Here is a 57,671-nt window from a genome sequence, read left to right as displayed (position 1 = left end):
CCAGATCTACCTGGCGTTCCTCTTCGTTCTGCTCGCGTTCGTCGGTCTGTTCGTCTTCTTCGATCTGGTGAGCGAGCTCGGCGACGTCGGCCGTGGCGGCTACCGGTTCCAGCATGCGCTGGCCTACGTGTTGCTGTTCGCCCCGCAGCGCATGTACGAGATCATTCCGGTGGCCTCGCTGATTGCCGCGATCTATGTGTGCGCGCAACTGGCCGGCAACTCGGAGTTCACGATCTTCCGCGTCTCCGGACTGTCAACGGGTCAGGCGCTGCGCTCCCTGCTCAAGATCGGCTTCCCGGTCGTGCTGATCACCTTCGTGATCGGCGAGTACATTGCGCCGAATGCCGAACAGCTCGCGCAGAAGATCCGCCTCGAAGCGCTCGGCAGCTCGGTCTCGGCAGGCTTCCGTTCCGGTGTCTGGGTCAAGGACACGGTCGATCAGGACGGACAGCGCGTGACCCGCTTCATTAACGTCGGCACCCTCAATCCGGACAACTCGATCGCCAATGTGCGCATCTACGAGTTCGACGACAAGTTGCGGCTCGACAGCGTGCGTCTGGCCAAGCTGGGACAGTTCGACGCGCCGAACTTCTGGAAGTTGACGGACGTGTCCGAGACGGTCTTCACCGCAACGGCGGACGCGACCACCAGCAGCGATCCGCTGCGTGCGCTCGTGCAGAGCAAGCAGGTGCATATCGACTCCGTGCAGATGCGCTCCGAGCTAACGCCGCAGATTCTGTCGGTGCTGATGGTGTCGCCCGACAACATGGCCATCGGCAGCCTGTACCGCTACATCGGCCACCTGAAGGAAAACCAGCAGAACACCGACCGCTACAACCTCGCGCTCTGGCAAAAACTGCTGTATCCGTTCGCGGTGTTCGTGATGATGGCGCTGGCCCTGCCGTTCGCTTATCTGCATGCGCGCGCCGGGGCCATCGGTCTGAAGGTGTTCGGCGGGATCATGCTCGGCATGAGCTTCCAGTTGCTCAACAATCTGTTCTCGCACCTCGGTTTGCTCAACACGTGGCCAGCGTGGTTCACCGCAGCATTACCGTCGTTGCTCTATCTGGTGCTCGCCATCGGGGCGTTGCGCTGGGTAGACAAGCATTGAGGTCATGTCGATGAGCGGCAAACCCGGCGTCGTTCTCTTCGCCCATGGCTCGCGCGACCCGCGCTGGGCCGAGCCGTTCGAGCGCCTGCGCGACAAGGTGGTCGCGCAGCGCCCCGATGCCATCGTCTGCCTCGCGTTTCTGGAACTGATGACACCCAGTCTGGCCGACGCCGTGGCCGCCCTCGTTTCGCAGGGTTGCGACGACGTGAGCGTCGTGCCGGTCTTCCTGGGACAGGGCGGGCATGTCCGACGCGATCTTCCCGTGCTCGCCGACGCATGCCGCAGCGCGCATCCCGGCATCACGCTGCGCCTGAGCGCGGCCGTCGGCGAAGACGACACGGTCCTTCAGGCGCTCGCATCGTATTGCGCCAACGAGGTTGTGCGGCGCTGACGGCCATGCCGGGCAGCGAGTCCTTTCCCCATCTCCGTGGCCGGCGTGATTTGGCCACAATCTGCAAGTCGCCACCCTTGCCCGCCGCCGAGACTTGTGCCTCGCGACCGGCGCGCATTGGCATTTGATCTGCCACGTCGGCCCCGTATCACTGCACGGTAGTCCCTTTTCCGACGGGGGGTCTGGCATGGTGACAAGCGCGACGCAAACATCCACGGCACGGGAACCGACGTCTCACCTGCGCACTGCGGAGATCGATACGGGGCGGCTCGCCATGCGCGCTGCCGCCGAACACTTCGACAGCATTGCCACGCGTGCCTGCGCGCTTGTTGACGAGTCGCCCGAGGCCGGGCCTGCGCTCGGCCTCATGCTGGCGCTCATCGAGATGGGCATAGACGGGGACGATCTGGTAGCCCTCGACGACACGATCATCGCGCGCTTTGCCGGGCGCTTCGACACGGAGCCAGGGCCGGCCGCATCGCTCTTGAGCCTGGTGCCCGGCGCACTCGCAAACCGTTCGCCGTGGCAAAGCGTGCAAGAGGTATGTGACGGGCTTCTGAGCGAGTCCACGTGGAATCGCCTGAGGCTATCGAACGGCCACCGCACCGAAGCCCCCCACGACCCGACAAGTTACGGCAGCGCATGGGAACGCTACTTTTGCAGCTGGCGTCCATGGCTCATCCAGCAATGGAGGGCGTTTCTTTTGCTGGGCAGCGGCGCCTGCCCTCTCGCAGGCGTTCGCTGCCCACCGCACGGTCACGACGCGCCAGTCCGGGTCCCGTCGCTGGACTTCACACGCTGCGGGAAGACCGGATACCTGCTGGGGCTGCTTTACGGGACTACGCTGGTCCACACCGGCCCGCCGGAAAGCCTTTCCGGGTGCCACCCCACGTCGTCTCCTGCATTCGACCCCGATCCGGCGTTTCACGATGGCAACTCCCGGCTTGGGTCACGCCCCGTCCCCGCCCATCGCCCGGAAGTCTCGATCCTCGAACAGCTCGCGCAAACCGTGTCCCAGGCCATTGACGGGATCGTCACGAGCGCTGCTGCCGTGCCGGAGCGGATGCATGGCGCACTGACGCGTTTGCTGTCGTTTTCATCGTTCGGTCCGCCCCTTGCGCACGCGGCCTACCTGCCCGCGATCCCGCCGATCGTCATTGCACGAGCCGGCGAGGCGCGCCCGGCGTCCGGCCTGCCCGACATGCGCGCCTCGCCCGAGATGCAAAGTTTGATCGACACGGCAAACGCGTGGCGACACCGGGCGGCAACGTACCGGGAGCTTCACGCGTCATTCTCGCCCTTGCTGAGTTTCTCCCCGCCACCCAGCGAGCGCGAACTGCTCGACCGACTCCTGGAGAACGCGACGGAGTTCGCCGATCAGACGCTCTCGCGACTGAGGGTGCGGCAGCACAGACCATTGAACGACGGCCAACGCACCAAGCTCGTCACCTATTGGACACTGCCCGAGGCTGCCGAGCAGATCCGCGCCGGGCGTCTGAACATCACTGCACCGGCGCTCGGCGCGAGTTTCGACGTCTGTACCAAGACCGCCGCCGGTGCGATTTATGAAACGCCGACGATCATGACGGCGGCAAGGTTCGATGAGATCGTCGACACATGGCGCGTCGCGTGCGAAGCACGTGCGACGCGGATGTGGCAAGTCCCACCGTCTCTGATGACCGTGCTGAGTGCCAGTCTCACCGAAGTCCTCAGCAACGCGCTTGCCATCAGCGACCTGACAGTGGCGTACAACAACGGATTGATCTCCAACAAAGCTCTTTATCTCGGTAACGCCGCACTCGCGAACCTGTCCTTCTCGAGCGATCCCTCGGGCGCGCTATTCGTCTCCCATCGACTGACATTGACAATTGCCGCCGATGACCGGGAGCACGTAGCGACTCCCGCCGGCACTTGCGTCATCGGCGAGCCGTCCGGCAACGGCACCACGCTTCTCTACCTCCAGGGCGACGCAGCCGCATGGCGCGCTTTTGCATCGCCTCAGGCGTTGCTCGACGACATCGAGGCAGATCGTCTCGGCGTGCGCACCACGCTTTGTGAACGACTGCCGCTCACAATGCGCGGGCTTGCCGCCAACGGCACGTCGATCGCGACGCTCGTGCGTGACGACAAGCGGCAACCGATCCAGATCGCGTCTCAGGCGACGCTCGCCACCCTGAGCACGGACGGCACACTGGCGGCGGCGGCTCGCGACACGGCACCGCGCATCGAGCAATATCGGGCATGGCTATCCGGCGCGGCGACCGTCGACACCGAACAGGGGGTCCGTCAGTATCGGCAACGCTGCATGCGCGCCGGCATGACGTTGCCGGGGCAGCCCATCGGTGTGTCGTTAAGCGATCTTCGCAAGCTCGCGCATCTGGAAACCCTGCGCCTGCGTGTGTCGGCGGCAATTCCGAACGTGCCCGAACTCACGCGCACGCACCTCGTCGAGCGTCTGACACAGGCGGGTCTCGCGCCAGGCGATCCCGATCGGATCTACGTGAAGACGGCACGGCGACAGGCCCAGTCGCTCAGCGATCTCGTGATTCGCGAGTCGGTACTCGCACAGGAACTGCAAGACCTGCCGTTGCTCACGCAGGACGCGCTCGGCAAGTTCAACTTCGTGCGCGGAAAGCACTCGGCGACCGGTCACGGTGTGCTGCTCAGGGATGTCCTCGACAAAACCTCGATGAACGCCTTGCGCCGGCGACTTGAGAACGCCCGGACGCAGTTCTGGGACACATCGCGCGACAATGTGCGAAAGATCCTGAAGTCCGAGTTCATCGCGCAGGTCTGGCTCGATCGTGCGCGGCGCAAGATGCCCGTGGAGCAGGTCCATATCGCGGCGCGAATCGCCGGGCCTATCGAATTGGCACGACTGAGCGCGGAAGAACTGGCGCGCGAAATCGGCTCCCCGGCCGTGGAGCGCGAATGGCTGTGCGTCGGTGGAATGACGACGACGCTCATGCAGGTCTCCATCGCCGGGCGCCCCCCTCGCCTGTTGATCGCGCCGTTCACCGAAGGCTTGCGGGTGATCGGCTTCGACAACCGGCAGCAACTGAGCGACTGGTTCAACGCGCAGATGTGCAACCAGACGACCCGCTCGCGGATCACCTCGACGCTCAAGGACACGCCGCCCAGCGACCCCACGTGGCACGAATCCGCCCGTCTGGACGCGCAAGGGCAACGCGACACCGCGCTGTCCGATACCTTCACTGCCGTGGCCTCGGCATACGAAATGCGCCAGCATCAGCACCGATCCGGAAGCGGCGACACGAACGGCACGCGTCCGTTGCTGGACCTCATGAGCATGTTCGCGAAAGTCGATCTGGCGCTGGGCGTGGCCACCTGGTTCATGCCCTTCGCGCGACCGATCAGCTTCGTATACTCCGCCGCCGATCTGACGATCGGCGCCGCAGGCATGGGCGTCGGCCTGCTGACGAACGACCAGGCCGTATTTCAGCAGAGCTGGCAATCGGTTCTCTCGGCGATTGGTGCGCAAGGGCTTGCGGCTGTACGGTTCAAGGCATGGCTCTGGGTCACGCGGGACCCGCGCTTCCGGTACTTCGTCGCGGAAGCGCCCCGTGCGCAAGAGCAGTTGATCCTCGGCCTGCACCGGGCCGGCGGGCGCTTCTATGCGGGCATCGATTCGGAAACCCGCGCCTATGTGCGGCTGGACCCGACGACCGGCTTCTTTCGCATGGAGCGACGCGCCCTCGCGGATACCGCGAAAGCCGACGCGCCGTTCCTGCGTCTGTCGTCCTCGGGCGAATGGCACGTGGTGACACAGGCCGACCATGCGCCACCGATGTTCGACGACGCCCACGTGGCCTGGCGCATCGACGAAGGGTTCCGGGCCCGTTACGACGCCTTGCGCGACAAGCGCAATCCGGTCTTCGAGCGCGCGCGCAAGGCAGTCACAAGCGTTGCATCGCCGGGCGAGGGCATGCCGCTCAGCTGGCACTTGCGCCTTCGAAAACTCGATTTTCTGGATGCGACCGTCACGGACCCTGAAACGCTGGGCACCCTCGCGGGCCGCGTCGATTTTCTGCAGAACGCCGCAGACGCCGGCGCGTTGATCGTGCCAAGCCCGCTTGCGAACGACGCAGCCAGGCTAGGCGCGACATTTCTTGGCATAACGCAGCGCGCAAGGACTTATCAGCCCAATGTGCGAACGGGGCTGCTGCGTGGCTGCACATTGGTCCCGTCGCGGTATCCGGTCGAGGGCATGATCGGCGTCTACAACACACTCGCCCGAGGCGTCACCACCGTGTCGGCACGATTCATGTCCGACCTCGCCCAGTTCGGGAGCATGACGATTCGTTACCTGAGTCCACCGTCACTGGCGCTCGGCGTACAAACGCTCGATACGCTGTTCGACGGCGAACAGACCACGCCACGCGCCTTCGAAATCACAGCGGGCGTGCGCACCATACTGCTCGGCCGACGCTTTCGCACTGTCGGTCCTGCGCAATACTACTTCTTCGACCCGGAGTTCGGCATCGTCGTGCACCACGACTATGCGAGCGTGCTTCATATGCTGCGCTCGCATCTGAACGCCATGTCGCGCGTGTACGCGTTGGACAGTCAAGGCAGGACATTGGCTGTCGACACCCGCGAGATCGACATCCCCCGATTGGGCGAAGTGGAGTTGCTGCGCGAGCTCAACGAGCTCGTACCGGTGCGCGACGCGCTCTACCTCTGACGCGCACCGTTGTCGCTCAAGGCGAGCAGTCAAGGCGAACAGTCACGGCGAACAGTCACGGCGAGCACGACGGGACAAAGCTCACCTTGCGATCGACGCACGGTTTCTGGAAGTCTGTCCGCCCCCGCCGGACCCAAACTGTGTACAGGGACGCGGACGATCATGGCGATGTTTCCATCGGACGAATGGCTCGCGTCCTCACCGGCATGCATTCCTCATCTGAAAAGAGTTCTCACCATGTACATACCTGCGCCCACCAGTTGGCCAGTCGCCCCGCCCGCGCTCGCCCCCACGGCTGCGATGCACCCGGTGGCCACCGCCATGTCCCAGGCGTTCGAGTCGCTCAGAAACATCGATAGCGGCCACTTCATCGATGCGCCGCCCGGATTCTACGGGTGTGACATCACGCAAGTGCGCGAGAGCGACGAGTCCGAAATTGCCCATGTTGCCTACTGGTGCGCAACCGCCAAAATTCGCCATCAGGCGGATGCGCATGCGCTTAACGAACCGGACTTGTTCGATGCGATCATCGAAGAAGTGGAGCACCTGCAATTCGCTTCGGCCGACTTCGAAGGCGCTTTGAAACGCATGGTGCATGCGATCAATCACCGGCCCGAGAGTCTGAGCGTCAAAGATGTGGCCCTGCCCGCGCTACGCGGGGAACGACTGCCGCGCGTGCTGCGAACGACGTCCTCCGGCACGACCAACCCACCGCCCGTCAGCCGCTCGGTGAGGCAGGCCCCCGATGCTCGCGATGGCCACGACGTCCCCGACAAAATGCCGATGCGGGAAATGCAGGAAATGAAAACCAACGCGGCGCAAAACGGGGCCGGCACGTTCCTCTCCATCGGCAACTTTGCGGGAACGATCGTCAACGTTTTCAACACCGGGCGCGAGCAGTTGGGCAGCACCCTTGGCAATGCCTACAATGCGGCAGCCAAGGCGCTCGATACGTTCCGTTGGGCAGGTACGGGCCGCAACGACTGGGGTGGCGTGTCGCCAGACGACCGGGAACGCGAGCCTCTCACCGAGAGCCGCGAGTTCCTGTCGTTGCGCGATATCCGATAGATGAGGTTATGCAGCCGCGGGAACGCGCGGCTTTGCTGCCGCTGGCGCAGCATGGGCATCATGGGTGTCTCGGGCGTCGTCGTTTGCATCCTGCGCATCGGGCACTGCGGCGCTTTGCGCAAACGCCTCGCCGACCAGAATCACACTCGGTTGCGAGCCGTCGAACCACCGGGCCGCCACACCGTCGCGCAACTCACCGAGCGTCATGGCGGTGTGGCGTTCGCGCGGCGTGGTCACCGACTCGACGATCGCCACCGGGGTGGCTGGCGACTTGCCTGCGTCGATCAGCCCGGCAGCGATGGTCGCCGCAGCGTCGCGCCCCATGTAATAGACCAGAGAATCGGCCCGGGCATCGGCCTCGATATCCGGCGAACCGGGCGCACGGCTTTGCGTGACGAACGCCACGCTGCGCGACACGCCACGCAACGTGAGCGAGCGGCCCAGCGACGCGGCACTGGCGAGCGCCGCCGTGATACCCGGCACCACCTCGACCTCGATACCCGCCGCCTCGAGCGCACGCAACTCCTCGTCCGCGCGACCGAACAGCATCGGGTCTCCGCCCTTCAGGCGCACGACCAGCGCGTGCGTGCGCGCATGATCGATCAGTTGCTTGTTGATGAACTGCTGCGCGCTCGACAGCTTGCCGCAGCGCTTGCCCACGGCAACCAGCTTTGCCTGCGGGCACAAGGCGAGCATTTCGGGCTCGACCAGCGCGTCGTGAAGCACCACCTCCGCCTGCGCGAGCAAGCGCGCACCGCGCACCGTGATCAGATCGGCAGCGCCCGGCCCGGCACCCACGAGATAGACCTTGCCCGGCATGGTCAGGCCGCCAGTGCGCGAATCATGCCGGCGGCGACCGTGTGGTGCGTCGCTTCGTCGATCAGCACGAACGCGCCCGTGGCCGGGTTGGCGTCGTACGTATCGGCGGCGACCGGCTTCTGAAGCGTCAGTTGCACGCGACCGATATCGTTCATCGCGAGCGTCGTCTTGTCCGTGCCATGCGAGAGCGTGCTCACGTCGAGCACTGTGTCGACGCTACCGACCTTCACGTACACCGTGCTGGTCGCTTGCTTGAGCAAATACTTGCGCTGCGGTGCAAGCGCATCTTCGTCGAACCAGCAAACGTCGGCGGCCAGCTTGCGCGACGGTTCCAGCACCGAATCGGCAGCGACGAACGTGTCGCCGCGCGAGACATCCACGTCTTCCGTCAGACGGATCGTCACGCATTGTCCGGCGAATGCTTCTTCGAGCAAGCCGCGCGGACCGACGATTTCCGCAACGCTCGCCGTGCGACCGGCAGGCAGCACGCGCAACGACTGTCCAACGCGCACCGACCCCGATTCCACGCGGCCCATGTAGCCACGGAAGTCGTCGGCATGCGCACCGTCCTGACGCGCCACCAGTTGCACCGGGAAGCGCAGTTCTCCCCCCGTTTGCGTGACCGGCAGCGATTCGAGCACATCGAGCAGCGGTTCGTCCTGATACCACGGCATACGCTCGCTCGCGTACACGATGTTATCCCCCTTGAGCGCGGAGACCGGTACGAAGCGTACGTCTTGCAGACCAAGGCGCTGCGCGAGCTCCAGGTAAGCCGCGCGAATGTTGTTGAACGTCGTTTCGCTGTAATCGATCAGGTCCATCTTGTTGATCGCGACGATCACGTGCTGCAAGCCCAGCAGCTTCACAATGGCGCTGTGGCGCTTGGTCTGCGCGAGCAGTTCGGTGCGGCCGTCCACCTCGGTCACACGCGTGGCGTCGACCAGAATGATGGCGGCATGCGCCGTCGACGCGCCGGTGACCATGTTGCGCGTGTACTGCTCGTGACCCGGCGTATCGGCAATGATGAATTTTCGGCGCGCCGTGGTGAAGTAGCGATAGGCGACATCGATGGTGATGCCCTGCTCGCGCTCGGCTTCGAGACCGTCGGTGAGCAGCGAGAAATCGATGTCTTCGCCGGCGGTGCGCTTGTGCTTGGCGCGTGCCAGCGCAGACAACTGATCGGTCAGCACCGACTTGCTGTCGTACAGCAAACGGCCGATCAGCGTGCTCTTGCCGTCGTCGACGCTGCCTGCCGTAATGAAACGCAGCACGCCGAGGTCTTCCTGATGCGGGGTGAGGCTCATGATCTTTTCAACTCGATTGCGTGGCTCGGGGCGGTGACGTTGCGTCGCCCTGCGAGCCGGTGTCTCTGAACGTGGGTCCGATGGCCGCTGCCGTGTGCCGGCGAGCGTCGAATCAGAAGTACCCTTGCTTCTTGCGTTGCTCCATCGCCGCCTCGGACGTCTGGTCGTCCATGCGCGTGGCCCCGCGCTCGGTGATGTCCGTCACCGCCGTCTCGGCGATGATCTCCACCGGGCTCGATGCGACGCTGGCCACCGGGCACGTGCAGCTGATGTCGCCCACGGTACGGAAGCGCACCTGCGCCAGCTCGCTCGTCTCGCCGTCCTGCTTCGGCGTGAGCGGCGTGACCGGCACGAGCAAGCCGTTGCGACGTACGATTTCACGCTCGTGCGAGTAATAGATCGACGGCAAATCGAGGTTCTCGCGAGCGATGTACTGCCACACGTCCAGTTCCGTCCAGTTGGAAATCGGAAACACGCGCAGGTGCTCGCCCTTGTGCAGACGGGCGTTGAATAGATGCCACAACTCCGGGCGTTGCGCCTTCGGATCCCACTGACCGAATTCGTCGCGGAACGAGAAGATGCGCTCTTTCGCACGCGCCTTTTCTTCGTCGCGACGAGCGCCGCCGATCATGGCGTCGTAACCATGTTCGTCGATCGTCTCGAGCAGCGTGACGGCTTGTGCGGCGTTACGCGAATCGTTCTCGCGACGCAGGCGCACCGTGCCGCGGGCAATCGAGTCTTCCACATGCCCGACGACCAGTTCGGCTCCCAGGGCCTTGGCGTGACGATCGCGGAACTCGATCACTTCCGGGTAGTTATGCCCCGTGTCGATATGCACCAGCGGGAACGGCAGTTGGGTCTTGCGGTTCGGGCCGAGACCGAACGCCTTGAGCGCCAGATGCAGCACCACGACCGAGTCCTTGCCGCCGGAGAACAGCAGCGCGGGCTTGCGGCACTCCGCCACGACCTCACGCAGGATGTACATCGATTCGGCTTCGAGCCAGTCCAGATGATCCATTCGCGAGCCATTGGCCTGCGCGACTTCGTGCATCGCACCCATAATGTTCCCTTCCTTGACGATTCCGAGTTTTTCCGAGATTCGGTCTGCTCCGATGTGCCGCCGCATTCGGTCCGGCGCGCACATCGTTTTCCATTCAGTTGCCCTGTGGGCGGTGCTGCGTCTATCAGTTCGACTGCACCGACACCGGGATCTTGCTCAGGTTGCTCGCGTGCAGCCCGCATTCCTTGCTGTCGCGCGACTCCCACCACCAGCGCCCCGCCCGGCTGTCTTCGCCGGGACGAACGGCCCGTGTGCACGGCTCGCAGCCAATGCTCGGATAGCCACGGGCATGCAGCGGGTTGACCGGCACGTCGCGCGCGGTCAGGTAAGCCCACACCTGCGCTTCCGTCCAGTCGAACAGCGGGTTGTACTTGGCGATGCCGCGCGCGTCGTCCTGCTCCGCGAAGGCAAGCTCACCGCGCGTGACCGATTGCTCGCGACGTTGTCCGGTCAACCACGCATCGGCATCGGCCAACGCGCGGCCGAGCGGCTCGACCTTGCGGATCTGACAGCACGCCTTGCGCAGATCGACGCTTTCGTAGAATGCGTTCGCGCCGTGATCGGCAACGTATTGCTCGACGGCGTCGGCCTGCGGTGCGTACTGCACGACGTCGTAGCCATAGCGCGCCTTGATTTTGTCGATCATGCCCACGGTCTCGGCGTGCAGACGTCCGGTATTGAGCGTGAACACCGTGATCGGCAACTGCTGGCGCAGGATCACGTGCGTGATCAGCATGTCTTCAGCGGCAAGGCTGCTCGCGAACTTCACGTTGCGATGCGACGCGGCAATGCGGGCGAGGCGCTCGGCCAGCACGGCTTCCATGTCGTCGAGCACCGCCATGTCCTGATGCTCGGCATCGGCCACCGTCGACGGCACGGCGGCCGGAGTGGGTTCCCGGCGGGATTCGTTTCGCATGTCGCGAACTCCTTGTTCTATGTGGGGTGTCAGCTGACCAGCTTGACTGCCGTCAGCGTGAGCGTGGCTGCCAGCGCCCCGCGCACGATGCGCTCGGGCAGATGACGGGCGAGCTTCGCGCCCAGCCAGATCCCGGGCAAAGAGCCGATCAACAGACTGCCGAGCAGTGCCCAGTGCACCGTCTCGAGCCAGATATGGCCCAGCGCGGCAATGGCTGTGAGCGGCACCGCGTAGGCAATATCGGTTCCGGCGACTTCCGCCGGTTCCAACTGCGGGTACAGCATCAGGATCAGCGTTGCGCCTACGGCGCCGGCGCCAATCGAGGAAATCGTCACGAGCCCGCCCAGCAAGGCCCCCACGACAACCGTGGCAACGGCTTGCGGGCGTCCCGTCAGTTGCCAGCTCGGGTGGGCGCGCAGCGCAGCCAGCAGCCGCGCACGAAACAACAGCGAGAGCACCGTGAGCAGGACCGAGGCCGCGATCGTCAACTTGATGACGTGCAGCGCCACCTCGTCGATACCACCCAGCTGCTTCAGGAAAAGGATGGCCACGAGCGCCGCCGGCACCGCGCCGAGCGCGAGTCGTCGCACGATGTGCCACTTCACGTGCCCGTGCGAGCGATGCGCGAGCGTCCCGAAACTCTTCGTGATGGCGGCGAACGCCAGATCGGTGCCCACTGCGACCGGCGCGGCGTACCCCAGCAGGAGCGTGAGCAAAGGCGTCATCAGCGAGCCGCCGCCCACACCGGTCAGGCCGACCAGCAGGCCGACGCCAAGTCCGGAAAGGGGTTCGAGCCACAGCGACATGAATGACGTTCCTGGTAGGTCCTAAATGCCTGTACGGAATAACGTTATCGAAACAGTGGCCCCCACTGTAATGAAAAGGCTATATACTTCAAACGAATTAAAAATTGTTTGTATATTTTCTAAAGTTATACAAATGAACCTGCACCAGTTCCGCTTCGTGCGCGAGGCCGTCCGCCAGAATTTCAACCTGACGGAGGCCGCCAAGGCACTCTTTACCTCCCAACCGGGCGTCTCCAAGGCCATCATCGAGCTTGAAGAAGAGCTCGGTGTGGATATCTTTGCCCGGCATGGCAAGCGCATCCGTAATCTGACCGAACCCGGGCGCATCATCTTCGAGTCCGTCGAGCGGATATTGATGGAGGTGGAAAGCCTCAAGCGGATCGGCAAGGACTACGCCGCCCAGGATCAGGGCAGCCTGACCATTGCCACGACGCACACGCAGGCGCGCTACTCGCTCCCGCACGCCGTGGCCGAGTTCAAGAAGCGCTATCCGAAGGTGCGCCTGTCGATTCTGCAGGGCAGCCCCACGCAGATCGCCGAGATGGTGCTGCACGACCAGGCGGATCTGGCCATCGCGACGGAAGCCATCGCCGGCTATAAGGATCTCGTGTCGCTGCCCTGCTATCAGTGGCAGCACGTCGCGGTGGTGCCGCCCGATCACCCGTTGCTGCAACTGCCCTCCGTCGGGATCGAGGATCTGGCGAAGTATCCGATGATCACTTACGACCCGCAGTTTGCCGGGCGCGCCAAGATCGATCAGGCGTTTGCGCTGCGCCATGTGCAGCCGGACATCGTGCTCGAAGCCATCGACGCGGACGTCATCAAGACATATGTCGAACTCGGGCTGGGCGTGGGGATTCTGGCGGGCGTGGCGTTCGACCCGGAGCGCGACCGCAATCTCCGGGCGATACAGGTGGGACATCTCTTCGGTACCAACGTGACGCGCGTCGCCCTCAAGCAGGGCGCCTATTTGCGTGGATATGTTTTCACGATGGTTGAGCTGCTTTCACCAATCCTCACACGCAAGCTGGTGGAACAGGCATTGCGCGGCGAGCACGAGAGTTACGAGCTTTGATGGGCCCGGCCGGAAGCGCAGGCTTCCGGACACCGGTCGCCGGACATCAGAACGCTTCGTTGATCTGAAAGTAGACGCCGCGCGTCTGACGTCCGAAGCCGACGTCGAAGCGTACGTTCACACGCGGCTTGAATTCAAAGCGATAGCCCACCCCGCCGTTCGGCAGCCAGTGTGCCGAGGCGAGATCGCCCGGCCGGTCCGCAATCGCCCCTGCGCCTACCCAGGCGACCACGCCATGTCGGCCGACGATATGCATCCGGTACTCGACTTGCGCCGTGAGCATGTTCCTGTCGCGATACTGCCCCAGGAAATAGCCACGCATGTGTTTGCCGTCGCCGAATGTCGGCATCATGCTCCACGGCACGTCTCCCCAACTGAATTTCCCGTAGATGTCGAAGGCCAGCACGTCGCGCTCGCGAAACCTCGTGTAGTGGTCATAAGACCATTCGAGCGATTCGAACGACGTGCTGCTGCCGAACGCACGCCGATAGACAGTGGTCGTGAGCGATAGCGCCTGACCTTTGTAGGGATTCGGGATGAAGTCCCGCGTGTCGTAGGAAAAGTTGGCACTCAGGCCGATGCTGCGCACATACGGACCGATGGGATCGGTGACGAAGGCGCTCGCATCCCCCTTGTCGCGGTTGACCGCCGAATCGAAGTGCGCGTCGACGCCAAAGCCCCCATACGCACTCGGCCAGAGCCGCCACAGGAATGTGGGGCGCACGAACGCGCTGCGTTTCGTGTACTTCTCCCGGTTGTCGTCGTTGCTCGCACGGTCGTAGCCGATGCCCCAGTATTGCGTCGGCATGTTCACGACGGCCCCCGCAATCACGAAGCGAAAGCGGTCGTCGGTGAAGAATGTGGTGTTGTCCACGCCAATGCCGAACGCACCGGTCGTCGTGCCGAAACCGTGGATGGTCATGGTGGAGAGTTGCGTCGTCGGCAACGCGTCGCGCGTCTTATATAGACCGACGGCTGCGGCGCCGATGCCAAACCCCATCTCCGGGTTGTAGAACGGCCCCGGCATCACGCCCCAGTCCATGCCATGACTGACGTCCACCTTGTCGGCCGCACCCAGTTTGGCGAGCAGCCGGTCGATCCAGCCTTGTTGGGCAGCGGGTACCGTGGCGACCGTCGCGTCTGTGGCGGACGCCGCCCCGCCCCCGTCCGTCGTCGCCTGCGCCATCGACGCGCCACTGCAGATAAGCGCAGCCAGGGACGACGCGACCAGCGCAATGCGCATCGTCCGGCATGTTTGACGGGTGGGCAACGGAGGGAACATCAGAATCTCAGGAAGGCAGTGAGAATGACGTCGTTACGGTTGTAGCCGTAACCGAATTCGGCGAGCAGGCCAAAGCGCTTGCTGACCGCCCAGCTCAGCCCCGCGACGCCGCTCCAGCTACCCGTGACCGACTGGTCGATCTGGTAGTCGAGGCGCTGCGTCTGGCCGCCTGCCGCTTCGATCGGGATATCGAAGTGGCCGGTAATGACTGCCTTCGTGCGGAACCACGTTGCTCCGACATACGGCGTGAGGATCCCGGCCGAGCCAAGATGCACGTTCCAGCCGATACGCGGGGAAATGTTCCACGAATGAATGAGCGAGTCGGACATGGAGATGTCCGAGACCGTATACGTCACGGGTAACGAGAAGAACAGATCGCCGTAGGTGCCGACCAGCGTAAAGCCGCCGCCGTAGGTGTGGCCGCTGTAGTCCGCGTGGGCTGTCGGCAGCTTGATCGGGTTGGCGCAATTGGGCGGCGGTCGTCTGCCCGCACAACCGATGTTGAGCCCGAAGAACTGTTCGAGCGCCGTGAGCGACGAGAAATTGATGTTGATGTCGCCGCCACCGCGCACGTTACCCACGATGGCGTACACATTCATGAACGGGAACAACCATGCGCCCAGCTGAAACTGGTTCGATTCACTGCGAATGCGCGACTGCTCGAATTGCACGAAATCCGCCGAGCGCAGCCCGTTGCCGTTCGCGCCGACCATCAGATTGCTGAGTTGGTAGCGTTGCGCGCCGTTGAAGTACGAGTAGCCCACGTCATAGGGATTGGGGAGTTCGTACCCACGGTCGATCACGCGCTGCGCAAAGAACGGCAACGCCCGATCCCATTGCTTCGGTGCCGGGGACGTCTGCGATGCGCCCTCCGGCGCGGCGGCCCCGCCGGACGATGCCGACGCGTTGGCCGTGGCCTTGTCGTCGGGCGCTGCCGATGGCGACGCGGCGCTCCCCTCGGCAGGTGTGGCCGTCGGCCCGATCACGCCGCGATACCAGCCGCGCCGTGTCGTCACGTCCCCGCTGCCGTCCGGCATGGGTGCAACCATCGTAGCGCCCGTCGCACCGGCGCCCCAGGCGGCAGCGTCGCGCGGCGCACCGCTCAGGCATGCGATCAGAGCGGCTGCGAGGCACCAATGCCCGCCGCCGATCGGCAGCAGTGCCCGTTGCCACAGTTGCCGCCGTTGCCACTGTTGCCGCATCTTCCACATCCGCATGTGCATGCCTTTGTCGGTAAAGCCGATGGAATCGGTGCGCAATGTCGTCAGTGCCATGCGCTGCCGACCTGGATGTAGAAAGCGTTCTCGCCTTTGCTGTGCGCGACGTCCACGCCCACGGCCAGTCCGAGCTTCGCCGCGATCAGATAGCGAAAGCCGGCGCCGACACTGACGACGGCGTCCGCTTCGGAGAAGGACTTCCATTTGCCCCATGCGCGCCCGGCGCCGCTGAACCCCAGAACGGACCAGCGCGGCGTGACGTTCCAGCGCAATTCGGCTTCCACCATCGCGGCGTTCTGGTCCTGATACCGACCTTGCTGCACGCCGCGCAGCTTGACGTACGGTTGCGCGTAAAAGGGCGTATCGCCTGCCGAGAAGCGGCCGTCGAGGCGCAGGCCGAGAACCCACTCGCGCGAGAGCGGCAACCATGTGTAGCCGCGTCCGTTATACGTCTCGAACGATTGCGAGCTGCCCGCCCATGGGCGCGCTGCCTGAATTTCCAGTTCCAGATAGCTGCCCTTGTTCGGGAAGAACATGTTGTCGCGGCTGTCGTAGTCGATCACGAGCCCCACCTTGCCGATACGACGTTGGGCGTCCGGCACGCCCACCTCCTGCGCAATTTGTCCGGTGAAGTGCGTATTCGAATCAAAGTAGGTATAGCGCGGGCCGACGAACCAATGCGAATTACCGATGCGAAACAGCACCTGTTGCACGAGCAACCAGCCATTGAGTTGATAGGAGCGCGGTGAATTCGACAGTCCGTAGTAGTCCGTCTTCATATTCACTTTGGCGAGCCCGCCGAGATACCGGATCGAATCGCCGCCCCACGTGTGGAAATGCATCAGCCCGGCGCCCCAGGTGCCGTTTTCCGTATACATGCCGCCGACTGCCGTAATGTTCGGCGGCGACATGACCCCGGTTTCCTTTGCGTTTCTCGCTGCGTCGGCCATCGATTCGGAAAAGAACATCAGCGCCACGCCACCGCCGTAGCCGATTGCCGGTTCCGTGATGATGGTGGGCACGGGTAACGCGCCGCGATGATTGAGCAAGAAGTCACTGGCATCGAAATCGCCGTCCTCCGGCGAATGCCAGGACACTTTTCGTGAGGTCGGCTCGATGGGTGCTTCGGGCTTTGCGTTCGTGACGGCGGCATCTTGCGGCGCCGCACTCGGCCCCGATGTCTGCGCATGGACGGCGCTCATCGGCGCCATGCAGCACATTGCCAGCGCAAGCGTCAGGGCCGCGCCGTGCCATGTCGCTCCGCGCGTCGCGTCGCGGCACAAGCCAGTCGTGCGATTGAGCGCACCGCGCCCGACACCCCGTGCCGATCGCGCCCATTTGTCCGACGCCGTTGCGCCGACGCCCTCCCACGACTGTCTCTGCATTGGCGGTTCGCTCTCCGGAAACGAGAATGAATTCAACGATATTTAAACTCGCACTCACCAACAAAATTCACCGCAAGAGTAATTTAAATTATTTTTAAATTACCAATTTATTATTCATTCATCGTCAATTACAACAAAACACTAAATCAGCAACCAAGGTTTCGTCAAAATTAATTTCTAATTCGTCAGACGCAATTGAATTTCGACGCGATGGTCCGGAGATCGGGCGTCGCGTGCGGTCCGAAATGACCAGGACACCAAGGCAAAGGCCGGAGTATTTTTTCCCCGCTGGTCTGGCGCAGACGGTGCGGTATGCTTATGCGATTCGACTTAAAGGAGACCCCATGCGCTCATCTCTTCGCGGCATCCGCCTGTCCGGCGTGCTGCTCGCTCTGACGCTGACCGGCATCGCGACGGCCGCCCGTGCCGACCTGACCGTCGGCATCGATCTGTCCTCGACGGGACCGGCAGCGGCCATCGGCATTGCCAGTAAGAACGCCATGCAGCTCTGGCCCGACCAGATCGGCGGGCAGAAGGTGCATTACCTGTTTCTGGACGACGCCTCAGATCCCGGCACGGCCGTGAAGAACACGCGCAAGCTCATCAGCGAGAACAAGGTCGACGTCATCGTCGGCCCGAACATTACGCCGAGCGCGCTGGCGATGCTCGACCCCATCTCCGAGGCGGAAACGCCGATGATTACGCTGATCGGTTCTGCCGTGGCCGTCGAGCCGCAGGACGCCAAGCGACGCTGGGCCTTCAAGATGGCGGCCAACGACTCTGCGATGGCCGACGTGATGACGCGCTACATGGCGAACCATGGCGTGCAGACGGTGGGGTTCATCGGCTTTGCCGACGCTTATGGCGACAGCTGGCTCAAGGAATTCTCGAAGTTTGCGGCATTGCGCAAGTTGAAGATCGTGGCTCAGGAGCGCTTTAACCGTACGGATACGAGCGTGACCGGGCAGGCGCTCAAGCTGATGGCTGCCAAGCCCGACGCCATTCTGGTGGCCGGTTCGGGCACACCGGCTGCGCTGCCGCAGCGCACGCTTCAGGAGCGCGGTTATACCGGCAAGATTTACCAGACGCATGGCATCGCAACATACGACTTCGTGCGCGTTGGCGGCAAGGATGTCGAGGGCACGCTCTTCCCCACGCAGCCGGGTGTAGTGGCCAAATCGTTGCCGCAGGGTCATCCGGCGCGCACGGCGGCCCTGGCGTTCACGAAGAAGTATGAGGCGAAGTATGGCGCGGACACTGTGACGCAGTTTGCGGCTGACGCTTACGGCGTGTGGGATCTGCTCAACGACGCCGTGCCGCGTGCGGCAAAGGTTGCGGCGCCGGGCACGCCTGCGTTCCGTGTGGCGTTGCGCGACGCACTCGAATCGACGCGTAACCTGGCGATTCCCAACGGCATCATGAACCTGAGTCCTCAGGATCACGTCGGACTGGACCAACGCGCCGGCGTGATGGGACAGATCAAGAACGGCAAGTTCGTCTACGTCTCCGACTGATCGGCGGTCTCGCCTGATTGCCGCCGCCTGCGGGTGAATGAAGCAGGCGGGCGGTGGCAAAAAGAAGCGAACGCGGCGGGCTTGTGGCCGAAGGAAATTTCGGTCATAATCTCGCCTTCGTCCGGTGAGCCCCAACGGGATTATCGAACGTCTCACGCTGCGACACCGTTCGGTGCACGCACACCTGCCCAGGTGGTGAAATTGGTAGACGCAGGGGACTCAAAATCCCCCGCCGCAAGGCGTGCCGGTTCGATTCCGGCCCTGGGCACCACATCAGCCTTATCTGGCAAGCTTCCTTTGGCAAAACCCTCCCGGGGTTTCACGTAATGCCCGTCATTGCGAATTTGACTCTGCCAAATCCGCACGCATCGCAGCGGTCGTCTCCTGCTTTGCAAACTGCGTCGGCGAAACACCCACCATGCGAGCGAACGCGACACTGAACGCGCTCGCGGAGCGGTAACCGACCCGCGCGGCGACGGTCGCGACGCTGAACTCGTTTCGACGCAGCAGATCCTTGGCAATCGCCATTCGCCACGACGCGAGATACTCAATCGGCCCCACGCCCACCACACGACTGAACCGGTCAAAGAACGCGGAGCGCGAGAGCGCCGCCGTGCGCGCCAACTGGGCAATCGTCCAGGCTCTCTCCGGGCTCGCATGTATCGCACGAATGGCAAGCGCCAGACGCGCATCCGCAAGTCCACCAGCAAGGCCGGGCGTCGCCTGCGTTTGCGACGATCGCAGCGCTTCGATGAACAGCACTTCGAGCAGTCGCGCCAGCACGACCTCGCGCGCCGGACGATCCGCCCGCGCTTCATCCCGCATCAGATTCACGAGCGTCGAGAGCCGACGATCGCCGCGCACGAGCACGCTCTCGGGCAGCAGCGATACCAGCATTGCCGCATCCGGCGAGCCAAATGCACACCGCCCCGCCAGCCATTGCGCATCCGGCGCGGCTGTCGTGTCGCCGAACCGAAAGGTCCCATCGGTCAGCGCCGTCGGCGCGAGGTCCGATGTGCCCGCGTCGTCCGGAGGATCCACGCTGGAAATCGCAAAGTGGGAGGCCTCGGGCACCAGCACGAAGTCGTCGGCCTGAAGCGTCTGCGGCGCACCTCCGTTGACGGAGACCGACAGCGCGCCGTCAAGCACAACGCAATAGACCGGCTGCCCAAGCTCGGTGCGCGTCGCCCGCCAGCGCCCTGCGCCGCTCACCACCTTGGAGAACGCGAGGGTCGGTTGAAGCAATGTGACGATCTCGGCGAGCGGGTCACTCATGATTGGACGATCTCAAATGAAATGCGGACGCTAGATTGTAGCGAGTCTCGTCGCATCGCCGTATCGTGTCAGTACCGCAACGAACACAAGGGTCGACATGAAAACCGTATTGATCACCGGCTGCTCGTCCGGATTCGGATTGGAAACGGCACGGTATTTTCTTGCACGCGATTGGCGGGTGGTCGCCACCATGCGTACGCCGCGCGACGACGTGTTGCCACCGTCCGACCGACTTTCCGTTCTGTCGCTTGACGTGAAGGATCCCGAATCGATCCGCTCGGTCGTCGAAGCGGCAGGACCGCTCGATGTACTCGTCAACAATGCGGGCATCGGCTTTCTCAATGCGCTCGAAGGCACATCGATGGATAACGTGCGCGACATCTTCGAGACCAACACGCTGGGCACGATCGCAATGACGCAGGCCGTGGTGCCCCAATTTCGCGAGCGCAGGCAAGGCGTCATCGTCAACGTCACATCGACCGTCACGTGCCGCCCCTTGCATCTGCTATCCGTCTATACCGCGAGCAAGTCGGCCGTCAACGCATTCAGCGCATCGCTGGCGCTCGAACTGGAGCCGTTCAATGTTCGCGTTCGCGTCGTGCTTCCCGGACGCGCACCGTCGACGCGCTTCGGCGAAAACGCACGAGCCCGCATGAAAGACGGCTTCCCGCCAGCTTACGAAGCGCTCGTCGAGCAGGTCTTCTCGCACTGGCAGAAGGAGACGGCCGTGACCGAGGCGTCCGACGTCGCCGAGGCCGTATGGCTTGCTGCGACCGACCCGTCAAGCCCATTCAATATCCCGGCCGGGGAAGATGCCGTGGAAACGTTCCGCGCTGTGGCGAACGCGTAATCAGGCAACGCGCCGTATCAGCAGCGCTTCGTGTCGCAGGGAAAAGCGTCGCGGGCATGCGCAAAGGCATCGATCAGGGCGCCCTTCGCATGCCGCCCATGCCGGACATCTACGTTGCTTGCCAGCGGACGCCCGGCATGTGCCCATCCTCAAAAGCGCTGCTGCAATCGCAGGCTGCCCGTTTGCGAAACGAAACGCGAACCGACCTGAAGCTCGTAACGCGCGGTGAGCGACAGGTTGTTGCTACGCACGAGCGTCGCGCCCAGCGTGAGGTCGGCGAGGTCGCGCACGGGCGACGGCCCAACCGCTGTGAACGCCGTCTCTCCCGTAAAGTCGCCCGCGTAGCTCGCCCCGGTGACGGCACGTGAATTCACGAATTCGTGAATCCATTGCGCTTGCGCGAACGGCACGATGTCGCCGTAACGTGTCGCGAATGCGCGTTCCAGTCGTGCGCCCAGCGCGCTGCGCAAAGAACTCGCGTGCGAGGTTCCCACTGATAGCGCGGCCCCATTGCCACCGGTCTCCGTATAGCTGCCTTGGTGCAAATAGCTATAGGTCAGGCTCGCGAGCGGCGTGAGCGTGCTGCTGCCCAGCGCCAGCGGATACCCGAACTCGGTGCGCGCGACATATTGCTGTCCCGAGAACGCACCACTCGCCACGCCGGAGAATCCGGTGAAGTCGACTACACGCGTGGTGTTGTAGCGCTGTTGCACGATACCGCCCGACAGATTCACGTACCACGGTGATCCAAGATAGCTGGCGTAAGCGAGCAAGCCATAGCCGTTGACCTGCGTTGAACTGCCCGAGTTGTCGTCCGAACCGTTGATTTTCGTGTGACTGAAAGAGAATGCGCCGCCCGCGAGCCATTTGTCGCCAATCGCGCGGTCGACACCGAACATCAGGCCGCCATAGTTCGCGCTGTAGCCTGCGATGTCGTCGACCATGCCCTGGCTGGCGTGTCCGCCGAACGCTTGCCCCCACACACCGAACGACGGTCCGCCATCACCGGTGGCAACGCCGCTGTGCCCGGCTTGCGCCAGCCGCAACGCATCGGCACGAGCGCCGGTGAGCGCCAGTGCGTTCAATGTCGGTGCGGCTGCTGCCCGCGAGGCAGCGAGTTGCTGCGCTGGCGAGAGCTGTGCCCCGGCGCGATTCGCTTCGCTCACGCTACCGATGGCAAGCGACGCGTTGTAGAGACCCAGCAGCCCCGGATCGCTGATCCCGGTGTAGCTTTGCAGGCCGCCGAACGAGGCGAGGGCGTTGCGCGTAGTCGGCCGGATCGGTGCCGGGGCGGAGGGTGGTGTTGGTGTCGGGGTGGGCGTCGAGGTTTGAGGTGGATTCGACGGTGTCGTGCCGGTCCCGGGGTCGGGCGGCGGCGGATCCGGAAGCTTCTCACCAACAGTGACGACCAGATTGTCGGTGTTGGTTGCCGCATCTCGGACCTCTGCGCCGGTCAGGGCATACCGGGCGCCAAGAATGCCGTAGTTGAGCGAACTGGCGTTGAAGTTCGTGGTGGTGCCCGTCGCCTGCATCACCACGAACCGTTGCCCCGTGGCAAAGCGGTATGCGGCGCTGGTGCTGGCGCTGGTCAACTGGACGCTCGCGCCGGGATCGATCGTCGCATTGCCGGAGACGACCAACCTCCCATAGCCGGTGTCGGTCGTCAGGCCATTGGCGCCTGCACCATTCGCCACCCCGATACGTAAGGCGGCATCCGAATATTGGTGGTAGTTGCCGGTGATGGTGATGGGGTTATTGATCTGAAGGACCCCGGCAGTATTGACCAGCGTTCCGGTCATGACATTGTCGTTAAGCAGCAAATTGCCTGAGAGCGTGAGATTGCTGAATCCACTGTCGATCTGCCCGATGGGGCCGAGCGTGCCGGGGCTGCCGCCATATCCGGTCAGCGTGCCGAATATCGAAGTGCCGCCGCTGATGGTGAGGTCATTGGGGCTGGTATTCAAGATCGGTCCAGCAATGACTCCTGTGTTGACAACGGTGCCGAGCAATGCACCGCTCAGAGAGCCAACGACGACGATCGCCGCATCGGAGCCGGAGATCAGACCGGAATTGATCAGTGTGCCGATAGTTCCCGGGGCTGGAGCAGGTCCCGGCGCGTCTACAGCGACAGCGACGTGGGCGCTGATCGTACCGCTATTGGCGAGCGTACCGATAACTCCACCGGTAATCACCCCGATTCCATACGACTCAGTCTGAGTGATCATTCCAGTGTTGATCACCGCGGTGATGGAACCGCCGCTCCAGTTCACGATTCCCGCCCAGCCCGCTGCGATGGTCCCGTCATTCGAGATAGCGGCAATGGTGCCGTAGTTTCGAATAGCGCTAGCGGTACCGTTGTTCGGATTGCCTGCAATCCCCCCGGAGATTGTTCCGGTATTTGTCAGCGTACCGATACTCCCGGATGGAGCCACGGAAATGGCAGCGTTATCGCCGTAAATCCGTCCTGAGTTGGTGATGGTCCCGATGGATCCGGCATTTTCAATGCCGTAGGTGCTCCCTGAGATCAGGCTGCCGTTACTGACGGAATTGATAGCGAACCCGTTGTAAATGGCGGATATGGTTCCGGAGATGGTGCCGTCGTTCCGAATGGTTCCTATCGTGCCGGGATAACTCGTGGCGCCCGTGGTGTCCAACACACCATTTTGCACGCCATACCCTCCAGCCAGAGTGCCGGTCGACGCATTCTGAATTTGATCGGTATTGCCAATATTGAGAAAGCCGGATTGGGCGCCGACCACCTGTCCGAAGTTGCTCAACGTGCCGAGATTGCCCTGGTTTGCCACTACGGATGAATCTGAAGATTCGAACCGTGCGGCCTGTGTGACGGTGAAGGTTCCCGAAGTCCCGCTAAGAAAGAAGCCATATCCGGAGAAGGGAATAACGTTGCCGGGACCCGAGTCGTACGTTGGGAATGAGAAGCGGACATACATGCACTGGGTTGACACTCCCATAACGGTGCAGGGATCCGCCACCGCCGAATTCGGCACGCCATTCGCCGCCATCGCAGACAGTGCAATGACCAGTGCTTTTCGCTTGGGTAGGTATTGGGAGTGCGGCATTGCGGTATCGTGGTCTTGTTGTTTTGAGGGATGATGTGTCGGTGCGGTGCTTCGTAAGCAGCCTGCGGGAGTCAACCGAAGACTGAAGCGGCAAACTCCCGTCCATGCCCCGATTTCTCCGACTACTGGAAATCTGCCCCATTCGTGCCTGCGGCGCATTGGACTAAAGTCCTAGTCGGGTCATTTTTTCGGGCCGAACGACTGCGCCGAACCACCTCGGATCGCCCGCTGTCTACGGCACGGGATCCACATCTCCGTCGTCCACGCAATACGTAAATTCTTAAACGGATTGCCGCGACCCGCCTTATCCCCGGCAAACCGGACCATCCGCGCCCTTACCCCTCGCCACCTTCGAAATGCGCATATCACATGGATTCGCGCATCCGCCATGTGCGAGCCTCCCTTTGTGAAAATCGGCGAAACCTGTCGTCTGCGCGTTTTCCCGTCTTTCGATTCGGACGTTGCTGAACGTCAGGCCACCTCACTCCTGACATCATGAATGCACCTCCGCGGCCCCCTATTCATGCACAAACAAGGAGACTTTCCATGAACGACCCGAAGGACGCCCATTGCGCAAAACCCGGCGGCATCGGCAAACGAAAATCGAAGGAAGAGCGGACGCTGAACGTTCCGAAATCGCTGGCAAGACAGGGATATGTGGTCTGGTTTCATGACCACGGGAAGTATCTGGGACTGGCGTGGAATGAGGCCGCCTCGGAAATCGAAAAGGCGCATGTCACGAATGACGATCACGCGATCTACTTCGAGACGTTCGCGCAGGCGGCAGTCGCGTGCGACAAGTTCGTCAGCCCCTGCCGCGTACTGCACTGCCCGGGGCCGGGAAAACCACCGAAGCTGATGGGATAGTCAGATGAGGCGGACCGTCTTTGCGATCGGTCCGCCATGCCCCGTCATGCCCCGTCATTCGCGCCATGGTTACCCGCACATCTCGGAGCGGGTATGGCTGCCGGGACTCGACGTCAAGCGAGCTTTGCGACGAAGTGGGTTGCCGCGACCAGCGCCGCGCCAACACTCACCATCGTGCCGATCAGCCGCCAGGTCAGCGCGTGCAGTTCCTTATGCAACTCCCGGTGCACGGCGGCGAACCCCTGATGCATTTCAACGCGCACCGCGACAATTTCCCTGGCCAGATCCTCTCGGGTCGCAAGCGTCGGCAGTATCGCCTCCACTTTGGTCATACGCGCTCGCAGTCGCCCGTCGCCATGCTTGCGACGCGTGGCGCTGCACCCTGCTTTGAACCGAGCCATTCGTGAATTAGTTTTCCGGAGTGTTCCCATCTTCATCAACATCTTCTATCCCGCCTCCACCCTTGCAACGGCAAACCTCAGTACGTGAAAAAACGATGTGCCGTGCGCGCATCCGATGAGAACGTCACGGTAAAACCGGCGTTGGTCGCACGTCGGACCCTGAATGCCCTGCACTGCATGACAGTCACTCTATCGCGCGAATTCGCATTGCGGTGCTACGTAGTCCCCGACGTCCGTGCTTCGAGATGCGCCACAATCTCCTGCGCCGTCGCACGCGCGCTTCGCATCACACCGATGAGTGTGGCCGACGCGTATCCCGTCCACTCGCCATACCCGACAAGCCAGAGCCTCGGTTCATCGATCGATCGCGTTCCCGCCACCCGGATTCGCCCATCCGCGTTCACAATCGAGAGCGGCTGCAAGTGGGTCAGGGAGGGCCGAAATCCCGTGCACCAGATGACCACGTCCACGTGCGAGCGTGTGCCGTTCTCCCACACCACGCCGTCCTCGACGAACCGCACAAACGGACGCACCGTGCGCAGCACGCCCCGCTCGCGCGCCGCCAGCACGGACGGCACCATGACGATATGCCCCAATCCGCTGTCCGGATACGGGTCCGGCAAACCGCGCTGCGCGGCCTGCCACCGCGCCGTGGCCCGCTCGAACAGCACGCGTCCGTCGACATCGTCCGGCAGGTAGGACGGAGGACTCAGCGTGACCCAGGTCGCATCGCATAGCCGCGATACCTCCGCGTAAATCTGCGCGCCGGAATTTCCGCCGCCGACGACCAGTACGCGCAGTCCCTGCAACGCCTCGGGCCCGGCATATTCCGCCGAGTGCATCTGACGCCCGCGAAACACCGCCTGGCCCGGATAAGTCGGCACGTACGGCGAGCGCCATGACCCGGTGGCACTCACCACGGTTTGCGCCAGCCAATCGCCCCGGTCCGTGCGGACCTTTAGCCCCGCGTCTTGCGCGAATACCCCAGTCACGCTTACGGGACGCACCACAGGCACCTCGTAACGCGCCTCATACGCCCTCAGGTAGGCCACGGCTTCGTCGCGGGACGGATAATGCGCTTCGCCGCCGCGCATCGGCCATCCCGGCAACGAACTCCATTGCGCGGGAGAGAAGAGTTGCAGCGACGGCCATGCGCGCTGCCACGCCCCGCCCGCCGACATCTGGTCGTCCAGCACGATGTAATTCACTTTCCAGCGACGCAGAAAATAGGCGGTCGCCAAGGCGGACTGGCCGCCACCGATGACGAGCGTATCGATGCGCCGCATCGATACTTCGGACATATCGGACATCCCGGACACCGAGGACGTCTGAGATGTCTGGGATGTCCGGTGCAACGCCGTATCGCGCGAACTCATGCGGCATCCTGTTCGTCCGGCGCCGTCCGCGGGCCGACCTGACGGAAGTAGCGGCCTGGAGACTCGCCAAAGGCGCGGCGGAACATCGCAATGAAATTGCTCGGTGTCGAATACCCCAGCGAATCGGCGATGGCGCCGACGGGCTCCCCGTTGGCCAGTCGCTCAAGTGCACTCACGAGACGCGCCTGCTGTCGCCATTGCGTAAAACCCATGCCCGTCTCCGCAACGAACAGGCGCCGCGCGGTACGCGACGACACACCGGCACGCTGCGCCAGCACCTCCAGCGACGTCTGCCCGCCGAGATCGCCAAGCACGGCGCGCGCCACACGCGCCGCGCGCGCATCGGTGGGCATGGGCAACCCGAGCGGCTCTGCCGGCGCGAGCGCAATCTCGTCGATCAGCACCTGAGCGAGACGCGCCTCGTCCTCCGTCAGGGCTTCGCGCGACGCCCACGACGCCGCTCGCTTGACGAGCGCCGCCAGCAACTCCGAGACGCCCACGACACGAGGCGTCGTGGGCAACTTCGTCGCGGCGCCCGGCGCGACCAGCACGATCCACCCGCTGACCACGCCCGATAACGACACGCGATGGGTCACGCCGGGCGGGATCCATCCCGCACGATACGGCGGCAGCACCCACGCGCCGAAGGGCGTATGAACGTGCACCAGTCCCGAATGAACGCAGAACAATTGCCCTCGCACATGGGCGTGCCAATCGAGCTCACGCGTTCCGATCCTGAACAGGCTGCGTTCATGGTCGCTGCCCCCGAACGCCCACACCGGCGGGCCGTCCAGCCGGTCGTTGGGCTTGTATCGCGCAAACGGCGAATCCTCCAACTTGATCATGGGCACGTCGGTTTTGCGATGCGACAGGCTTAACGGATCGCTACTCATCTCTTTGTCCGATCTGCATTGTTTTATGACCAAACGATGTTATCAGGTCAACACGCGACGCGCAGACAATGAGCGCAGTACCACCCTTGGCCGCTTCTCGCGGCGACTTCAAGATCATGTCTGCCTTGCATGTCAACATCATCGGCGCGGGTCTGGGCGGCCTGTGCCTCGCTCAGGGCCTGCGCCGCGCGGGCATCTCGTTCGATGTCTATGAACGCGACACCGCGCCCGAAGCCCGCTTTCAGGGATACCGTCTTCGCATCGACGCCGACGGCCTCGATGCGCTCGCCCGATGCCTGCCTCCCGGCCAGGTCGAGCGCGTTCGCGAGCGCGCGGCAATCGCGCGCACCGGCGGCCGCTTCGTCACCCCGCAACTCACCGACGCCGACGTCGTACTGCCACCGAGCTGGCACGACGCGCATACGGACGAGAGCGTGACCGAACACCGCCGGCGCACCGCGCCGGTGGCCGCACGTCCGGCCGCGCAGGCCCCCGACATTCCGGGAGACCTCAGTCTGCACCGCCAGACGCTTCGTGAAATCCTGCTCGACGGCATTCTCGATCACGTCCATTTCGGGAAGTCGTTCTCGCGCACGACCACGACGGCCGACGGCCGCCGCGTTGCGCACTTCGACGATGGCTCCCACAGTGCGGCGGGCCTCGTCGTGGCTGCCGACGGCACGCACTCGCGCGTGCGTGAATATGTGCTGCCGGGCATGACACCTCGCGACACCGGCGACCTCTGCATCTACGGCCTCACGCCTCTGTCCACGGCGCTGCTGGTGCTCATGGACGCACACGGCGAGGCCACGACCATGGAGGGCAGCACCGTCGTATTTGCCGATGGCTTCGCCGTCGTCATCGAAGCCATGCTGTTTCGTCGTGCCGACGATGCAAGCGCACCGGGACCATTAGCCAGTGGCCCGCACCGGATGCCGCTCTCCCCCGTGGCCGACTACCTCTACTGGGCCTTCATCGGCCCGTCGCAAACGCTGCTGGGCGCCTTCCACCCGGCGGCAGAGGTTGCCGGTATTGCACCGCTCGCGCGCATCGACGCGCTGACCGAAGGATGGCACCCGCACCTCGGCGCGCTGTTCGCACACGCGGTGCCCGAGACCGTCCGTACGATGCCGGTGCGCAGCACCACAAGCCCGCTGCCATGGCAGGTCGATAGCGTCACCGGGCTGGGGGATGCGGTTCACACGATGAGTCCGGCGGGCGGACTGGGCGCCAACACGGCCTTGCGCGACGCCGCCAGACTCGTCGAGCATCTGCAGGGGGTAGCGTCGGGGCATACGTCGTTGGACCGGGCCATCGCCGCCTATGAACGCGACATGTGCGAGCGCGCAAGAGAGGCCGTTCGCCTGGCGGACGCCGGCGCGTCGCTGCTCAGTTCGCGTCGCCAGACGGCCGCCCAGCCGTCACGCTCGAGCGCCGACGCCATGCATCTGTGAACCGGCCGCGCTCCCGTGTTACTTTTACGCCAACGTGACTCAATGTGACCAAGCGCGAGGAGTGACCATGTACACCGTAATGGGTATCACGGGACGCGTCGGCGGCGTCATCGGCCACGACCTGCTGACGGCGGGACTGCCGCTTCGGGCCATCGTTCAGGACCCCGTCAAGTCGAGCCGGTGGGCGACACTCGGTGGTGAAATCGCCGTGGCCGAAAATGGCGACGTCGATGCACTCACGAACGCGTTTCGCGGTAGCGAAGCCGTGTTCGTCATGCTGCCGCCGAACGCCGACCCCGAGCCGGATTTCTCTCATGCGCGTTACCTCATCGACGCCATCGTGAAAGCGCTGGACGCCACGCGCCCGAAGCGCGTGGTGTGCCTGTCGAGCATCGGCGCGGACAGCGACGTGCCCAGCTTGCTCACGGCGCTGCGCATGTTCGAGACAGCGCTGCTTTCGCTTCACTTGCCGGTAACGTTCCTGCGCCCCGCGTGGTTGATGGAGAACTTCTCATGGGATATCGCACCCGCGCGCGAGCGCGGTGAATTCCCCAGTTATCTGGCCCCTGTAGACCGCGCCTTGCCGATGGTGTCGACGAACGACGTCGGCCATTTCGCGGCACGCGCCATGCAGGAAGATGTCAGTGATGTCCGGATATGGGAGATCGAAGGCCCCGAGCGTTACTCGCCCGACGACATCGCTGCCGCGCTCGCGCGTGCGCTGGTAAGAGATGTCCGCGCCGAAGCGGTACCCCGCGCAGGCTGGGACCCGTTGTTCCGCGCGCAAGGCATGCGCAATCCCGTGCCGCGCATTCAGATGCTCGATGCGTTCAATGACGGCACGTTCCGGTTCCGCGACGACGGCAGCCACACGTTGCGCGGCGAGGTCACGTTGCTCGAAGCGATTGCCGCGCTGGTCCGCGAAACTTGACCCGATGCGGCCTGACGGCTGTCAGGCCGCCCAACGGACTGTCCAACAGACTGTCCTACAGACCATCAACCAGAACATGCAATGGTGCTCAGCGCGAGACGCCGCAAACCGGCGTCTGCGCCAGCAGGTCTTTCCACCGAGTCTGCCAGTCGCCATCATGCGCGAGCCCCGTGACCACCACCGTCCGCACACAGGCGCCGCTCACCGCCGCAGCGAAACGCCTGGCGACTGCAGGTGGCACCACCTTGTCCTGCTCGCTGCTGAAGTGAATCTGGGGAATTTTCGCGACCTGGCGTGCCACGTCGACAGGATTGCGTGAGGCGGGCATGGCGGACACATCGTGCAGTCGGTTGACGTACTCGACATCGAGATTGCCTGCCACCGTGCGCAGCGACGCGACATCGCGACGTCGCGCCGCAATCAGCACCGCGATTGCGCCGCCGCCCGAAAAGCCGATCAACTCCAGCGACTGCCCGGGGGTGCGCGCCGCCAACTGCGTGATCTCGGCATCCATCGCGTCGACGACCTCCGGCGCGAAGCGTTTGCCGGTCCAATACGCGATATCGCAGCGCGGATTGTCTTCCATCGGCGTGAACTGACAGGGCCGGGCGAGGTAGGCCACGTTGGCGGATGGATCGGTCGCGGCCAGTGCAAGCCCGGTCGCCGCCACCGGCGTAGGATCGAGCGACGGCTCCGTGCGCGACACCCACGCCAGCCCGTCGCCTTCGATGTAGATGCGCAGCGGTTTGTCCGCGCGCGTGATGCGTGAGAACACCGTCAGCCGGAAGTCCTCGGCCTTCAGCACTTCGCGTTTGAGCCCGGCCGGTGCCGCCAGCGAATCGGCGTGCGCATTGCGGTCCAGGCTCGCGCAGCCCGACATCAGCGCGACGAACCCCACCGCGAGAAGCCCCATCGCCTCCCGGGTCGTGCGTCGTGTCACGTGTCGTGTCATGAATCGCGTCACACATCGCCACGGGCAGAAGTGTCGGCCCCGGTGATCACCGCGCATGACGAGCGCCCTGCGTCACGAACGTCGTCAGCTCACTCGCGACCCGTTCGATGACCGGCGTCCATTGCGAGCGCGCGGGCTGGCGAAAGAGTCGCATGCCCGGATACCACGGCGAATCGTCGCGCTCGAGCAGCCAGCGCCAGTCGGGCACGAATGGCAGCAGAACCCACACCGGACGTCCCAGCGCCCCGGCCAGATGCACCGGCGACGAGTCCACGGACACCAGCAGATCCGCCAGATGCAGGATGGCCGCCGTGTCTTCGAAATCGCGAATCTCGTCGCTGAGCGACACCATCGTCATGCCGTTGGGCGGCGTATTCGCCTGCGACGCTGCGGGGCCCTTCTGGATCGACAGGAACGTCGCACCGCTCGCGCCCAACGGGGCGAACTGGTCGAGCGTCATGGAGCGGTTGCGATCATTCACATGTTCGGGCCGCCCGGCCCATACCAGGGCCACCCACGGCTTCGGCACATCCGCGAGCCGCGCACGCCAATGCGCGACGCGAGCGGGATCGGCGCTCAGGTACGACACGTCGCCCGGCAGGTCTGCGAGCTTGAGCCCCATCGCCATCGGCAGGCTCATCAGCTCGCAATGCTGGTCGAACGACACCGGCAGTGTGCCGCGCGCCACGATATCGTCATCGCCCCACATGCGTCGGGCGATGGATAGCGTCTCGGGATTCACTTCGAAGATCACGCGTGCCTGACTACGCTCGCGCGCCCATCGCGCCATGCGCATGAACTGGAACGTGTCGCCGTAACCCTGCTCGTCGTGAATGAGCAGTGTCTGTCCGGGAATCGGACGACCGTCCCAGCGCGGACGCTGCACCTTGCGTTCGATGGCCTGGGTATGTTCGAGGCTGTAGCGATAGCGATACTCTTGCCATCCCCGCTCGAAATCTCCCAACAGCAGCAGGGCCTCGGCCAGATCGAAACGATTGGAGAGATCGCCCGGCACCTGCCGAGCGAGCATGGCGAGCACGTCGCGGCCCTCTTCGGCCTTGCCTTGTGCGCGCAAGGCCATGGCTAACAAGCGCCACGTCGACATGGGCGCTGCACCACCGGCAACGGCCTCACGCAGCAGCTCCTCGGCCCCCTCGTAATCCTGCACCTCGATGCGTCGGGCGGCCGCCTGGTGAATCGCAGCCAGCGCTTGCGTCGGGCCCGCCTGCGACATGTCGATGCCGGGCGCGCCCGGCGGCGGCATCGAACCCGCGGCGTTTCGCGCCGAGATATCGGCCTCTACGGCGGCGAGTGCGGCCTGCGCATTAGCGTTTTGCGGCACTTGCTCAATGGCCGCGCGCGCGCTCACCAGCGCCTCGTCCAGACGGCCAACGAGTCGGAGAATCGTCGCACGCGCCACGAGGGTCGACGGATGTTGTGCCGCGAATGCCGACATGACTTCGACGACTTGCAAGGCCGATCCCACATTCCCTCGCGACAGCTCGATATCGGCCAGATTGCGATAAGCGTCGACGAAAGTCGGGGCGAGTTCGATGGCGCGACGGGCCAGCGTCTCGGCCTCGTCGAAACGCCGCAGCGCGCTTAGCAGCGACGCCAGATTGCTCAGCGTGTCGACCCGTTGGGCGTCGAGTGCCAGCGCCCGGCGGTAATGCGTTTCGGCGACATCGAAGTGCTGCAGCAATCGCGCCGTGTTACCAAGATTGTTTTGCGCATCGACCGAGCCGGGTTGCAACTCGCTCACTCGCGTGAGGTACACCATGCTTTGTTCGAGCTGCCCGGCTTCCTGCAAGGCGATACCGAGATTGTTCCACCCGGCAGCGAACGCCGGATCGATTTCGACTGCACGCTGCCCGGCATTCACGGCGTCCTGCAAACGCCCCGCCTGACGATACATCTCCGCCAGGTCCGACCAGCAGGCCGCGTGCGCGTGTGCCGCCCGACACGTTGTCTCCAGATGCCCGATCGCCATGTCGCGCTTGCCATAGGCGTGCGCCATCAGTCCGAGCAAGTAGTGCGCATCCGGATGATCGGGAGCGACTTCCAGCACGCGCCGGCACAGGCTCTCGGCCTGCGCCGCCTGTCCCGCCTGCCAATGGGCGTTGGCCAGCGTCATGGCCTGCGCGAAGGTCAGCGTCTCGGAAGTGTGCGCCGGTGTGTCGGCGCGCGAGGCCGACGAGGACGTCGAAGAAGAATGGGCGGAGGACATCGGACGAAAGTCGGAGGGACTCGATAGGTCGTAGGCACCGCGATACTTTCACGGCGGTCACGGCCATGTCAATGGCCGCGACCGCCGTGCGTCGCCGTCATGCCCCGAACGCGACAGCCAGGGCTCAGAAGCGCTGTTGCACGCGCACGATACCGGTGTGCGAGACGAAGCCCGAGCCCACCTGCAGGTCATAGCGAATCGACGCACTCAGGTTGTTAGCGCGCATGAGCGTCACCCCCAGCGACATCTCCGCCAGATCGGACACCGGCGTGGCGCCGACCGTCGTGAAGCCCGTCTGTCCGGTAGGATCCGCAGCGAAGCTCGCCCCCGTGCTCTGACGCGTGCGGTTGTACTCATGCACCCAACGCAGTCCAAGCTCCGGCGTCCATGTCCCCGACGAAGTCTCGATGGGCACTGCGATCTTCGCGCCCAGCGCACTGCGCACCGAACTGCTGCCTGAACTGCCGACCGACAGCGCGGTACCGTTACCGCCTGTTTCCGTATAGCTGCTCTGGTTCAGATAACTATACGTGAGGCTGGCGAGCGGCGTGACGATGGCGCGGCCCAACGCCAGCGGCCAGCCGAATTCGGCACTGGTGACGTACTGCTGACCGTTGAAATTGCCGTTGGCGGCACCACTGAAGCCCTGCATCGAAACCATGCGCGTCGAGTTGTAGCGTTGCAGCACGACCGAACCCGTCAGGTTCACGTACCACGGCTCACCCGTGTAGGCGGCGTAACCGATCAGGCCATAGCCATTCACGCTGGTCTGATTGCCCGACGTACTGCCATCGTTATTGATGACGGTGCGCGAGAACTGGAATGCACCACCGGCACGCACACGTTCGCCAAAGGCACGGTCGGCGCCGACCAGCAAACCGCCGTAGTTGGCGCTGTAGCCGTCGACATCCTCGCGCGCGGACTGGCTGGAATGGCCACCGAACGCCTGTCCCCACACATCCCAGTTGGCCGCGCTGTCTCCGGTCGCCACACCCGTGCCGCCCGCTTGTGCCACACGCAGACCGTTGACGTGCGAGTTCACGAGGTTCATCGAACCGAACGTCGCAGCACCGGCCGCGCGCAAGTTCTGCGCCGGTGCGAGTTGCTTGCCGACGCGGTTGGCCGAATCCGCCGAACGGTCACTCAGCGTACCGAGCGTGGCGTTGAACAGATTGAGCAACTGCGGATCGCTCACCCCCGTGTAACCCAACAATCCGCGCAGGGCTGAAACCGCGTTGGATGCCGAGGCGATCGTCGCGTTCGTGCGTGGATCGAAGGCCGGCAAGCCACCGTTGTTGTTGCCGTTCCCGGCTTCCGGGTTACTCCCCGTGCCACCGGCATTGCCCGTGTTGCCCGTATTGCCCGTGTTACCGCCGTTGTTGATGCCGCCGTTGCCGCTGCCGTTGTTGGCTCCGGTACCATTGGCCAGCGTTACCACCAGATTCTTGTGGGAACCGTTTGCAACTTCCGCACCGCTAGCGTCCAGTGTCGTCGAGCCATTGACGCGATACACCAGCGAGCTGGCGTTGTAGTTCGCTGTTCCTGCCGTGTCGATCACGACATAGCGCTGACCGGCAGCAAAGTTATAGCCCAGTGATTGCAGCGCCACGCTCGACCCGGCGGCAAGCGTCGTATTACCGCTCACCACGAGGCGCCCATACCCGCTGTCGGTCGCCGTGTCACCGGTGGTGACCGCATTGCTTGCCACGCCGATTTGCAGCGTTGCTCCGGCGGACTGCGCGTAGTTGCCCGAGACCTGAATCGCCTTGTTGATCTGCAACACCGACGCTTCGTTATAGGCGGTGCGCGTACCGGCCAGATCGAAGTTGTTGCCGACGACCAGATTACCGCCATTGAAACGCACGTCGGCATTGGTACTGACAATGGTGCCGCCGTAGGTCGGGCCGAAGCTCGTGATCGTACCGAACGTGCCATCGGTCGCACCGGCGATACGCAGGTCGTTCGGCGAACGGTTGATGATCCAGCCCGCAATCGTGCCTGCGTTATTGATCTGGCCGATGGAGGAAGTGGCGCTCTGATTCGAAATCGCACCGCCCAACCCGGTGATCGTGCCGCCCGCCAGGTTGTTGATGGTGCCGATCGAGGCGGCGTTGAAAATTCCGTAATAGCCCGCCGTGAGCGTTCCGGCATTGTTGATCGCGCCGATCGTTCCGGCGTAGGACGTGGCGTTGGCACTTGTCCAGTCGTTGACGATACCCGACGAATAGGCGGCATCCGTGCCCGTGAAGCGGCCACCGGCGAGGTTGTTGATCGTGCCGATCGTGCCGCCGTAGTTGCTCAGTCCGGCAAAGGTGCCCACCACGGAACCGCTGTTGGTAAATGTATCGAGCGTCGAGCGCGGTGTCGGGTTACCCGACGCTACGACCATGGCACCTGTGTAACCGGTAATCAGGCCGCTGTTGTCGATCGAACCGATCTGTCCGGTACTCCAGACGCCCACACCGTTCGAGAGCGTGGACGTCGACGTGATGGTGCCCGTATTCAGCAGATTCGTCAGCGCGCCGGTGTTCGCGATACCGAGTCGACCACCGGTAATCTGCCCGCTGTTTTCAAGACGCGTAATCGCCGTCACGCTATTCACGCCCGCCATATTGTCGGAGAGCAGCGTGTTCTTGTTGACGAGAGTACCGATCACACCCCCGTTGTAGATGGCCGAGTCAGTCGCGCCGGTCGCATGCACCTGACCGTTGTTCTCGACCTTACCGATGCTGCCGCCATTGGTACCGATCGACAGCGCGGACGTGCCCGTGAGCGTGCCGTTATTCGTGAGGGAACCAAGCGAGCCGTTGATCGAGCCGAAGGTCGTGCCGGTGATCGTCAGGTTCGCACCGTCGTAGGCCCAGTCGGGTGCGCCGCTGACAGCAACACCCGGCGAAAGCGGCGTCGTACCCGCGATAGTGCCGATATCGGCCGGTGCGAAGATCGTCACGACGAGATCGGTATTGCTACCGTTGCCGACCTTCGCGCCGCTCGCTGCGAGCGACGGGTAGCCGTTCACGGCATAGCGCAGCGTGCCTTCGTTGTAGATGGCGGCACCGGCGGTGTCGATCACCACATAGCGCTGACCTGCCGCGAAGTTGTAGCCCAGCGATTGCAGTGCAATCGACGAACCGGGCGCAATGTAGGTGTTGCCCGAGACGAGCAGACGGCCGTAGCCGACATCCGTGGCGAAGTTGCCCGTGGCGAGCGCCCCGTTGGCGACACCGATCTGCAAGGTGCCGTCGGCGCCCTGCGAATAGTGACCAGCCACGCGCAACACGTTGTTGACCTGAACCACGGACGAATCGTTATACGCCGTGCGGGTGTTGGCGAGATCGAAGTGATCGTCGATTACCAACTTTCCCCCGTTGAAGTGAACGTCGGCGTTGGTGCTCACGATGGTGCCGGAGTATGTAGGACCGAAACCTGTCAACGTGCCGAAGGTGCCATCCGTCGCGCCGCTGATGTACAGATTGTTCGGGGAGCGGTTGATGATCCAACCGGCAATCGTGCCCGAATTGTTGATCTGACCGATTGAGGAGGTCGGCTGCTGATTCGAGATAGCGCCGCCAAGTCCCGTGATCACCCCCCCGGCAAGATTGTTGATCGTGCCGATGGCATTGGAGTTATAGAAGCCATAGTAGCCGCCCGAAATCGTACCGGCGTTGTTGACCTGCCCGATCGTGCCCCCGTTGACCACCGCTTCGACGTTGACCGAAGCGCCTCCGAGCGCAAGAATCTGGCCACCGGCCTGATTCTCGAGCAGGCCCAGGTAGGCGTTGGCGTTCACCACGCCCTGGGTCGAGCCCGCAATCGTCCCGCTGTTGATCAGCATATCGAGCGTCGGGTTCGCAGAACCGGACTTCGTCGACACGACGGCGTAGTCGCCGGAGATCAGACCTGTGTTGGTCAGTGTCCCCATCTGCGCCGAATTCAGGACGCCGTAACCATTGCCGGCCCTGATCGTGCCCGAGTTGAGCGCCGACGTCAGGACGTTACTGTTGTTCAGCCCCTGCGATGCTCCCGTGATCGTGCCGCTGTTCTCGAAGCGCGTCAGCGTGCCGCCATTGCTCACGCCACCGTAAACCGCCGTGGACACCGACCCGCGATTGACGAGCGTGCCGATCGTGCCGCCGTTGTAGAGACCCGAGCTGCCCGACCCGGTCGCCGCGATCACGCCATTGTTTTCCAATAGGCCTATGTTGCCTGCTGCGGATGTCGACAATGCGTACGCGCCGGTCAGCGTGCCTGAGTTCGTCAACGTACCCACGCCGCCTGTGATCGTCGCGAACGAGGTGCCGGTGACCGACAGATTCGTGCCGTCAAAGCTCCAGTTCGGCCCGGAGCCTGACGGTGTACCGGCCACAAGCGCGGTCGTGGCATCCATCGCGCCGACGTAAGGCGCCGTCACGGTCACAACCAGAGACTGATGGCCTCCGCCGAAAACACTTGTGCCTGTGCCCGAGAGTTGCGCGGCGCCGTTCACGACATAGCGCAAGGTACCTTCGTTATAGGTAGCGCCCCCCGCCGTATCGAGCACGACGAAGCGCTGTCCCGCCGCAAAGTTGTAGCCGAGCGACTGCAACGCGATGGTCGACCCCGACGCAATAGTGGTCGCGCCCGTGACCACCAGACGGCCGTAGCCGCTATCGGTACCGATATTGCCCGTGGTGGCCGCGCCCCCGGCCACGCCAATTTGCAACGTGCCGTTGGCACCCTGTGAATAGTTGCCGACAATGCGAATCGGCCGATTGACCTGCAGGACAGACGAATCGTTGAACGCCGTGTGCACGAGGGCCAGTTCAATGCCGTCGTTAAGTAGAAGATTGCCGCCATTGAAATGCACGTCGGACTCGGAACTCGTCAGCGTGCCGACGGCGCCCCCCAGACCCGTCAGCGTACCAAATGCCGCATTCGACGCGCCCGCAATCGACAGGGGTTGCGTGCCCACATGGGTGATGTCGCCAGCGATCGTGCCTGCGTTATTGATTTGGAAGAGAGCAGCGCCCTCCACCTCGTTCGTAATCGCCGCGAGCGTCCCCGTAATCACGCCGCTCGCGAAATTATTGATAGTGCCGATCGTGCCGGTGTTAGATATACCGTAGGCGCCGGAAATCGTGCCGGCGTTGTTGACGGTGCCGATCGTGCCGCTAACGAATGACGAGCTGACCGTCACGCCCTGGTTATTGATGCCGGTGCCGAAATCGCTCGACGAGCCGACGATCTGCCCGCCAGCAAGATTGTCGATGGTTGTGATCGACGAGCCTCGGTTCACAATACCGTACTCGGTACCGACGATGGTACCGCTGTTGGTCAGGGCCGCGATCTGAGGATTCGGAACACCCGTGTTGACGGCAGCAACGCCGAAGATGCCGGAAATTCGCCCACTGTTGTTCAGCGTCCCGAGCGTGGCCGTATTCAATACGCCATAGCCCGCGCTCGCCGCGATCGATCCGGTATTGACGACGGACAACATTGTGCCGCTGTTGTTCAGACCTTGCGCGAAGCCATTGATCGTGCCGTCGTTCTCCAATCGAAGCATCAGTCCGCCGTTGCCGATACCGGCGAACGTACCCGTCGTCACGGTTCCACGATTGACGAGCGTGCCGATAGTGCCACTGTTGTATGACCCCGAACTATTGCCCGTAACGTTGATGGATCCATTGTTTTCGACGCGGTTCACGTCAGCCGTCGAAGAGAACGACAGCGCGTAGGTGCCACTGAGCGTACCCGCATTCGAAATGGTGCCCAGAGCGCCCGTAATGGTGGCAAACGTTGTGCCCGAGATCGTGAGGTTCGTGCCGTCGAATTGCCATGCTGGCAATGAACCCGTGTCGGGGTAACCGGCATAGAGCGGTGTCAAGCCGTCCATCGTGGCGACCGGATTTGCCGGGGCCGCTAACGCCGAGCCGACACTCACCGATGCGACGGCAAACGCAGCCAACGCCGTCTTGCGCGCACGTCGGCGATCTACTGATCGGGACTTCCCCCCCCGTCCACTGGCAACTTCGGACGCCACCTGATACATGCCCAGACTTGCGCTCCAGACTACGCGATAGATGTGATTCATTCGATTCCCCAGATTACGTTTTTATCAATGCATGAATGCGTAAGTTCGGCACCGCTTTCCAGAGATTTCGCGCACGCAGACGCTGGCACTTCGCAACATGCGCGAAGTCCTCCGTGATTGAAACGGCAGGTTTTTGGCGAAAGGAGGAAAGCGGGAAAGCGGGGAGCGATTAACGGGGACCACGCCCCTGTTTCACCAAGGGGGGAAATGATCCGATTCGCCAGACAGGCGAGAAGGTGGCGCGGCCTTTGCGTGGCCCGTGCGCGTCAATCCGGCGAGAAGCGATACGAAACATTCGGACTACCCCGTTGTTATTGTCGAAAGCGTTGCGCCTTTTATTTCTGATTATTTTTTATCGAACGAATACTTCCACACGCTTACACGACTGTCAATCGATAATCAATGAAACATCCTAACCCTATGAATTTGTTTTGTTTTTATATATGAGAAAGATCGCATCGACACTCAAGAGGGCTCGCATGATGCACCGCCGCCAAAAGAATATGGCGGCTCACTCGCGTGATGCCGCCATCAATCCATGAATTCACTCTGTAGACCGATAAAACCTTACATAAAACTTACTGCGCCGCCGGAATAAACTGATTCGTATAAAGCGACTCCACTGGCTGCGCAGAACGGACGACCTTTTTGTCGACATATGAGTTCTGCACGTGCGACACGATAGCCGGGTCGAACTCGCCCGGGCGCAAACGGCTCGGGAACACATACTTCGCGTAGTAAGTCAGCACCTTCGTCACGAAATCGAGTTTGTCGGCATAAGACGGCACCGCGCTCACGTAAGCTTTGGACGCCGCCACCGGATCCGCCTCGATTTCGGTCATGGCTTTCATCGTCGCCCGGACGAATTTGGCGATCGTCTGCGGATCGGACGCAATTTTCTTGTCCGACGCAATGATTGCCTGCCCCATGCCGGGTGTCAGCTGATCGGTCGGCCGGTAATGCACCTTGACACCGGTCTCCTCCACGCGCGCGCCCCACTCCGGCGTGCCCACCAGACCATCGGAGCGACCGCTCGCCACGTCCTGCCACACCCCGTTCGGTCCACCCGCGTAAATCGTCACGTCGCTCTTGCTCAACTTGCCCGCCGCCAGAATGCCAAGCGTGACGTAGTACGACGTGTCCTCGTACGACATGACGGACAACGTCTTGCCCTTGAGGTCGCTCGCCTGCGCGATGTTGCGATCCGCGCGTGTGATGAACTGATGCAGCGGGTGCCCGCCAAGCAACGCCACACCCTTCACGTTGACGCCGTTGCTGCGTAGCACGATCGGGGTATCGCCGAGCGCGTCGCCAATATCGCCGTTGCCCGCCGCCAGTTGCTTGCCCACGGCCGCACCACCATGCACGGCAATCCACCGAATCTTCAACCCCTCCTGCGCGTAGTAGCCCTTGCTCTGCGCAAGCATGAACGGCGCAAAAGCCAGTTCACCGGGCGGCGCCGCCAGCAGGAATGTCACTTCCTTGAGCGGCGCCGTGCCCTGCGCCTGCGCCGACCACGCGCTCAACCCAAGCAGCCCGACCACGCAGGCCTCGCGACACAACCGCCAACCCGCTGCCATCCAACCCTTGCCACCCTTCCAAGCCGTCCAATCGCCTCGCTTCATGTTGCGCTTTACGTTCACCTTGTCCTCGCGTAGTTGAAGTCCTGTTTCGGATAAATCCCCGCACTGCCTCACACCTCACACCACAGGCGACGCCTTCCGACCGTTTGCGCGCCCTTTGCCTGCCTTTTGCCTGCCTTTTGCCTGCCTTTTGCACGCCTTTTGCACGCCTTTTGCACGCCGTGCGCTCCGCACTCGCCCACCACTCACATCAGACAGGCCATGCCCTGCTATGCCTCGCGCGCCTGCTTGTCCTGCGTCTCACCCGCGCCGTGCACGGTAAAGAACTTCGCGCCGCGCATCTTCTGGCCGACGGCCTGCTCGTAGGCTTCGCGCACGTCGTCCGGTTGCCCCGCTTGCCCCAGAAAATCATGCAAGTAGGGCCCGAGCAGCGGATGCGCCGACAACGCCTCGCGTGTAAGCCCAGTGAGCATTTCCTCCCGACACGCGGAGGGCAGAAACACGCGCTCGTTTTTCGCGGGATCGGTAATCAGCCCCTTGGGCGTTGCCCCGCCGGCGACCGCTTCCAGTTCCTCGAAGAACCGGCGACGCAGCATCACAACGCCTCGGTCGCTCGCGCCAAGCGTCTCTTTGGTCCGGTCGGTGATGCGCCCCTGACCGACCCACGCCGCGAAGTCCTGATTCGCGACGTGCGACGTGATCCAGTCGCCGTTGTCGTCGTAAAGCGGGCCATACCACGTCGGAATGCGAGACTGGACGTAAGGCTCCTGCTCCTTCGGCACGCGATTGAAGACCCAAAATACCGACAGCGTGTTCTCGTCGTCGATGGGCACGCGCCATTCGAAGTGGTGGCCCAGATAAAAGCCGTTCGGCCACAACGTCACGCGCCCGACCGTCCACATCACGTTGTCCTCGGTCTCCGCTGCGCGCAAACGCTTGTAGACGAAGCCATGTTCGAATTCCTCGTACGCGGTCTTCAGATGCGTGGGGACATAGCCCGCCTCGGCGTCCTGCTGACGCGCGGTCCAGTTGTTGTGCGTCCACTCGAAATGCACCGGGTCGATCGAGTTTTCCTGGCACTGGAACCAGTTGCAGGGAATCTCGGCCATGACGACCTGTGCAAAGCCATGCTCGTAGCTGAAGGGCTCCCAGTCGGGCAGTTCGGGGGCCGGCAGCGGCCCCATGTAGGCCCACAGCAGGCCGGCCTTCGGGCGGACTTCATAAGCGGTAATGCGTGTCTTCTGACGCAGGCGCGCCGAGGGATCGACGATCTCTTCGAAGGGTTGATGCGTGCAGGCGCCGTCGCGGCCGAACTCCCAGCCGTGGTACGCACAGCGCAACCCGCATTGCTCCACGATGCCGAAGGCCAGATCGGCGTTGCGATGCGGACAACGCCGCTGCACCAGCCCGTAGTTGCCGGAAAGATCCTTGTAGAGCACGAGGTCTTCGCCAAACAGGCGAATCGGGCGCACCGTCTTGTCGTCGAATTCCGAGACGCCGGCAATCGGATGCCAGTAGCGCCGCAAGTAATCGCCCATCGGTGTGCCGGGGCCGACTTCGGTGAGGAGTTTGTTCTTTTCTTGACTGAGCATGATCGGTTCGCCTGAGACTGGGGAATGCGATGATTTTTGATCGCAAGACGCGCGCAAGGAACTACCGCAAAATTCAATTGAGTTGCCGTTCGTCTCAACCGTATGCGCCCGCACCGGTTCGATCCCCATGCGGGCGGCAGCCCCCACAAGAACGAGCGAGACGCCATGGATCAACTAAGCGAAGTGCTGGCGGATGTGCACGCCACAGCCGTCGTCACCGGCCATTTCACGCTGCACGCCCCGTGGGCGTTCGATAAGGAGGCCGTACAGGGCATTCCCTTCCGGATCTGTCGCGGGGCGTCGTGCTGGCTGCACGTCGAAGGAGAGGCGCCGGTGCTGGTGCGCGAGGGCGATGTCGTTCTGCTGCCGCACGGCAGTGCGCATCGGATGTCCAGCACACCGGACGTCCCGGCGGTGCCGTTCAACGACTTGCTGGCCGAGCGCGGCATCACGCCGCGCTCCGACACGCCGCTGGCCATGGTCGTCGGGGCCGAGGGACCGACGTGCGAGCTGCACACGGCGATCGTGGGGTTCGCATCGGCGCACCGCCACCCGATCTTCGCGATCCTTCCCGCCGTGATTCACATACGACAGGACGACCCGGCCGTCGCCCCGTGGTTGAAAGCGACGTTGCAGAACTTCATCGAAGAGTCGATGGAATGCAAACCCGGCTGGATGATCGCCGCCGCGCGACTGTCGGACGTGCTGTGTGTCCAGATGGTGCGCGCGCACGTCCTGCAAAACGAACGCGTAGGCGCGCACTGGCTCAAGGGGTTGCTGGACAAGCAAGTGGGCCGCGCGGTGCTCGCGATCCATCGCGACCCGGCCGCGCCTTGGGATGTGCGCCAGTTGGCCGAGCTGGCCGGCATGTCACGCTCGCGTTTCGTCGCGCGCTTCACCGCGCTCGTGGGCACCGCTCCGATGACGCATCTGAGCGGCGTGCGCATGCATCTGGCCGCCGAGGCATTGACCACGCGTACCCTGCGCGTGGCCGAAGTGGCGGATAAAGTGGGCTACACCTCGGAGAAAGCCTTCTCGCGCGCGTTCAAACGCTGGTGCGGGGACACACCCAGCGCGTTCGGGCAGCGCACCCGCGACCTGCTCGACAGCAACGCTCACTGACGCCGGACTGCGCACAGCGAGGCAGCGAGGCAACGACGAGGCGGCGAGGTGGCGAGGTGGCGCGGCGGCGCGGTGACGGTGGCGACGCCCGCGCCATCATGCCGCCACCTCTCCTCCGAGCAAGCTCGCCGGGCTTCGGCTACACTCGCCGAACGCCCCGAAGCGCTCTCTTCCACCCAAGGCCATTCTCCGGCCCATCCCACGACAGGAAAATTTTCATGAGTACCCAAATCGAAACCATCGCCGTCAATCGTATCGACGGCACGGCAGCCACGCTCGGCGAGTATGCCGGCAAAGTACGACTGGTCGTGAACGTCGCCTCGAAGTGCGGTCTCACGCCGCAATACGAAGGGCTCGAGCGTCTGTACGAGGACAAGCGTGCCGCCGGGCTCGAAGTGCTGGCATTCCCCGCGAACAACTTCAAGGGGCAGGAGCCGGGCACGGATGCCGAAATCCTCGACTTCTGCACCACGCAGTACAACGTCACCTTCCCGCTGTTTGCCAAGATTTCCGTGCTGGGCGACGATCGTCACCCGCTCTACAGCGCACTCGTCGACGCCAAGCCGGAAGCGACCGGTGAAGGCCCGTTCCGCGAGCGCCTGAAGGGCTTCGGCGTCGAGCGTGACAATCCCGCCGACGTGCTGTGGAATTTCGAGAAGTTCCTGATCGGCCGCAACGGTCAGGTCGTGGGCCGTTTCTCGCCGGACGTGAAGGCCGACGATCCGCGCCTGCTCGCCGCCATCGACGCCGAACTCGCGAAGTAAATACACAACGTCTTGCCGCCGCGCGACATGCAAAAGGGGGCAATGCGCTACGCTCATAACGCATGCCCCCTCGTGCCGCGCCGCTCCCCCCGGAGACGGCGCGCTCGCTACAACGCTTGCGCAGACGCGTGCCGCGACTTTGAATTGCGCTGACTCAGCGCTTGGCCGTGTCGGTCATGAACTTGCCGCTCGGCGCTTCTCCGCCCTTCTTCTGGCGACGCGTGTTGCCATCCAGTCCACCATCGACCGCCCATTCCGCAAACACCGTGGGCCCCGGCTCGAAGTCGCGCGGCTGCCATTCGGGTGTGAGGATGTCTTCGTCCGCGTAATACTCGATGAGCGCGCCGCACGGGTTCTTGAAGTACCAGAAATACGCCGATGAGATCGGGTGACGCCCCGGCCCCAGTTGCGTCTCCCAGCCGCAGCGGTCGATATGCATGCCGCCGCCGAACACCTCGTGAATGTCGCGCACCGTGAACGCCACATGGTTGAGGCCGCGCTTGCCGTTGGGCAGCGCCAGCAGGAACAGGTCGTGGTGACCGCCGTGCGGTGCGCAGCGCATGAATGCGCCACGGTCCGGATAACGATCCGACAGCTCGAAGCCGAGTTTTTCCTCATAGAACTTCTGCGTCGCGGCCAGCGCATTCGTGAAGAACACGACGTGACCGACCTCGATGGGTTGCGCACGCTCGTACACCGGGCTCGGCGTGTTCACGCGCTGCGCCGGCAGTCCCCACGGGTTGGTGGGCGCGCCCTGCACGTCCACCGCGCGTTTGGTCGTGACTTCGACGCGCACCGCCAGGCCGTTCGGATCGATGCAGCCAGTCGCACCGTCCTGGAAGAAATAGCCCGGCTGCCCTGCCAGACGGTCGGCAATGGCCGCGACTTCCTCGGCCGTCGTCACGCCCCACGTGACTTCGCGCAGCGTCGGTCCGTCTTCCATGGCAGGCGGCAGCGACGGATCGTCGTGACGCACGGCCAGCACGCGGCAACCGTTGAGCGTTTCGAAACGCGCACCGTTGGCGTCGAGCGCGACTTCGGTCAGGCCCCAGTCGGCGAGAAACCGACGGCAGGTGTCGAGGTCCGTGACCCCGTAAGTGATTTGTTCGATGCCAAGAATCGTCATGACAGTCTCGGGTGTCTCGGGTAATGGGTTCGGGTCGGGCGATCAAAGATCCAGCGTCAGACGGTCGCCTTTGCAACCCGACACACAAATCATCATCACTTTGTTCGACGCACGCTCGGACGCGCTCAGCACCGAGTCGCGATGATCTGGACAGCCTTCGAGCACGCGTGTCTCGCACGCACCGCACACGCCTTCCATGCAGCTGTGCTCGGCGTCGACGCCTGCGGCGATCAGCGTGTCGAGCAACGTCGCACCGGCAGGCACGGCGACCTCCCGGCCCGACTTCGCCAGCGTCACGACATAGCCCTCCGACGTCGCCGGCGGGGGCGCGTCGGGCGCTGCGGCAAAACGTTCGATGTGAACGTTCGCGATTCCCACGTCGGCACAAGCCGCTTCGAAGGCGTCGAGCATCACGCCCGGGCCGCAGCAGTACGCATGCGTGCCAGCGGGTTGATCCGCCAGAAACGCCGCGAGCGACGCCGGCTTGCCGTCGTGCTGATCGTCGAAGTGGTACGTAATGTCGCCACCCAGCGCATTCAACTCCTCCACGAATGCGGCCTGAGGCGACGTGCGCGCGCAGTACATCAACTTGACGCTGCGCCCCAGCGAACGCAGACGGCGATACATGCACAGAATCGGCGTGACACCGATGCCGCCCGCGACCAGCACCGTGTGCTGTGCCGTTTCGTCGAGTTCGAAGTGATTGCGCGGCGCGGAGATGTCCAGTGTCATGCCGACACGGAAGTTGTCGTGAATGAAACGCGAGCCACCGCGACTCTTCGGGTCCGCCAGAATGCCGAGCACGTAGCGATTCGGCTCGCCCGGCGCATTGACGAGCGAGTAGCTGCGCACCAGCCCGCTCGGCAAATGCAGATCGATGTGCGCGCCGGGCGTGAAGTCCGGAAACGGTGCGCTGCCCGCCACAGGCACGAGTTCGATGCTCATGATGCCTGCCGCTTCATAGCGAAGCGTGCGCACCATTGCCGACAGGTTTGACTTGCTCATAACGCCGCTCTCTGATGTTGCTGATTTTCCTGATGTCCGCGCCGCTCACGCCGCGGACAGATCGATGTCGAGACGCGCAAATGCCTCGATCTCCACGCGCAGTTCCGGAAACACCAGACCGCTTACCTGCACGAGCGTGGAGCACGGATACGCACCGCCGTTTGCCGCCACGTCCGCAAAGAACTCGCGGCGTGCACGACCGACTTCGTCCTTGTCGGCAATGTCGGTCACGTACACCACCAGCTTGTAGACGTTGGCGAGGCTACCGCCCCCGGCTTCGACCAGCGCGCGGATCTTGCCCAGCACCACCAGCGTCTGCTCGTAGGTCGTCAGCGGTTTTTGCGCGTCGCGCGTCGCGGGATGGGCCGTCATGCCCGACATCAGGATTTCATTGCCGAAGCGAATGCCGTTGGTCCACGTTGCGGTGCCCAGATCCGGCACCGCCTGCGCACGGATGCGTTCGGCCTTGATGGGGGATTCGATCTGCATCGCCTGTCCTGTCTCGTCAATTGGCACGGCTTAGGCCTTGCCCTGTTGCATGCGTTCGAGCTCCGCCTTCGCCAGATTCTTCAGGTGGCGACGCAAACGCACGATGCCCATGTCGTGCTGATACAGGTGCTCGTGCTGGTTGGCATCCGGCTCCATGTCTTCGAGCATCACGCGGTCCTGTTCCAGCACGGCCCAGTGGCGCGCTTCGAGACGGTTGCGATACAGGAAGCGCCACGTGTCGCGCTGCCAGCCGTCGAGCTTGCGGCAGCGCCAGTGGAACACGGCGGCCAGCGTGGGCGAGATCGGCGTGTAGCTGCCCACGATGACGAAGTTGCCCCCCGGGCCACCGGTCTTCGGGTACGGAATCTCCAGACGCATCCAGTGCGTACCGGTGTCCGCCCACTCGGTCCAGTCGAAGTTCACGTCGCGCTGGCCTTCCTTCTCGAAGACGAAGCCACGGTCGGTATCGCGAATACGGAATGCGGCGGTGTTGTCGCCTTCGGCCATCGAGTGCGACTGCTTGTGCAGGTACGTGCCGTGCATGGGGTCCATCACGTTATCGAGCACGTAACGATAGTCGCCCTTCCACTCCGTGTAGCACAGGAACGACGAGAACTCGCCGTCGGCGTCGAGCTCCGCCGGCAGCACGAGCGGCGGCGGCGTGTCGATGTTCTCGGTCGCGTTGTACAGCCAGACGGCGTCGTTGCGCTCGATGATGTGATACGCCTGCGTCGGGCGCGAGCCTTCGAGCTTGCAGCCCGGGCTACCCGGCACGCGCGTGACCGTGCCGTCGCAGCGCACTTGCACGCCGTGATAGCCGCAGGCGATGCGATCGCCCATCACGATGCCTTTCGACAGCGGCGCGCCACGGTGCGGACAATGGTCGTCGAGCGCGTGCACCTTGTTGTCCTGATCGCGCCAGAACACCAGCTTCTTGCCCAGACGGCGCAGCGAGACAGGCTCACGGCCGATCATGTGCGACGGGCAAATCGGGTACCAAAGGTTCTTCAGGCCGCGCTCGAGAATGGCGTCGGCAGTGAGAATGGGCTGTTGCGTTGTCATGGGGGACCTCTCTAACCTCTGTATCGCGTTCGTCGCTCACGCGTGACGGCGAGCGGCGAGCGCGTTATGTGGTGTTTTTACTCTTCGGCCAGCTTGGCGATCTGTGCTTTGTAGACCTCTTCGGTCCACACTTCGCCTTCCTGTGGGCCGGGGCCGGTGCGATTCAGATAGGCCACGAGACCTGCCAGATCGTACGTGCCGGCCGCGTAGGCGCGCTCGATGGCGTCGCCCAGCAGGCTTTCGTACTGCGTCGGCTCATGGCGACGCGCTTGATGTGGTTCCAGATAACGGTCCATTATTTCCCTCCGTTGCGAACCCGTTCGCGAATGCGCGCGTGCACGGGAACAAAGTCGTAAGTCGGATAGCATTCGGTGCGGAACACGCCCCACGCCGAACGCTCCAGCTCCACATTCACTACTGGCAGCAGATGCGGCGGCAGCTCCAGCGTGACGATCTGGCCGAAGCCCATCGCCACCGTCCACGACACCACTTTCACGCCGGCGGGCGGGAATCGCTCCCACCACTCGGCGGCCTTCAGACGCTCCTGAAAATCGTCGAGATTGTTCGACTGATCGTGACGCAGGAACACCGTCAGCAACAGGGTTTCGGGTTGGGCGGCGCCCGGTGTGGTCTCACTCATCACGCACCCCGCCTTATTGCACGAACTGGTTGGTGAACAGATCGTCCACCTTCGACTTCTCGCGGATGACCTTCTCCTGCGCGTAGAAGTCCTGCAGCTTGGTCACACGTGCCGGATCGAACGCGCCCAGGCGCTGCTGCCCCGGATACACATTGCGGGCGTAGTACGTGAGGATCTTCTCGATCTCGGCTTCCTTGCCCTTGTACCCCGGCACGGTCGCGCAGTATTCCTTCGCGGCACCTGCCGGATCACGCATGATTTCCGCCACCGACTTGACCGTTGCACGCACGAACTTGCGGATCATCTCCGGCTTCTCGGCAATGGTCTTGTCGGACGCCAGAATCGCCTGCGCCATGCCCGGGAAGTACTTGTCGGTCGACGTCATGGTGATCTTCACCCCGGCGTCTTCGATGTTCTGCGCCCACTCCGGCGTGCCGACCATCACTTCGGCCTTGCCGGTCGCCACTTGCTGCCACACGCCGGCCGGACCTGCGCCCTGGATACGCGCGTCGTTACGCGTGAGACCGGCCGATGCCAGCAGACCCAGCGTTGCGTAAAAGCCCGTGTCCTGATACGCCAGCACGGTGATCGTCTTGCCCTTCAGATCGGCGGGCGACTTGATGTTCGCGTCATCGCGCACGACAAGCTGGTGCAGCGTGCGACCGCCCAGCAGCGCCACCCCCTTGATGGGAATGCCGTTCGGGCGCAGCACGATCGGCGTGTCGCCGAGGCCCCCACCCAGATCGCCATTGCCCGAGGCGAGCTGCTTGCCGACATCGGCGCCGCCCTGCACCGTCAGCCAACGCACCGACAGGCCTTCGGCAGCGTAGTAGCCCTTCTTCTCGGCCAGCATCAGCGGCGCGAACGCCGGCAGGTTCGCCGGGGCCGGCAGCAGATAGGTGATCTGCTGTTGCGCGGCCGGCTGCGCCATGACCGGCGCGGCCACGCTCGTGAGTCCGGCCACGGCGCACAGGCCAGCCGTCAGGAAGGCGCGACGCGCCAACGATGCACGGAAAATCGACAACATATCTTTGCCTCGCTCAAGTTTCGGATGACCGCGATGCCCCGTGCATCGCGGCTTGCCACATTCGCTTCACAGTCGCTTAACACTCGCCCCCACGCTCGCCGCACGCGCGGCAGAGCATGCGCTGGCGTCAGACCTGCCCCGCCCAGGCGAGCGGGTTATCGTTCATGCCCCAGTACAGGCTCTTCTGGTTGGTGTACTCCAGCAGTCCCAGACGTCCCTTCTCGCGCCCCATGCCGCTCTCCTTCCAACCGCCGAACGGCGTCGAGATCGAGAACTGCTTGTAGGTGTTGATCCAGACGGTGCCGGTCTCCAGCGCGCGGCCCATGCGCCAGGCGCGTTTGTAGTCGCGGGTCCAGATCCCGGCCGCCAGTCCATAGACGCTGTCGTTGGCCTCGCGCAGCAGGTCGTCTTCGTTCTCGAACGGCAGCACCGCGAGCACCGGCCCGAAGATTTCCTCCTGCACCATGCGCGCCTGATTCGTCAGGCCTGCGATGATCGTCGGTTGATAGAAGTAGCCCTTCTCGCGGCCATCGCCCACCGGGCGCTCACCGCCGCACAGCAGGCGACCGCCCTCGTCCAGACCGATCGCGACATAGCGCTCGATGGACTCGCGATGCGCCGACGTCACGAGCGGTCCCATCTGCGTGTCCTCGCGCAGCGGATCCCCCACCCGCAATTGCTTCGCGCCTGCGACGAGACGTTCGACGAACGTGTCGAAGATCTTCCTGTGCACGAACAGACGCGAGCCTGCAATGCACGATTCGCCCGACGAACTGAAGATGCCGTACAGCACACCCGCGACGGCGTGGCCGATGTCCGCATCTTCGAACACGATGGTCGGCGACTTGCCGCCGAGTTCGAGCGAGACCGGCATGAGCTTCTCCGCTGCCAGACGTGCGATGCCGCGACCGACTTCGGTGCCGCCGGTGAATGCGACCTTCTTGACCTTGGGGTGACGCACCAGAATGTCGCCGATCACCGAGCCCTTGCCCGGCAGCACCGAGAGCACGCCGCGCGGCACACCGGCGGCTTCGCAGATGCGGCCGAGTTCGAGCGAGGCGAGCGGCGTGACTTCCGCCGGCTTGAGCACCACGGCGTTGCCCGCAGCCAGTGCGGGCGCGAGCTTCTGCGCGTCGGAGGCGATGGGCGAGTTCCACGGCGTGATCGCCGCGATCACACCCAACGGCTCGTGCACGCTCATCGTCAGGTAGTCGCCGCGCGAGGGCGTGAGCGTCTGCTCCAGCGTCTCCAGGCACGAGGCGAAATAGCGGAACGTACCCGCCGCGCTCGCCACGAGGGCGCGCGTCTCGCTGATCGGCTTGCCGTTGTCGCGACGTTGCAGATGCGCGAGCGCTTCGGCGCGTTGCGTAATGCCGTCGGCCACGCGGTGCAGCACGGCCGCGCGCTGATGCGGTTTGAGACCGGCCCAGTCGGCACGTCGCCACGCCGCGTCGGCCGCTTCGACGGCTTCGACAGCGTCGTCGGCGCCGGCAGCGGCGATCTCGGCGTTCACGCTTTCGTCCGCCGGGTACAGGCTTTCATAGCGTTTGCCGGTGCCGGCGCGCCATTCGCCGCCGACCAGAATGTCGCTCGAAAACCCTTGCAGCAAATCTTGATGGCTCATGAGGCTCTTCCTGCTAAATCACACAGTTCGCGACGCGGTTGCGCAATGCGCGAATGGCCGAATACGCGGTCAATGCCGACGTCTTGGGGTTGTCGGGCAACGGCTTGCCGCACATCTCCAGCGACATCTCGCCGAACGCGCCGCGCGCGGCGATGTGGTGCACGTTGCGCGCGGTCGCCGGGTCGGCGATCAGACGCACGCGTGTTGCGTCGAGTCCGAGGCCCGCAATCGCCACGGTCGCCGCCACGTTGGCGTTCTTGGGGTACAGCCGCGCCGCGTCGCGCGCACTGCCTTCGAAGATCACCGTGGCAGTGGTGAGCGTCGCGAGGTCGCACACCTGCTCGGCGGGCGTGCCCTGCCAGCCCATCGGCGGCTTGCGGCCCGTGTACAGCACTTCGTCGAGGCCACCTTCGCGGGCTGCGGCAATGGCGTCGATGCCGCCGATCGCGCCCGAGAGCAGCGTGACGGTCGATGCGCCGTCCTTCGCCGCTTGCTCCAGCGCGGCGAGCAACTCGGAATCCGAGAGCGCGCCGATCGACGCGACCGCGCAGTCCACGCCCGACTTGAGCAGGGGCACCACGTGGCCCGACAGCGCGCTGTGGCCTGCGCACTCCAGCACGAAGTCCGGACGGCTCGTGAGCGCCTGCGCCGAGGACACCACTTCGGTGCCTGCGCGCACGCTGCTGCGCACCCGCTCTGCGGCGTCTTCCGGCACGATCACGTGACCGACGCGCAGATACGGATCACTCGCGCATGCCTCGTAGACCTTCGAGCCGATCGCGCCGAAGCCGATCAGCGCGACATCGACGGGACGATGATTCAGTTCATGCATTCGCAGGCTCCCGTACCGGCGGACCGGCGAAATGCGACGCGAAGTTGCCGACCGACAGCATGTCGACTTCGAGCAGCACCGGCCCCTCGTGCGCGACGGCGCGGTTCACGGCCGCTTCCGCCTGATCGATGGACGTGATGCGCTCGTGCTTGAGTTGCAGGCTTGCGCAGAATGCGGCGAAGTCCGGCTGGTGCAGTTGCACGTAATGGCGGCGCCCGCCGTATTGCGCATCCTGAATGTTGCGGATCACGCCGTAGCACTGGTCGTTCATCAGCAGGATCACCACAGGCGCCTTCTCCTGCACGGCCGTGGCGAGTTCGCCGACGTTGACCATGAGGCCGCCATCGCCGCACAGCGCAACGGTCTTCTTCGCGTTGCCCGCGAGCGCCGCGCCGATGCCCATCTGCATGCCCTGCCCGATGCCGCCCCCCAGCGCGTGCACACCGGCGCGCGGCGAGAAGATCTTGAGCAGGCGGTTGCCCCACGTACTGTTCGAGATCGTGACGTCGCGCACCCAGTTGAAGTCGCGACCCAACGCGCCTTGCAGCGCGGCCACGAGCTGGCGATAGGGGCCGAGCCCCTCGGCCACCTGCTTGACGGCAGCGTCGCGCGCGGCCGCCAGATCGGCGTGGAACGCCGGGTCGACCGACAGACGGCCTTGCAGCTTGTCGGCCAGCGCGTTCAGCACTCGGGCGGCATCGCCCTGAATGAACAGGTCGTTGCGGTAGCCACGGTTGTCGGCCAGACCGTCGGCATCCACGCGATACAGCGGGCGCGGCAATCCGAGCTTGTACTTGAGCGTCTCGTTGCCACGCAGACGCGAGCCGACGACCACGATGGCGTCGCACGTCTTGTAGAACTTTTCGACCGTCGGGTGAATGTTGAACGCGCCCAGCGTTGCGGCATGGTCTTCCGGCACGATGCCGCGACCTTGCACGCTCGTCACCACGCCGAAGCCCATGTCGACCAGACGCTTGACGGCAGCTTCCGCCCCGCGTGCGCCGCCACCCAGCCACAGCAGCGGGCGATGGGCCGATGCCAGCTTGTCGGCCAGCGCCGTCACGCGGGCGTCATCGTGCGTGGGCACCGGGATGTGCGGGGCCGCCAGGTCGGCAGGCCAGTCGATTTCGGCGGCCTGAATGTCGATGGGAATCTCGACGCTCACCGGACCGGTCGGCGCGGTGAGTGCCGCACGCACGGCCTCGCGCACGGTCGAGAGCGCCGTGTCGACGCAACGCACGCGATACGCCGCCTTCGAGATCGAGTTGAGCATGCTCAGCTGATCCGGGGCTTCGTGGATGTACGCGAGATCGCGATCGAGGAACTCGGTTTCGATCTGACCCGTGATGTGCAGCACCGGGGTGCCGGCCGTGAGCGCTTCGACCATGGCGCCTGCCGCATTGCCCGCGGCCGTGCCCGTGCTCGTGAACGCCACGCCCAGTCCGCCCGAGACGCGCGACAGGCCGTCGGCCATGTTCAGCGCACCGGCCTCGCCGCGGGCGCCGACGTAACGGATATTGTCACGACGCGCGATGGCGTCGAGGATCGGCATGTTATGGATCGAGATCACGCCGAATGCGGTCTTCACGCCGCACTGTTCGAGGAACGCCGCGATGACTTCGCCGACGGTGGTTTTGTTAGACATGTCTTGCCAAGCCTCCGGAAACATCGATATGGCTGCCCGTCGTGTAGGACGATTGCGGGCTGGCCAGGAAAAAGATCGCTGCGGCCGCCTCTTCAGGCTTGCCCAGACGTTGCAACTGGATTTGCTTCTTGCGCGCGAGTTCGCCGGTCCATTCCTGCCACGTTTTGCTGTCGCCCGCTTCCTGTGCGGCAGCAAAACGACGACGCCACTGGCCCGACTCCACCAGACCGATGAGGATGGAATTGACGCGCACGCCATCGGGCGCAAACTCGCTGGCCATCGAGCGCACGAGGTTCTGGATGCCCGCGCGCGCCGAGGACGTCGCCACCATGTGCGGCTCCGGTTGCAGCGCGAGCAGCGAATTGACGCAGACGATGGCCGCATCTCCGGTCTCGCGCGCGGCGTCGCGCAGCATCGGCAGGCAGGCGCGCGTGGTACGAATCACGCTGAAATACTTCAGTTCGAGTTCTTCGCGCCACGCGTCGTCGGTCGTATCCGCGAACGTCGACACGCGCCCTTGTCCGGCGTTGTTGATCAGCATGTCGAGACGACCGAACTCGCTGCGAATGCGCTCGGCCAGTGCCGCGACGTCGCGCTCTTCGAGCACGTTGCATTGCGCGGCGATGAGACGTGCCTGCGGGTGGCGTTCGCGCAAATGCGCTTCGGCTTGCGCGAGACGCTCGGTGTTGCGCCCGCAGATCGCAACGGCGGCGCCGGCGGCGAGCAGGCGCTCAGCGGTGGCAAGCCCGATGCCGGACGTGCCGCCCGTCACCAGTGCCGCGCGTGCGGAAAGGTCGATCGTGATCATTTCAATCCCAGTGACTTCATGTAGGGGGTGGTCTGGCCGTCGGTGCCGGGCCGGTAATTCAGGCGATGCGAGAGTGCATCCGCCGCTTCGCGCACCTGCCCGATCAGCCCCGCATCGAGCATCGACGCATCGATGTTCGCGCGCGGAATCGTGACGGTGATGGCGGCGCAGATACGCCCGGCGTCGTTGCGCACCGGGGCGCTCACGACACTGATGCCGCGCTCGAACGACGAGGCCGACACGGCGTAGCCACGCTCGGCGTCCTCGCGCACGCGTTCGAACAATTCGTTGAGCGTCTCCGGCGTTTGCGGCGTGAATTTCTCCAGCGTCTTCTCCGGGTACAGCGCCCGCAGTTCCGCGAGCGTCAGATCGCCCATGAGCACGTGGCCGTGCACGGTGGCGTGTGCCGGCAGACGCGTGCCGACGTTCACCTTGATCGAGTTGAACACGCCGGCAACGCTCTGCGCCTTGGCGACAAACACGATGTCGCGACCGTCGCGAATCACGATGTGCGAGGTCAGTTGCGTGGCGTCGCGAAGACGCTCGATGATCGGGATACCCAGGTCGGTCAGTTCCAGCGAACTGAGGTATTCGAAGCCCAGACGCAGCACGGCCACGCCCAGACGGAAATTCTTCTCGCTGCCCGCGCGCTCCAGAAAGCCCATGGCTTCGAGCGTCTGCAACAGACGAAAGACGGTGGTGCGGGGAATGCCCAGGCGCTGCGACAACTCCGGCGCGCTGAACACGGGCTCGCGCGGCGAGAACTGCGTGAGGATGCGCAGGCCGCGCTCCAGCCCCGGCACCAGGTAGCGCGATTCGACAGGCGCCGAATCGGCAACGTCGTCGCTCTCAGCCTGCCCGTCCTGAGGCAGCAACGCCTCGTCTTCCATGCGTTCTGCTTCGAAGTTGGCTACGCGCTTCGGAATCGCCGGTGCCATCTCAACGCTCCCCTGCCGCGACACGGTCGAGCCACGCGCCAAGCGCAGCATTGAGCACGTCCGGCGTTTCGATGTAAGACGCATGTCCCGCGCCTTCGATGATTTGCAGCGGCACACCCGCGACTCGGGCAATCGTCTCGCACGCCGCCGGCGGCGTGATGCCGTCCACGGCACCGACAGCCACCGCGACCGGACCGGCGCCTGCGCTCACGTACTGCGCGAGCTCACCGGCGACGTCGCCGTTCGAGAGCAGATGCGTCGCCTGACGGTAGCCAGCGGGCAACACGCGCGCCATGTTCCATTTCACCCACGCACGCGGCAGGTCCGCAGCGTCGGGCGCGACCAGATTGTCGCTGCGCTCGCGCGCCATGCCGTCCGGCCCGAGCTTGTCGAGCATCGCCAGACGGCTGTCGCGCTTCGATGCGCGCACTTCCGGGTCGGCCTTGCCGTACCCATTGGCCGGCGAGCATAGGAAAAGACCGCGCACGCGTTGCGGCGCGCGGCTGGCAAACTTCGTCGCCATGATCGCGCCAAGCGAATGACCGATCAGGGCAACGCGATCCAGACCCAGCGCGTCGAGCCAGGCTTCGAGCGCATCGGCGTAAGCGTCGGCGTGCGGTTCGGCGTCGGCAACGTTGGACGTCTCGCCATAGCCGGGCGCATCCCACGCGTACCGCGCGGCGTCCAGACCGGCGGCGTCGAGTTGTGCCACCCACGACGCTGCGCCCGAACCGATGCCATGCAGCATCACGACCGGGACATGTGCGTCATGCGCGTCACTCGTGGTCCCGGCGCAGCGATAGCCCACCGTGCCCACGCGCGTGGCGACGGTACGGTACGGGAAGGCGTCGAGGCGCGCTCGCAGCGGCGCGACGACATCGTCGACTGGCACTTCGGACTGAATCGCTTGGGATGACATGGCTTTCCGGCTCTTCGGATTGACGGCTTGACGTCTGATTTCGTGAAATTCCTGCCGGCGCGGCATGCTGGCATGCCGCGCCGGACTTCGTTCCGGCTTACTTCAGGTCGCGCTTGATCTTCGCGAGCGGCGAATCCGGCGGATACGTGGGCGTGACCGGCTTTTGCGAGCCGAGCATCACGCACATCAGTGCGTCTTCGTCGCCGATGTTGATTTCGGTGCGGTACACACCCGGCGGCACCGAGATCAGGTCGCGCTCGCCGAGAATGGCTTCCCACGTCTCACCGTCGCGCTCGCAGATCACCTTCATCTTTCCGCGCATCACGAAGAAGATTTCCTCGACGTCCATGTGGATATGGCTCGGGCCGATGTTGCCGGCCGGAATCACCATCGTGGAGAACGTGAAGTGACCGGCGGGCACCGTGTTGGTGTCCTTGGCGACGCCCGTGCCGCCCGTGCCGACATAGCGCATTTGCGCGCGGCGGTACTTAGGGTCGTAGTCGGCCTGGAACTTGAGCGCGTCCCAGTCGTACTTGCGCGTCGAGAAACGGGCGACACGCGTATCCAGCCATTCGCCGAACGTCTGGCCTTCGGCCTGCGTCCAGCTCTCGACGGCCTGCGGTGTCGCGGTGTTTTTGGCTTCGGCTTGCGCCATGGCGTAACTCCTTGAAGGCATCACAAATGAGATGGGAATGAGAGCGGCTCGTCAGGGCATGACGAAGCCGCCGTTGACCGGCAGCACCTGACCGGTCACGAAACGGGAAGCGTCGGACAGCAGGAACAGCACCGGCCCGATCACGTCGTCGGGCACCTGTGCGCGCGGCAAGGCGCGTCCTTCCAGGTAATGACGATGACGCTCGGCCGGCACATACGCTGTGGCTTCGACCTCGACGAGGCCCGGGGCGATCGCGTTGACGGTGATGCCGTCCGGGCCGAGTTCACGGGCCAGCGAACGCGTCATCGCCATCACTGCGCCTTTGCTCGCCGTGTAGGCGAGCAGGCGCGGCGCGCCCCACAGCGCGGTGTCGGACGCGATGTTCACGACACGGCCCTGCCCGGCAGCACGCAGAAACGGCAACGCCGCCATCGTCATGAGCCACGTGCCGCGCACGTTGACGTTCATCACGGCGTCCCATGTCTCGAGGCTCAGTTCGGTGGCCATCCTGCCGCCCGAATTGGTAATCGCGCCGTTATTGACGAGGCCGTCGATGCCGCCCATCTGTGTGCCGGCGGCCTGCGCGGCGGCTTGGACCGATGCCGGGTCCGACAGATCGACACGCACGAACGACACCGCATGGCCGGCATCGCGCAATTCGGCGGCGAGCGCTTCGCCCGCCTGCGCCGCGATATCGGCAATCGTTACTTGTGCGCCGCGAGCGAGCGCCGCGCGCACGAAGCCTTCGCCGAGGCCGCGAGCACCGCCGGTGATCAGCAGCTTCTTGCCGTCGAGCGGCGCGAGCGTGCTC

The 57,671-nt window shown here is 64.0% G+C and carries 45 protein-coding genes, 1 tRNA gene and 1 pseudogene (2 of these 47 only partly in view); 13 read left to right on the top strand and 34 right to left on the bottom strand.

What is annotated here, in order from left to right:
- From lptG to PCA31118_RS16135, 4 genes are all read left to right on the top strand, one after another.
- A protein-coding gene (gene lptG, locus PCA31118_RS16150) for an LPS export ABC transporter permease LptG (RefSeq protein WP_150626132.1) crosses the window boundary here: on the top strand, nt 1–1,111 show its 3' portion. 29 nt of this gene lie to the left of the window's left edge; 1,111 of the gene's 1,140 nt are visible here — the last part of the coding sequence; the start codon falls outside the window, past its left edge; its stop codon occupies nt 1,109–1,111.
- 10 nt (nt 1,112–1,121) lie between these two features.
- Nucleotides 1,122–1,502, top strand: a complete 381-nt coding sequence (locus PCA31118_RS16145) for a sirohydrochlorin chelatase (RefSeq protein WP_150626131.1) — start codon at nt 1,122–1,124, stop codon at nt 1,500–1,502.
- Nucleotides 1,503–1,689: 187 nt separating this feature from the next.
- Nucleotides 1,690–6,207 (top strand): dermonecrotic toxin domain-containing protein, encoded by a 4,518-nt coding sequence (locus tag PCA31118_RS16140; RefSeq protein ID WP_150626130.1) that lies wholly within the window; start codon nt 1,690–1,692, stop codon nt 6,205–6,207.
- Nucleotides 6,208–6,216: 9 nt separating this feature from the next.
- Nucleotides 6,217–7,275, top strand: a complete 1,059-nt coding sequence (locus PCA31118_RS16135; RefSeq protein ID WP_150626129.1) for a hypothetical protein — start codon at nt 6,217–6,219, stop codon at nt 7,273–7,275.
- A 6-nt stretch (nt 7,276–7,281) separates the two neighbouring features.
- Here PCA31118_RS16135 and cobA read toward each other — a convergent pair whose 3' ends face one another.
- The 5 genes from cobA to PCA31118_RS16110 form a co-directional block, all read right to left on the bottom strand.
- The gene (cobA, locus tag PCA31118_RS16130) at nt 7,282–8,094 is read right to left on the bottom strand and encodes a uroporphyrinogen-III C-methyltransferase (RefSeq protein WP_150626128.1); all 813 of its coding nucleotides are present in this window, start codon (nt 8,092–8,094) and stop codon (nt 7,282–7,284) included.
- A gap of 2 nt (nt 8,095–8,096) precedes the next feature.
- Nucleotides 8,097–9,398, bottom strand: coding sequence for a sulfate adenylyltransferase subunit 1 (locus tag PCA31118_RS16125; protein WP_150626127.1), 1,302 nt, complete (start codon nt 9,396–9,398; stop codon nt 8,097–8,099).
- Nucleotides 9,399–9,510: 112 nt separating this feature from the next.
- Nucleotides 9,511–10,458, bottom strand: coding sequence for a sulfate adenylyltransferase subunit CysD (gene cysD, locus PCA31118_RS16120; protein ID WP_150626126.1), 948 nt, complete (start codon nt 10,456–10,458; stop codon nt 9,511–9,513).
- Between the two features lie 124 nt (nt 10,459–10,582).
- Nucleotides 10,583–11,299: a phosphoadenylyl-sulfate reductase gene (locus PCA31118_RS16115; protein WP_150626199.1), complete on the bottom strand. Its 717-nt coding sequence runs from the start codon at nt 11,297–11,299 to the stop codon at nt 10,583–10,585.
- A gap of 104 nt (nt 11,300–11,403) precedes the next feature.
- Nucleotides 11,404–12,180: a sulfite exporter TauE/SafE family protein gene (locus tag PCA31118_RS16110; protein ID WP_150626125.1), complete on the bottom strand. Its 777-nt coding sequence runs from the start codon at nt 12,178–12,180 to the stop codon at nt 11,404–11,406.
- A gap of 133 nt (nt 12,181–12,313) precedes the next feature.
- Between PCA31118_RS16110 and PCA31118_RS16105 the strand changes: the two genes are divergently transcribed.
- On the top strand, nt 12,314–13,255 hold the full coding sequence (locus PCA31118_RS16105; protein ID WP_150626124.1) for a CysB family HTH-type transcriptional regulator: 942 nt from the start codon (nt 12,314–12,316) through the stop codon (nt 13,253–13,255).
- 46 nt (nt 13,256–13,301) lie between these two features.
- Here the strand turns inward: PCA31118_RS16105 and PCA31118_RS16100 are convergent, their stop codons facing one another.
- From PCA31118_RS16100 to PCA31118_RS16090, 3 genes are read right to left on the bottom strand one after another with little or no spacing between them, the layout of a single operon-like run.
- On the bottom strand, nt 13,302–14,537 hold the full coding sequence (locus PCA31118_RS16100; protein WP_246190266.1) for a BamA/TamA family outer membrane protein: 1,236 nt from the start codon (nt 14,535–14,537) through the stop codon (nt 13,302–13,304).
- The gene (locus tag PCA31118_RS27380; protein WP_246190265.1) at nt 14,537–15,811 is read right to left on the bottom strand and encodes an autotransporter outer membrane beta-barrel domain-containing protein; all 1,275 of its coding nucleotides are present in this window, start codon (nt 15,809–15,811) and stop codon (nt 14,537–14,539) included. Before PCA31118_RS27380 ends, PCA31118_RS16100 begins: the two co-directional genes overlap by 1 nt.
- Entirely contained in the window at nt 15,802–16,965 is a 1,164-nt protein-coding gene (locus tag PCA31118_RS16090; RefSeq protein ID WP_150626196.1) for a BamA/TamA family outer membrane protein, read from the bottom strand. Before PCA31118_RS16090 ends, PCA31118_RS27380 begins: the two co-directional genes overlap by 10 nt.
- A 518-nt stretch (nt 16,966–17,483) precedes the next feature.
- Here PCA31118_RS16090 and PCA31118_RS16085 point away from each other — a divergent pair.
- A complete protein-coding gene (locus PCA31118_RS16085) occupies nt 17,484–18,653 on the top strand; it encodes an ABC transporter substrate-binding protein (RefSeq protein ID WP_174990495.1) in 1,170 nt (389 codons plus the stop codon).
- Between the two features lie 186 nt (nt 18,654–18,839).
- Nucleotides 18,840–18,924, top strand: a tRNA-Leu gene (locus tag PCA31118_RS16080).
- A 62-nt stretch (nt 18,925–18,986) separates the two neighbouring features.
- On the opposite strand, the gene PCA31118_RS16075 is transcribed toward PCA31118_RS16080, so the two are convergent.
- Complete coding sequence (locus PCA31118_RS16075) at nt 18,987–19,928, bottom strand: AraC family transcriptional regulator (protein WP_150626123.1); 942 nt, start codon at nt 19,926–19,928, stop codon at nt 18,987–18,989.
- 97 nt (nt 19,929–20,025) lie between these two features.
- Here PCA31118_RS16075 and PCA31118_RS16070 point away from each other — a divergent pair, with 97 nt between their 5' ends.
- The gene (locus PCA31118_RS16070; RefSeq protein WP_150626122.1) at nt 20,026–20,778 is read left to right on the top strand and encodes an SDR family oxidoreductase; all 753 of its coding nucleotides are present in this window, start codon (nt 20,026–20,028) and stop codon (nt 20,776–20,778) included.
- A gap of 149 nt (nt 20,779–20,927) precedes the next feature.
- Here PCA31118_RS16070 and PCA31118_RS16065 read toward each other — a convergent pair whose 3' ends face one another.
- Nucleotides 20,928–24,017 (bottom strand): autotransporter outer membrane beta-barrel domain-containing protein, encoded by a 3,090-nt coding sequence (locus tag PCA31118_RS16065; RefSeq protein WP_246190263.1) that lies wholly within the window; start codon nt 24,015–24,017, stop codon nt 20,928–20,930.
- A 387-nt stretch (nt 24,018–24,404) separates the two neighbouring features.
- Between PCA31118_RS16065 and PCA31118_RS16060 the strand changes: the two genes are divergently transcribed.
- Entirely contained in the window at nt 24,405–24,725 is a 321-nt protein-coding gene (locus PCA31118_RS16060) for a hypothetical protein (RefSeq protein WP_246190262.1), read from the top strand.
- Nucleotides 24,726–24,838: 113 nt separating this feature from the next.
- On the opposite strand, the gene PCA31118_RS16055 is transcribed toward PCA31118_RS16060, so the two are convergent.
- The 3 genes from PCA31118_RS16055 to PCA31118_RS16045 form a co-directional block, all read right to left on the bottom strand.
- Entirely contained in the window at nt 24,839–25,126 is a 288-nt protein-coding gene (locus PCA31118_RS16055; protein WP_150626121.1) for a hypothetical protein, read from the bottom strand.
- A 215-nt stretch (nt 25,127–25,341) separates the two neighbouring features.
- Nucleotides 25,342–26,427, bottom strand: a complete 1,086-nt coding sequence (locus PCA31118_RS16050) for an ArsO family NAD(P)H-dependent flavin-containing monooxygenase (RefSeq protein WP_246190261.1) — start codon at nt 26,425–26,427, stop codon at nt 25,342–25,344.
- A 71-nt stretch (nt 26,428–26,498) separates the two neighbouring features.
- A complete protein-coding gene (locus tag PCA31118_RS16045; protein WP_343043292.1) occupies nt 26,499–27,395 on the bottom strand; it encodes an AraC family transcriptional regulator in 897 nt (298 codons plus the stop codon).
- 116 nt (nt 27,396–27,511) lie between these two features.
- On the opposite strand from PCA31118_RS16045, the gene PCA31118_RS16040 reads away from it, so the two are divergent.
- Together PCA31118_RS16040 and PCA31118_RS16035 are read left to right on the top strand one after the other, a co-directional pair.
- A complete protein-coding gene (locus tag PCA31118_RS16040; RefSeq protein ID WP_174990494.1) occupies nt 27,512–28,849 on the top strand; it encodes an FAD-dependent oxidoreductase in 1,338 nt (445 codons plus the stop codon).
- 67 nt (nt 28,850–28,916) lie between these two features.
- Complete coding sequence (locus PCA31118_RS16035) at nt 28,917–29,780, top strand: NmrA family NAD(P)-binding protein (protein ID WP_150626119.1); 864 nt, start codon at nt 28,917–28,919, stop codon at nt 29,778–29,780.
- Nucleotides 29,781–29,868: 88 nt separating this feature from the next.
- On the opposite strand, the gene PCA31118_RS16030 is transcribed toward PCA31118_RS16035, so the two are convergent.
- The 6 genes and pseudogenes from PCA31118_RS16030 to PCA31118_RS16010 form a co-directional block, all read right to left on the bottom strand.
- Complete coding sequence (locus PCA31118_RS16030; RefSeq protein ID WP_150626191.1) at nt 29,869–30,693, bottom strand: alpha/beta hydrolase; 825 nt, start codon at nt 30,691–30,693, stop codon at nt 29,869–29,871.
- An 85-nt stretch (nt 30,694–30,778) separates the two neighbouring features.
- On the bottom strand, nt 30,779–31,966 hold the full coding sequence (locus PCA31118_RS27550; protein ID WP_425495369.1) for a glycosyltransferase family 9 protein: 1,188 nt from the start codon (nt 31,964–31,966) through the stop codon (nt 30,779–30,781).
- Nucleotides 31,967–32,251: 285 nt separating this feature from the next.
- A pseudogene (locus PCA31118_RS27545) lies at nt 32,252–32,866 on the bottom strand (tetratricopeptide repeat protein); the annotation flags it as partial.
- 217 nt (nt 32,867–33,083) lie between these two features.
- Complete coding sequence (locus tag PCA31118_RS16020) at nt 33,084–39,029, bottom strand: autotransporter domain-containing protein (protein ID WP_150626189.1); 5,946 nt, start codon at nt 39,027–39,029, stop codon at nt 33,084–33,086.
- A gap of 578 nt (nt 39,030–39,607) precedes the next feature.
- Complete coding sequence (locus PCA31118_RS16015; RefSeq protein WP_150626118.1) at nt 39,608–40,654, bottom strand: ABC transporter substrate-binding protein; 1,047 nt, start codon at nt 40,652–40,654, stop codon at nt 39,608–39,610.
- Nucleotides 40,655–40,881: 227 nt separating this feature from the next.
- Complete coding sequence (locus tag PCA31118_RS16010; protein ID WP_150626117.1) at nt 40,882–42,204, bottom strand: aromatic ring-hydroxylating oxygenase subunit alpha; 1,323 nt, start codon at nt 42,202–42,204, stop codon at nt 40,882–40,884.
- 165 nt (nt 42,205–42,369) lie between these two features.
- Between PCA31118_RS16010 and PCA31118_RS16005 the strand changes: the two genes are divergently transcribed.
- Nucleotides 42,370–43,326: an AraC family transcriptional regulator gene (locus tag PCA31118_RS16005; protein ID WP_150626116.1), complete on the top strand. Its 957-nt coding sequence runs from the start codon at nt 42,370–42,372 to the stop codon at nt 43,324–43,326.
- 218 nt (nt 43,327–43,544) lie between these two features.
- Entirely contained in the window at nt 43,545–44,090 is a 546-nt protein-coding gene (locus PCA31118_RS16000) for a glutathione peroxidase (RefSeq protein WP_150626115.1), read from the top strand.
- A 154-nt stretch (nt 44,091–44,244) separates the two neighbouring features.
- Here PCA31118_RS16000 and PCA31118_RS15995 read toward each other — a convergent pair whose 3' ends face one another.
- From PCA31118_RS15995 to PCA31118_RS15925, 15 genes are all read right to left on the bottom strand, one after another.
- Nucleotides 44,245–45,216 carry a VOC family protein gene (locus tag PCA31118_RS15995; protein ID WP_150626114.1) on the bottom strand — a complete coding sequence of 324 codons (972 nt, stop codon included), beginning with the start codon at nt 45,214–45,216 and terminating at the stop codon, nt 44,245–44,247.
- A 42-nt stretch (nt 45,217–45,258) separates the two neighbouring features.
- Nucleotides 45,259–46,221, bottom strand: coding sequence for a PDR/VanB family oxidoreductase (locus PCA31118_RS15990; RefSeq protein WP_150626113.1), 963 nt, complete (start codon nt 46,219–46,221; stop codon nt 45,259–45,261).
- A 45-nt stretch (nt 46,222–46,266) separates the two neighbouring features.
- Nucleotides 46,267–46,710 carry a RidA family protein gene (locus tag PCA31118_RS15985; protein WP_044454640.1) on the bottom strand — a complete coding sequence of 148 codons (444 nt, stop codon included), beginning with the start codon at nt 46,708–46,710 and terminating at the stop codon, nt 46,267–46,269.
- Nucleotides 46,711–46,740: 30 nt separating this feature from the next.
- Nucleotides 46,741–47,772: an aromatic ring-hydroxylating oxygenase subunit alpha gene (locus PCA31118_RS15980; protein ID WP_150626112.1), complete on the bottom strand. Its 1,032-nt coding sequence runs from the start codon at nt 47,770–47,772 to the stop codon at nt 46,741–46,743.
- 77 nt (nt 47,773–47,849) lie between these two features.
- Entirely contained in the window at nt 47,850–48,068 is a 219-nt protein-coding gene (locus tag PCA31118_RS15975; protein WP_150626111.1) for a recombinase-like helix-turn-helix domain-containing protein, read from the bottom strand.
- The gene (locus tag PCA31118_RS15970; protein ID WP_150626110.1) at nt 48,068–48,412 is read right to left on the bottom strand and encodes a hypothetical protein; all 345 of its coding nucleotides are present in this window, start codon (nt 48,410–48,412) and stop codon (nt 48,068–48,070) included. Before PCA31118_RS15970 ends, PCA31118_RS15975 begins: the two co-directional genes overlap by 1 nt.
- A 13-nt stretch (nt 48,413–48,425) precedes the next feature.
- The gene (locus PCA31118_RS15965; protein ID WP_150626109.1) at nt 48,426–49,439 is read right to left on the bottom strand and encodes an ABC transporter substrate-binding protein; all 1,014 of its coding nucleotides are present in this window, start codon (nt 49,437–49,439) and stop codon (nt 48,426–48,428) included.
- Between the two features lie 127 nt (nt 49,440–49,566).
- On the bottom strand, nt 49,567–51,063 hold the full coding sequence (locus PCA31118_RS15960) for an aldehyde dehydrogenase (protein WP_150626108.1): 1,497 nt from the start codon (nt 51,061–51,063) through the stop codon (nt 49,567–49,569).
- Between the two features lie 13 nt (nt 51,064–51,076).
- Complete coding sequence (locus tag PCA31118_RS15955) at nt 51,077–51,895, bottom strand: aspartate dehydrogenase (RefSeq protein WP_150626107.1); 819 nt, start codon at nt 51,893–51,895, stop codon at nt 51,077–51,079.
- Entirely contained in the window at nt 51,888–53,540 is a 1,653-nt protein-coding gene (locus PCA31118_RS15950) for a thiamine pyrophosphate-binding protein (protein ID WP_150626106.1), read from the bottom strand. Before PCA31118_RS15950 ends, PCA31118_RS15955 begins: the two co-directional genes overlap by 8 nt.
- Nucleotides 53,533–54,348 (bottom strand): SDR family oxidoreductase, encoded by an 816-nt coding sequence (locus PCA31118_RS15945; protein ID WP_150626105.1) that lies wholly within the window; start codon nt 54,346–54,348, stop codon nt 53,533–53,535. Before PCA31118_RS15945 ends, PCA31118_RS15950 begins: the two co-directional genes overlap by 8 nt.
- Entirely contained in the window at nt 54,345–55,286 is a 942-nt protein-coding gene (locus PCA31118_RS15940; protein WP_425495368.1) for an IclR family transcriptional regulator, read from the bottom strand. Before PCA31118_RS15940 ends, PCA31118_RS15945 begins: the two co-directional genes overlap by 4 nt.
- A 1-nt stretch (nt 55,287) precedes the next feature.
- Nucleotides 55,288–56,205, bottom strand: coding sequence for an alpha/beta fold hydrolase (locus tag PCA31118_RS15935; RefSeq protein WP_150626104.1), 918 nt, complete (start codon nt 56,203–56,205; stop codon nt 55,288–55,290).
- A 97-nt stretch (nt 56,206–56,302) separates the two neighbouring features.
- Entirely contained in the window at nt 56,303–56,860 is a 558-nt protein-coding gene (locus tag PCA31118_RS15930; protein WP_150626103.1) for a cupin domain-containing protein, read from the bottom strand.
- A 51-nt stretch (nt 56,861–56,911) separates the two neighbouring features.
- Nucleotides 56,912–57,671, bottom strand: partial view of an SDR family oxidoreductase gene (locus PCA31118_RS15925; protein ID WP_150626102.1) — the 3' portion only. The gene runs 32 nt beyond the window's last position; the window shows 760 of its 792 coding nt (coding positions 33–792); the start codon falls outside the window, past its right edge; its stop codon occupies nt 56,912–56,914.

It is taken from the genome of Pandoraea captiosa (assembly GCF_902459775.1).
GTDB lineage: Bacteria > Pseudomonadota > Gammaproteobacteria > Burkholderiales > Burkholderiaceae > Pandoraea > Pandoraea captiosa.
The sequence above is the reverse complement of the archived record's forward strand: the minus strand, read 5'-3'. Positions and strand labels throughout refer to the sequence as shown.

What these genes read in the sequence shown, in the direction of transcription:
- PCA31118_RS15945 (WP_150626105.1), bottom strand. Translation starts at nt 54,348, where the DNA reads ATGATCACGATCGACCTTTCCGCACGCGCGGCACTGGTGACGGGCGGC.
- PCA31118_RS27380 (WP_246190265.1), bottom strand. Translation starts at nt 15,811, where the DNA reads ATGGCACTGACGACATTGCGCACCGATTCCATCGGCTTTACCGACAAA.
- PCA31118_RS16010 (WP_150626117.1), bottom strand. Translation starts at nt 42,204, where the DNA reads ATGCTCAGTCAAGAAAAGAACAAACTCCTCACCGAAGTCGGCCCCGGC.
- PCA31118_RS16065 (WP_246190263.1), bottom strand. Translation starts at nt 24,017, where the DNA reads ATGCGCCGCAGGCACGAATGGGGCAGATTTCCAGTAGTCGGAGAAATC.
- cysD (WP_150626126.1), bottom strand. Translation starts at nt 10,458, where the DNA reads ATGGGTGCGATGCACGAAGTCGCGCAGGCCAATGGCTCGCGAATGGAT.
- PCA31118_RS16045 (WP_343043292.1), bottom strand. Translation starts at nt 27,395, where the DNA reads ATGAGTAGCGATCCGTTAAGCCTGTCGCATCGCAAAACCGACGTGCCC.
- PCA31118_RS15975 (WP_150626111.1), bottom strand. Translation starts at nt 48,068, where the DNA reads ATGGACCGTTATCTGGAACCACATCAAGCGCGTCGCCATGAGCCGACG.
- PCA31118_RS16115 (WP_150626199.1), bottom strand. Translation starts at nt 11,299, where the DNA reads ATGGCGGTGCTCGACGACATGGAAGCCGTGCTGGCCGAGCGCCTCGCC.
- PCA31118_RS16020 (WP_150626189.1), bottom strand. Translation starts at nt 39,029, where the DNA reads ATGAATCACATCTATCGCGTAGTCTGGAGCGCAAGTCTGGGCATGTAT.
- PCA31118_RS16015 (WP_150626118.1), bottom strand. Translation starts at nt 40,654, where the DNA reads ATGAAGCGAGGCGATTGGACGGCTTGGAAGGGTGGCAAGGGTTGGATG.
- PCA31118_RS15955 (WP_150626107.1), bottom strand. Translation starts at nt 51,895, where the DNA reads ATGCATGAACTGAATCATCGTCCCGTCGATGTCGCGCTGATCGGCTTC.
- PCA31118_RS15990 (WP_150626113.1), bottom strand. Translation starts at nt 46,221, where the DNA reads ATGAGCAAGTCAAACCTGTCGGCAATGGTGCGCACGCTTCGCTATGAA.
- PCA31118_RS15960 (WP_150626108.1), bottom strand. Translation starts at nt 51,063, where the DNA reads ATGAGCCATCAAGATTTGCTGCAAGGGTTTTCGAGCGACATTCTGGTC.
- PCA31118_RS16035 (WP_150626119.1), top strand. Translation starts at nt 28,917, where the DNA reads ATGTACACCGTAATGGGTATCACGGGACGCGTCGGCGGCGTCATCGGC.
- PCA31118_RS15985 (WP_044454640.1), bottom strand. Translation starts at nt 46,710, where the DNA reads ATGCAGATCGAATCCCCCATCAAGGCCGAACGCATCCGTGCGCAGGCG.
- PCA31118_RS15950 (WP_150626106.1), bottom strand. Translation starts at nt 53,540, where the DNA reads ATGTCTAACAAAACCACCGTCGGCGAAGTCATCGCGGCGTTCCTCGAA.
- PCA31118_RS16030 (WP_150626191.1), bottom strand. Translation starts at nt 30,693, where the DNA reads ATGGGGCTTCTCGCGGTGGGGTTCGTCGCGCTGATGTCGGGCTGCGCG.
- PCA31118_RS16050 (WP_246190261.1), bottom strand. Translation starts at nt 26,427, where the DNA reads ATGTCCGAAGTATCGATGCGGCGCATCGATACGCTCGTCATCGGTGGC.
- PCA31118_RS15965 (WP_150626109.1), bottom strand. Translation starts at nt 49,439, where the DNA reads ATGTTGTCGATTTTCCGTGCATCGTTGGCGCGTCGCGCCTTCCTGACG.
- PCA31118_RS16070 (WP_150626122.1), top strand. Translation starts at nt 20,026, where the DNA reads ATGAAAACCGTATTGATCACCGGCTGCTCGTCCGGATTCGGATTGGAA.
- PCA31118_RS16105 (WP_150626124.1), top strand. Translation starts at nt 12,314, where the DNA reads ATGAACCTGCACCAGTTCCGCTTCGTGCGCGAGGCCGTCCGCCAGAAT.
- PCA31118_RS16040 (WP_174990494.1), top strand. Translation starts at nt 27,512, where the DNA reads ATGTCTGCCTTGCATGTCAACATCATCGGCGCGGGTCTGGGCGGCCTG.
- PCA31118_RS15940 (WP_425495368.1), bottom strand. Translation starts at nt 55,286, where the DNA reads ATGGCACCGGCGATTCCGAAGCGCGTAGCCAACTTCGAAGCAGAACGC.
- PCA31118_RS16090 (WP_150626196.1), bottom strand. Translation starts at nt 16,965, where the DNA reads ATGGCGCCGATGAGCGCCGTCCATGCGCAGACATCGGGGCCGAGTGCG.
- PCA31118_RS15935 (WP_150626104.1), bottom strand. Translation starts at nt 56,205, where the DNA reads ATGTCATCCCAAGCGATTCAGTCCGAAGTGCCAGTCGACGATGTCGTC.
- PCA31118_RS15930 (WP_150626103.1), bottom strand. Translation starts at nt 56,860, where the DNA reads ATGGCGCAAGCCGAAGCCAAAAACACCGCGACACCGCAGGCCGTCGAG.
- cobA (WP_150626128.1), bottom strand. Translation starts at nt 8,094, where the DNA reads ATGCCGGGCAAGGTCTATCTCGTGGGTGCCGGGCCGGGCGCTGCCGAT.
- PCA31118_RS15980 (WP_150626112.1), bottom strand. Translation starts at nt 47,772, where the DNA reads ATGACAACGCAACAGCCCATTCTCACTGCCGACGCCATTCTCGAGCGC.
- PCA31118_RS16145 (WP_150626131.1), top strand. Translation starts at nt 1,122, where the DNA reads ATGAGCGGCAAACCCGGCGTCGTTCTCTTCGCCCATGGCTCGCGCGAC.
- PCA31118_RS16100 (WP_246190266.1), bottom strand. Translation starts at nt 14,537, where the DNA reads ATGTTCCCTCCGTTGCCCACCCGTCAAACATGCCGGACGATGCGCATT.
- PCA31118_RS16000 (WP_150626115.1), top strand. Translation starts at nt 43,545, where the DNA reads ATGAGTACCCAAATCGAAACCATCGCCGTCAATCGTATCGACGGCACG.
- PCA31118_RS15995 (WP_150626114.1), bottom strand. Translation starts at nt 45,216, where the DNA reads ATGACGATTCTTGGCATCGAACAAATCACTTACGGGGTCACGGACCTC.
- PCA31118_RS16125 (WP_150626127.1), bottom strand. Translation starts at nt 9,398, where the DNA reads ATGAGCCTCACCCCGCATCAGGAAGACCTCGGCGTGCTGCGTTTCATT.
- PCA31118_RS16075 (WP_150626123.1), bottom strand. Translation starts at nt 19,928, where the DNA reads ATGAGTGACCCGCTCGCCGAGATCGTCACATTGCTTCAACCGACCCTC.
- PCA31118_RS16005 (WP_150626116.1), top strand. Translation starts at nt 42,370, where the DNA reads ATGGATCAACTAAGCGAAGTGCTGGCGGATGTGCACGCCACAGCCGTC.
- PCA31118_RS16110 (WP_150626125.1), bottom strand. Translation starts at nt 12,180, where the DNA reads ATGTCGCTGTGGCTCGAACCCCTTTCCGGACTTGGCGTCGGCCTGCTG.
- PCA31118_RS16060 (WP_246190262.1), top strand. Translation starts at nt 24,405, where the DNA reads ATGAACGACCCGAAGGACGCCCATTGCGCAAAACCCGGCGGCATCGGC.
- PCA31118_RS16140 (WP_150626130.1), top strand. Translation starts at nt 1,690, where the DNA reads ATGGTGACAAGCGCGACGCAAACATCCACGGCACGGGAACCGACGTCT.
- PCA31118_RS16055 (WP_150626121.1), bottom strand. Translation starts at nt 25,126, where the DNA reads ATGGCTCGGTTCAAAGCAGGGTGCAGCGCCACGCGTCGCAAGCATGGC.
- PCA31118_RS15970 (WP_150626110.1), bottom strand. Translation starts at nt 48,412, where the DNA reads ATGAGTGAGACCACACCGGGCGCCGCCCAACCCGAAACCCTGTTGCTG.
- PCA31118_RS27550 (WP_425495369.1), bottom strand. Translation starts at nt 31,966, where the DNA reads ATGTCGCAGGCGGGCCCGACGCAAGCGCTGGCTGCGATTCACCAGGCG.
- PCA31118_RS16085 (WP_174990495.1), top strand. Translation starts at nt 17,484, where the DNA reads ATGCGCTCATCTCTTCGCGGCATCCGCCTGTCCGGCGTGCTGCTCGCT.